This window comes from Pseudomonas sp. SWRI77 (assembly GCF_014269105.1).
Lineage (GTDB): Bacteria > Pseudomonadota > Gammaproteobacteria > Pseudomonadales > Pseudomonadaceae > Aquipseudomonas > Aquipseudomonas capeferrum.
This window is the reverse complement of record NZ_JABWRV010000002.1, coordinates 1-57,539: the sequence shown is the minus strand read 5'-3', so window position 1 is coordinate 57,539 and position 57,539 is coordinate 1. Positions and strand designations below refer to the sequence as shown.

50 protein-coding genes, 1 pseudogene and 1 riboswitch (1 of these 52 running past the window's edge) are annotated in these 57,539 nt (G+C 63.1%); of the genes and pseudogenes, 12 read left to right on the top strand and 39 right to left on the bottom strand.

Annotated elements, in window-relative coordinates:
• Window positions 1-1,157, top strand: the 3' portion of a protein-coding gene (locus tag HU766_RS02680; RefSeq protein ID WP_186653060.1) for an MFS transporter. Its footprint begins 31 nt before the window's first position; 1,157 of the gene's 1,188 nt are visible here — the last part of the coding sequence; the start codon falls outside the window, past its left edge; it ends in the stop codon at window positions 1,155-1,157.
• 136 nt (window positions 1,158-1,293) lie between these two features.
• Here the strand turns inward: HU766_RS02680 and tenA are convergent, their stop codons facing one another.
• Window positions 1,294-1,953: a thiaminase II gene (gene tenA / locus HU766_RS02675; protein ID WP_186653057.1), complete on the bottom strand. Its 660-nt coding sequence runs from the start codon at window positions 1,951-1,953 to the stop codon at window positions 1,294-1,296.
• A 2-nt stretch (window positions 1,954-1,955) separates the two neighbouring features.
• A complete protein-coding gene (locus HU766_RS02670; RefSeq protein WP_186653054.1) occupies window positions 1,956-2,603 on the bottom strand; it encodes a TenA family protein in 648 nt (215 codons plus the stop codon).
• 79 nt (window positions 2,604-2,682) lie between these two features.
• Window positions 2,683-2,798: riboswitch (TPP riboswitch) on the bottom strand.
• A 244-nt stretch (window positions 2,799-3,042) separates the two neighbouring features.
• Between HU766_RS02670 and HU766_RS02665 the strand changes: the two genes are divergently transcribed.
• Together HU766_RS02665 and HU766_RS02660 are read left to right on the top strand one after the other, a co-directional pair.
• Window positions 3,043-6,435: a multicopper oxidase domain-containing protein gene (locus HU766_RS02665; RefSeq protein ID WP_186653051.1), complete on the top strand. Its 3,393-nt coding sequence runs from the start codon at window positions 3,043-3,045 to the stop codon at window positions 6,433-6,435.
• A 60-nt stretch (window positions 6,436-6,495) separates the two neighbouring features.
• Entirely contained in the window at window positions 6,496-7,482 is a 987-nt protein-coding gene (locus HU766_RS02660) for an SCO family protein (protein ID WP_186653032.1), read from the top strand.
• Window positions 7,483-7,685: 203 nt separating this feature from the next.
• Here the strand turns inward: HU766_RS02660 and HU766_RS02655 are convergent, their stop codons facing one another.
• Window positions 7,686-8,678, bottom strand: a complete 993-nt coding sequence (locus tag HU766_RS02655; protein ID WP_186653030.1) for an RHS repeat-associated core domain-containing protein — start codon at window positions 8,676-8,678, stop codon at window positions 7,686-7,688.
• A 181-nt stretch (window positions 8,679-8,859) separates the two neighbouring features.
• Between HU766_RS02655 and HU766_RS02650 the strand changes: the two genes are divergently transcribed.
• Window positions 8,860-9,810, top strand: coding sequence for a site-specific integrase (locus HU766_RS02650; protein WP_186653028.1), 951 nt, complete (start codon window positions 8,860-8,862; stop codon window positions 9,808-9,810).
• Here HU766_RS02650 and HU766_RS26545 read toward each other — a convergent pair.
• On the bottom strand, window positions 9,800-10,909 hold the full coding sequence (locus tag HU766_RS26545) for an SMP-30/gluconolactonase/LRE family protein (protein ID WP_346656647.1): 1,110 nt from the start codon (window positions 10,907-10,909) through the stop codon (window positions 9,800-9,802). The two genes, HU766_RS02650 and HU766_RS26545, sit on opposite strands and share 11 nt — an antisense overlap.
• Before the next feature lie 21 nt (window positions 10,910-10,930).
• Window positions 10,931-11,446: pseudogene (locus HU766_RS26540) on the bottom strand (SDR family oxidoreductase); the annotation flags it as partial.
• 275 nt (window positions 11,447-11,721) lie between these two features.
• Here HU766_RS26540 and HU766_RS02640 point away from each other — a divergent pair.
• Window positions 11,722-12,663 (top strand): LysR family transcriptional regulator, encoded by a 942-nt coding sequence (locus tag HU766_RS02640; protein WP_033697770.1) that lies wholly within the window; start codon window positions 11,722-11,724, stop codon window positions 12,661-12,663.
• Between the two features lie 2 nt (window positions 12,664-12,665).
• On the opposite strand, the gene asnB is transcribed toward HU766_RS02640, so the two are convergent.
• From asnB to HU766_RS02595, 9 genes are all read right to left on the bottom strand, one after another.
• Complete coding sequence (gene asnB, locus HU766_RS02635; protein ID WP_186653023.1) at window positions 12,666-14,501, bottom strand: asparagine synthase (glutamine-hydrolyzing); 1,836 nt, start codon at window positions 14,499-14,501, stop codon at window positions 12,666-12,668.
• A 10-nt stretch (window positions 14,502-14,511) separates the two neighbouring features.
• The gene (locus HU766_RS02630; RefSeq protein WP_186653020.1) at window positions 14,512-15,897 is read right to left on the bottom strand and encodes an amidase; all 1,386 of its coding nucleotides are present in this window, start codon (window positions 15,895-15,897) and stop codon (window positions 14,512-14,514) included.
• Window positions 15,884-16,879, bottom strand: coding sequence for an AMP-binding protein (locus HU766_RS02625; RefSeq protein WP_186653016.1), 996 nt, complete (start codon window positions 16,877-16,879; stop codon window positions 15,884-15,886). Before HU766_RS02625 ends, HU766_RS02630 begins: the two co-directional genes overlap by 14 nt.
• Window positions 16,876-17,160, bottom strand: a complete 285-nt coding sequence (locus HU766_RS02620) for an acyl carrier protein (protein WP_033697761.1) — start codon at window positions 17,158-17,160, stop codon at window positions 16,876-16,878. The genes HU766_RS02625 and HU766_RS02620 overlap by 4 nt, the downstream gene beginning before the upstream one ends.
• A complete protein-coding gene (locus tag HU766_RS02615; protein ID WP_033697759.1) occupies window positions 17,157-17,564 on the bottom strand; it encodes a hypothetical protein in 408 nt (135 codons plus the stop codon). Before HU766_RS02615 ends, HU766_RS02620 begins: the two co-directional genes overlap by 4 nt.
• 9 nt (window positions 17,565-17,573) lie before the next feature.
• Window positions 17,574-19,289, bottom strand: coding sequence for a prenyltransferase/squalene oxidase repeat-containing protein (locus tag HU766_RS02610; protein ID WP_186653013.1), 1,716 nt, complete (start codon window positions 19,287-19,289; stop codon window positions 17,574-17,576).
• A complete protein-coding gene (locus HU766_RS02605) occupies window positions 19,286-20,497 on the bottom strand; it encodes an AMP-binding protein (protein ID WP_238338548.1) in 1,212 nt (403 codons plus the stop codon). Before HU766_RS02605 ends, HU766_RS02610 begins: the two co-directional genes overlap by 4 nt.
• A gap of 308 nt (window positions 20,498-20,805) precedes the next feature.
• A complete protein-coding gene (locus HU766_RS02600; protein ID WP_186653006.1) occupies window positions 20,806-21,966 on the bottom strand; it encodes a glycerate kinase in 1,161 nt (386 codons plus the stop codon).
• Between the two features lie 112 nt (window positions 21,967-22,078).
• Window positions 22,079-23,176: a sugar diacid recognition domain-containing protein gene (locus tag HU766_RS02595; protein ID WP_186653004.1), complete on the bottom strand. Its 1,098-nt coding sequence runs from the start codon at window positions 23,174-23,176 to the stop codon at window positions 22,079-22,081.
• A gap of 163 nt (window positions 23,177-23,339) precedes the next feature.
• Between HU766_RS02595 and HU766_RS02590 the strand changes: the two genes are divergently transcribed.
• From HU766_RS02590 to HU766_RS02580, 3 genes are all read left to right on the top strand, one after another.
• Window positions 23,340-24,668 carry an MFS transporter gene (locus tag HU766_RS02590; protein WP_186653002.1) on the top strand — a complete coding sequence of 443 codons (1,329 nt, stop codon included), beginning with the start codon at window positions 23,340-23,342 and terminating at the stop codon, window positions 24,666-24,668.
• 149 nt (window positions 24,669-24,817) lie between these two features.
• Window positions 24,818-26,338: an FAD-dependent oxidoreductase gene (locus HU766_RS02585; protein ID WP_186653000.1), complete on the top strand. Its 1,521-nt coding sequence runs from the start codon at window positions 24,818-24,820 to the stop codon at window positions 26,336-26,338.
• A 139-nt stretch (window positions 26,339-26,477) separates the two neighbouring features.
• The gene (locus HU766_RS02580) at window positions 26,478-28,379 is read left to right on the top strand and encodes a sigma-54-dependent Fis family transcriptional regulator (RefSeq protein ID WP_186652998.1); all 1,902 of its coding nucleotides are present in this window, start codon (window positions 26,478-26,480) and stop codon (window positions 28,377-28,379) included.
• A 46-nt stretch (window positions 28,380-28,425) separates the two neighbouring features.
• Here the strand turns inward: HU766_RS02580 and HU766_RS02575 are convergent, their stop codons facing one another.
• The 6 genes from HU766_RS02575 to HU766_RS02550 form a co-directional block, all read right to left on the bottom strand.
• Window positions 28,426-28,698, bottom strand: a complete 273-nt coding sequence (locus HU766_RS02575) for a DUF3077 domain-containing protein (protein ID WP_186652996.1) — start codon at window positions 28,696-28,698, stop codon at window positions 28,426-28,428.
• Between the two features lie 4 nt (window positions 28,699-28,702).
• Window positions 28,703-28,972, bottom strand: a complete 270-nt coding sequence (locus HU766_RS02570) for a hypothetical protein (RefSeq protein ID WP_186652993.1) — start codon at window positions 28,970-28,972, stop codon at window positions 28,703-28,705.
• 602 nt (window positions 28,973-29,574) lie between these two features.
• Complete coding sequence (locus tag HU766_RS02565) at window positions 29,575-29,973, bottom strand: hypothetical protein (RefSeq protein WP_186652991.1); 399 nt, start codon at window positions 29,971-29,973, stop codon at window positions 29,575-29,577.
• Window positions 29,966-31,363: a PAAR domain-containing protein gene (locus HU766_RS02560; protein ID WP_186652989.1), complete on the bottom strand. Its 1,398-nt coding sequence runs from the start codon at window positions 31,361-31,363 to the stop codon at window positions 29,966-29,968. Before HU766_RS02560 ends, HU766_RS02565 begins: the two co-directional genes overlap by 8 nt.
• A 318-nt stretch (window positions 31,364-31,681) precedes the next feature.
• Entirely contained in the window at window positions 31,682-33,115 is a 1,434-nt protein-coding gene (aldA, locus tag HU766_RS02555) for an aldehyde dehydrogenase (protein WP_050506102.1), read from the bottom strand.
• A gap of 6 nt (window positions 33,116-33,121) precedes the next feature.
• Window positions 33,122-35,302, bottom strand: coding sequence for a PQQ-dependent dehydrogenase, methanol/ethanol family (locus HU766_RS02550; protein ID WP_186652987.1), 2,181 nt, complete (start codon window positions 35,300-35,302; stop codon window positions 33,122-33,124).
• A 276-nt stretch (window positions 35,303-35,578) separates the two neighbouring features.
• Here HU766_RS02550 and HU766_RS02545 point away from each other — a divergent pair, with 276 nt between their 5' ends.
• A complete protein-coding gene (locus HU766_RS02545) occupies window positions 35,579-36,589 on the top strand; it encodes an aldo/keto reductase (RefSeq protein ID WP_186652985.1) in 1,011 nt (336 codons plus the stop codon).
• Between the two features lie 54 nt (window positions 36,590-36,643).
• On the opposite strand, the gene HU766_RS02540 is transcribed toward HU766_RS02545, so the two are convergent.
• The 16 genes from HU766_RS02540 to HU766_RS02465 form a co-directional block, all read right to left on the bottom strand.
• A complete protein-coding gene (locus tag HU766_RS02540) occupies window positions 36,644-36,868 on the bottom strand; it encodes a hypothetical protein (protein WP_186652983.1) in 225 nt (74 codons plus the stop codon).
• 309 nt (window positions 36,869-37,177) lie between these two features.
• A complete protein-coding gene (locus tag HU766_RS02535) occupies window positions 37,178-37,390 on the bottom strand; it encodes a cold-shock protein (RefSeq protein WP_003179963.1) in 213 nt (70 codons plus the stop codon).
• A 190-nt stretch (window positions 37,391-37,580) separates the two neighbouring features.
• A complete protein-coding gene (locus tag HU766_RS02530; protein WP_186652980.1) occupies window positions 37,581-38,273 on the bottom strand; it encodes a TraX family protein in 693 nt (230 codons plus the stop codon).
• 3 nt (window positions 38,274-38,276) lie between these two features.
• Window positions 38,277-39,353 carry a metal-dependent hydrolase gene (locus HU766_RS02525; protein ID WP_186652978.1) on the bottom strand — a complete coding sequence of 359 codons (1,077 nt, stop codon included), beginning with the start codon at window positions 39,351-39,353 and terminating at the stop codon, window positions 38,277-38,279.
• 104 nt (window positions 39,354-39,457) lie between these two features.
• Complete coding sequence (locus HU766_RS02520) at window positions 39,458-40,708, bottom strand: OprD family porin (protein WP_186652977.1); 1,251 nt, start codon at window positions 40,706-40,708, stop codon at window positions 39,458-39,460.
• A gap of 53 nt (window positions 40,709-40,761) precedes the next feature.
• Window positions 40,762-41,961, bottom strand: a complete 1,200-nt coding sequence (locus HU766_RS02515; RefSeq protein WP_186652976.1) for a benzoate/H(+) symporter BenE family transporter — start codon at window positions 41,959-41,961, stop codon at window positions 40,762-40,764.
• Between the two features lie 64 nt (window positions 41,962-42,025).
• A complete protein-coding gene (locus HU766_RS02510) occupies window positions 42,026-43,354 on the bottom strand; it encodes an aromatic acid/H+ symport family MFS transporter (RefSeq protein ID WP_186652975.1) in 1,329 nt (442 codons plus the stop codon).
• Between the two features lie 56 nt (window positions 43,355-43,410).
• Window positions 43,411-44,172, bottom strand: a complete 762-nt coding sequence (locus HU766_RS02505; protein ID WP_033697722.1) for a 1,6-dihydroxycyclohexa-2,4-diene-1-carboxylate dehydrogenase — start codon at window positions 44,170-44,172, stop codon at window positions 43,411-43,413.
• A 55-nt stretch (window positions 44,173-44,227) separates the two neighbouring features.
• Window positions 44,228-45,241, bottom strand: coding sequence for a benzoate 1,2-dioxygenase electron transfer component BenC (benC, locus tag HU766_RS02500; RefSeq protein WP_033697720.1), 1,014 nt, complete (start codon window positions 45,239-45,241; stop codon window positions 44,228-44,230).
• 70 nt (window positions 45,242-45,311) lie between these two features.
• Window positions 45,312-45,797, bottom strand: coding sequence for a benzoate 1,2-dioxygenase small subunit (gene benB / locus HU766_RS02495; RefSeq protein WP_186652974.1), 486 nt, complete (start codon window positions 45,795-45,797; stop codon window positions 45,312-45,314).
• On the bottom strand, window positions 45,794-47,152 hold the full coding sequence (gene benA / locus HU766_RS02490) for a benzoate 1,2-dioxygenase large subunit (protein ID WP_047583601.1): 1,359 nt from the start codon (window positions 47,150-47,152) through the stop codon (window positions 45,794-45,796). Before benA ends, benB begins: the two co-directional genes overlap by 4 nt.
• Window positions 47,153-47,253: 101 nt before the next feature.
• Entirely contained in the window at window positions 47,254-48,210 is a 957-nt protein-coding gene (locus HU766_RS02485; RefSeq protein WP_186652973.1) for an AraC family transcriptional regulator, read from the bottom strand.
• Window positions 48,211-48,447: 237 nt separating this feature from the next.
• Window positions 48,448-49,494: a GlxA family transcriptional regulator gene (locus tag HU766_RS02480; protein ID WP_186652971.1), complete on the bottom strand. Its 1,047-nt coding sequence runs from the start codon at window positions 49,492-49,494 to the stop codon at window positions 48,448-48,450.
• A gap of 79 nt (window positions 49,495-49,573) precedes the next feature.
• Window positions 49,574-50,602: a glycine betaine/L-proline ABC transporter substrate-binding protein ProX gene (gene proX / locus HU766_RS02475; RefSeq protein WP_186652969.1), complete on the bottom strand. Its 1,029-nt coding sequence runs from the start codon at window positions 50,600-50,602 to the stop codon at window positions 49,574-49,576.
• Window positions 50,603-50,660: 58 nt separating this feature from the next.
• Window positions 50,661-51,614: a glycine betaine/L-proline ABC transporter permease ProW gene (gene proW / locus HU766_RS02470; RefSeq protein WP_186652967.1), complete on the bottom strand. Its 954-nt coding sequence runs from the start codon at window positions 51,612-51,614 to the stop codon at window positions 50,661-50,663.
• A gap of 19 nt (window positions 51,615-51,633) precedes the next feature.
• Complete coding sequence (locus tag HU766_RS02465) at window positions 51,634-52,512, bottom strand: glycine betaine/L-proline ABC transporter ATP-binding protein (RefSeq protein ID WP_271910504.1); 879 nt, start codon at window positions 52,510-52,512, stop codon at window positions 51,634-51,636.
• A gap of 355 nt (window positions 52,513-52,867) precedes the next feature.
• Between HU766_RS02465 and HU766_RS02460 the strand changes: the two genes are divergently transcribed.
• Window positions 52,868-53,830: a LysR family transcriptional regulator gene (locus HU766_RS02460; RefSeq protein ID WP_047583596.1), complete on the top strand. Its 963-nt coding sequence runs from the start codon at window positions 52,868-52,870 to the stop codon at window positions 53,828-53,830.
• 84 nt (window positions 53,831-53,914) lie between these two features.
• Entirely contained in the window at window positions 53,915-54,799 is an 885-nt protein-coding gene (locus HU766_RS02455; protein ID WP_186652965.1) for an alpha/beta hydrolase, read from the top strand.
• 11 nt (window positions 54,800-54,810) lie between these two features.
• Here HU766_RS02455 and HU766_RS02450 read toward each other — a convergent pair whose 3' ends face one another.
• Window positions 54,811-55,542 (bottom strand): hypothetical protein, encoded by a 732-nt coding sequence (locus tag HU766_RS02450; protein ID WP_033697706.1) that lies wholly within the window; start codon window positions 55,540-55,542, stop codon window positions 54,811-54,813.
• 148 nt (window positions 55,543-55,690) lie between these two features.
• On the bottom strand, window positions 55,691-56,482 hold the full coding sequence (gene hisN / locus HU766_RS02445) for a histidinol-phosphatase (protein WP_033697704.1): 792 nt from the start codon (window positions 56,480-56,482) through the stop codon (window positions 55,691-55,693).
• 219 nt (window positions 56,483-56,701) lie between these two features.
• Between hisN and HU766_RS02440 the strand changes: the two genes are divergently transcribed.
• On the top strand, window positions 56,702-57,346 hold the full coding sequence (locus HU766_RS02440) for a helix-turn-helix transcriptional regulator (RefSeq protein WP_186652962.1): 645 nt from the start codon (window positions 56,702-56,704) through the stop codon (window positions 57,344-57,346).
• A gap of 110 nt (window positions 57,347-57,456) precedes the next feature.
• Here the strand turns inward: HU766_RS02440 and HU766_RS02435 are convergent.
• Window positions 57,457-57,539 (bottom strand): IS3 family transposase (locus HU766_RS02435; RefSeq protein WP_186653653.1); only part of this gene is annotated, 83 nt, incomplete at its 5' end.

Below are 57,539 nucleotides of genomic sequence, written 5' to 3'. Positions count from 1 at the left end.
TCCCGAAACGCACTGTCGCCAAGATGGAAGCCGCCATGGCGCTGGGCAGCTTTGCCATCGGCACCGGCGAATTCGCCATCATGGGGTTGATGCCGGACATCGCCAGCAACCTGCAACTGAGCGAGCCTGAGGTGGGCCATGCCATCAGTGCCTATGCGCTGGGCGTGATGGTCGGTGCCCCGACGCTGGCGATCCTCGGCGCCAAGCTGCTGCGCAAGCACATGCTGCTGCTGTTGATGGCGCTGTATGCCTTGGGCAACCTGGCCACGGCATTTGCCCCCTCCTTCGGCGGCCTGGTGGCCTTTCGCTTCATCAGCGGCCTGCCCCATGGCGCGTACTTCGGCATTGCGGCGGTGGTGGCATCGAGCATGGTGGCAAACAACCAGCGGGCGGGCGCCGTCGCGCGGGTGATGATGGGCCTGACGTTGGCCATGCTGCTGGGCAACCCGGTTGCGACCTTCCTGGGGCAGTACTTTGGCTGGCGCTCTGCGTTTGTGTTGGTCGGGCTGATTGCCCTGTGCACCATCGCCCTGGTCTGGCGCTTCGTGCCGCAACCGCACGATGAGGTGCGCAGCGACCCGCGCAAGGAACTGCAGGCGTTCGCCCTGCCCCAGGTGTGGATGGCACTGGCCATTGCCTCGATCGGGTTTGCCGGCATGTTCTGTGTGTTCAGCTACCTGGCACCGACCATGCTGCACGTGACCCAGGTGTCGCCGCACTGGATCCCCTTTGGCCTGGCCGCCTTTGGCGTGGGTGGCATCGTTGGCAACATCGCCGGTGGCAAGCTGTTCGATCGCCTGCAGTTCCGCGCCGTGGGCCTGGTGTTGGTCTGGTCGATTGCTGTGCTGCTGTTTTTCACCTTTGCGGCACAATCGCTTTGGACGCTGCTGCTGGGCGTCGGCCTGGTCGGCACCATGATTGCACTGGCCGCGCCGTTGCAGATTCGCCTGATGGATATTGCCCATGAAGCGCCAAGCCTGGCGGCGGCTTCGAACCATGCGGCGTTCAACCTGGCCAACGCGCTTGGGCCGTGGTTGGGTGGCATGGCCATCACCGCGGGGCTGGGCTGGACCAGTACGGGTTACATCGGTGCGGCTACGGCATTGGTCGGTTTGGGGATTTACCTGGTGGCCCGTCGCATGAAGGGGGGGCATTGATCCAATCGAGGTAATGGGGGGCGTGTGGGAGCGGGCTTGCCCCGCGAACACCGGCGAAGCCGGTGCCACGCACCGTGTGCCCCATTCGCGGGGCAAGCCCGCTCCCACAGGATACGCAGCTTACGGGGGCAGTCTGCTAGGCAGCGCCATCGAGCCCCATCTGCCAGAAGTCGGCTTCAAGGCTCGAGGCCTGGCCGAAGATGCCTGCCAGTTCGACGAACCGTTGCTCGGTCATGCTGCGCGCCGCCAGTTCATCCAGGTGCTTGCGCGCATTGGCCGCCACGGCCTGATAGCCCTCCCCGGCGTACTCACCAATCCACTCACGGTAAGGGTGCTGGCTCAGGTCGCCAATACGCTGCGCCAACGTGCGCCCGATTTCGGCATAGCCGATCACACAGGGGGCCAACGCCACGTGCAGCTCAAGCAGATCGCCAGCAGCGCCGCAATCGAGCACATAGCGGGTATAGGCCACCGTGGCCTGATGCTCCGGCGCAGCCTGGATATCGGCCTCGGTCAGCCCCCAGCGGGCGCACAGGCGCAGGTGCAGTTCGGTTTCGTCGAGAATCGCCGCCAGGCCTGCCTGGGCGGCACGAATGTCAGCGGGCAGGCGGCTTTTGTAGGCGGCCAGCGCCCAGGCGCGGGCGAACTGGATCAGGAACAGGTAGTCCTGCACCAGGTAAGTCCGAAACGCAGCTTCGCTCAGCGTGCCTTCGCCCATCTGCCGCACGAAATCGTGATCGACGTAGCGATTCCACTGGCCGGCGCGGGCGGCTTTGAGGCGTTCGAAAATATCCATGCTCAAGCCGCCCCCTCATACACAGCATCGAAGAAAGCCAGTTCCAGGGCCACGGTACGCAGGTAGAAGTCGGTGCTCAGCTCAGCCTCCTGCGGCCCCACGCGGTCCAGCTCGGCTTGCAGAAAGGCAACGAAGGCCTGGAACGCCGGGTTGTCGTGCAGGGTGATCCATTCGGCATGCACGAAGTGCTCGGGCAAGGGCTTGGGGGCTTTGATTGCCCAGTCCAGGTACAAGCCTTCGGCAACGTTCAGCACAGCCAGCGCGGCGGCATACGAACGGGTGGCCGCTGCTTCGCGCATGATGGCCTTGAAACCTGCAGTTGGGGCAGTGTCCTCGGCTTCTACGCGCTGTGCCGGGCTTACGTCCAGCGCCTCGAAGGCACGCAGGAAATAGGTGTTTTCATCACTCGAGATCATCCCGGCGAACTGGCCGAAGCGCAGGCGCGCCTCGAAGGTGTCGGCGGTCGCGATGGCAGCGCCGAGCAGGGTCAGGAAGCTGTCGAGAAAACGGTGATCCTGCACCAGGTAGCGGACCATGATCGGGTCCGGCAGGCTGCCGTCGCACAGTTGGGTAACGAAACGGTGCCCCACGGCCGCCGACCAGGTCGGCTCGCTTTGGCGGCGCAGGGTTTGCGTGAAGCGTTCGGTCATGATGCTGTCCTCTGCAGGGGGTGACAGCGAGACCGTTGCAGCTGGCATGGACTGGCCTCGCAGTGAGGCCGGCAAAAAGGCAGGTCGCAAGTCCCATCCCTTCGCCGGCATGATCCGGATCAGGTTCGAAGGGTCACCGCGCTAAAGCATTCAGCGGTTTCTCAGCCCGTTGCCGGGGCTCCCCTTGGTGGCGCACAGGTATACAGCAGGTACGAAGGTGCTGTCACTACCCAAACAGTGGGTGAAGCATGACCCGTTTGTGGGTACTTACACCCGTTTTTTGACGCCTCCCTACCGCACCTCATTCAGGCCTCGCAAGGTTTTGTTTAACAAAGCATTACTGAATTATCAGTTGGCACAGCCGTTGCTCAGGTCCATTAACCAGGCAAAACGCCATTGATGGCTCCAAGCCATAGAGCCGCGAGCGAGGCACAAGGCAATGAAAACATCGGCCAAGACCCAACCCACAAGGCATGCATTCAAATTGTCTTCCGTCACTGCATTGATGTTCAGCCTCGGGCTGATCCCGGCCATGGCCTCCTCCCTCGATGACGTCAGCCAGCCCCCGCCGACCGACCCGTCGGCTTACTCCAATCAGCCGGCCGACCCGAACCCGGCGTTACTCAATTTGTATACCCTGCCGGAAGCCAACGAAGGCTCACTGGAACTTACCGACGGTGGCTACGGCGACCGCACCACCGTGCGCAAGGACAACGTGCTGCCGCCCGCCCTGCAAACCTCCGAAAAATACCCCACCAACGGTAAACCGAGCCCGCTGTTCGGTGCGCAGCCGTTCACCCAGCAACTGCTGCTGTTCGAAGAGTTCGGCCCCGAGAAGCTCGACCCAAGCATCCCGGTACCTAGCCTGACGTTCCCGGTGCCGACCCTCGGCGCCGCGCCTGCGCAAGACCCCAACATCGTCGCCCGCAGCGGCCCCAGTGGCACGGCGCTGGAGGCGTTTCTAAAACAACCTGGCCTGTACCCTTTCCCGACCCAATACGCCAACGTGCTCGACCGCAACCCCTGGAAGGCGCAGATCGAAATGTTCCTCAACCGCCAACCGGTCGGTTCGCCGGCTGAGGGCCGGCCACCAGGAAAAGGCTGGTCCCATCAGCGCTGGAACGAGTTCTACCCCCAGGCTGCATTCAAGACCGCCCAAGCCGGTGCACGCATCAACCTCGGGCTGCGCGACCGCAAGCAATTGCACAACTATGCGGCCGGCGAGTTCGCGCCGGGCGGGCTGTACTACCAGACCTCGGACATCCCTACCACGCTGGGCACCACCAAGGGCATCGACACCCGTTTTCACCCAAGCATGCCCCTGCAAAACCACAAATCGCTGTGGTCGTTCGATGGCACCTTCCCGCCCAAGCTGCTGATGGTGCGGTATGGCCAGCCGATCCTGATGCGCCACTACAACGCCCTGCCGATCGACCCTTCGGCCAACGGTGGCTTTGGCCTGCACACCCTCTCGACCCACGAGCATAACGGCCACTCACCGGCCGAGAGCGATGGCTTTGCCAATGCCTACTTTTTCCCCGGCCAGTACTACGACTACCGTTGGCCGGTCCAGTTGGCTGGCTACGACACGATCAATACCCGTGCCCAGGACCCGCGTGCAGCGTTCCCTTGCTCACCTGGCGAAACCTTGTTTGTGAATGATGCGTCGCCTGGCCTGAAGACCTGCGAAAACGGCAGCATCAAGATTCGTGGCGACTGGCGCGAAACCATGAGTAGCCACTGGTTCCACGACCACATGATGGATTTCACGGCGCAGAACGTCTACAAAGGCAACGCCGCGATGATGAACTATTACAGCGCCCTGGACCGCGGCAACGAGGCCCTGCAGGACGGCGTCAACCTGCGCTTGCCCAGTGGTTCGGGCATGCCGTGGGGCAACCGCGACTACGACGTCAACCTGATGATCGCCGACAAGGCCTGGGATGCCAACGGCCAGTTGTGGTTCAACCCGTTCAACACCGACGGCTTCCTCGGCGACCAGATCCTGGTCAACTGGCAGTACCAACCAAAGCTCAAAGTGCGGGCGCGCAGCTACCGTTTCCGCCTGCTCAACGGCTCGGTATCGCGCTACTTCAAGTTCGCTGTGGTGCGTGAAATCGCCGGCACCAGCGGCGAGTTCAAGGGGCCGACCGGCTCCAACCTGTCGTATGCCCGCGTGCCGTTCCACATGATCGCCAACGACGGCAACATCATGGAACACGCCGTGCCGTTCGACGGCACCCTGGACCTCAATGGCGACGGCGACCTCAAGGACAACAACGGCATCCTGCCGGTGCAAGCTATCGCCGAGCGTTACGACATCATCATCAACTTCGCCAAGAACGGCATCAAGGCCGGCGACAAGCTGTACTTCATCAACCTGATGGAGCACCAGTCCGGCAAGGGCCCGAACATGGCCATCGCGCTGGCGGACGTGCTGTCGGAGAAATACAAGGCTGTCATCAAGCAGACCAGCAAGGGCCCGCAATGGGACAATGGCGACCCGGTGGTGGGCAAGTTCCTGCAGTTGCTGGTACAGCCCTACAGTGGCCAGGACCTGAGTATGGACCCAGTTGCCTATGAACCGGCCAAGCCGGGCAAGGCTGCAGGCCTGAAAATGGTTCCGTTGACCCTCGACCGCAACGCCGTTGCCGACCAGGCCAAACTCAAGGATGCTCGCCACCGCGAGTTCCTTTTTGGCCGTTCGGATGGTACTGACACTCAGCCCTGGACCATCAAGACCGATGGTGGCTTCGGCTACAGCATGGACCCACGGCGCATCAATGCCGCCCCTCAGTTGGCCAACCAAGCCACACCCGCCGGTTTCAGCGGCGATGGCACCCTTGAGGTTTGGAAGATCAAGAATGGCGGTAATGGTTGGAGCCACCCAGTCCACGTTCACTTCGAGGAAGGCATCGTGCTCAGCCGCGACGGCAAGGCACCGCCAGAATGGGAGAAATGGGCACGCAAGGACGTCTACCGCATCGGCTCGGAAACCGACTCCTCGGAAGAACTGGATGTGGCAATCCGCTTCCGTGAGTTCGCCGGGACCTACATGGAGCACTGCCACAACACCCAGCATGAGGATTCGTCCATGCTGCTGCGGTGGGACCTGGAACACCCTGGCCAATTCCAGGTGATGCCAACCCCGTTACCGGGCTGGGACGGCGTAGAATACGTCGCCTCCGTTGGCCTGCCGACCTTCCGCACGGCTGCCCATGACGATGATGACGATGTCAACAAGCCACCGGTCGCGGTCAGCGACAGCGCAGCTACCACAGCAGGCAAGGCACTTACGCTGAGTGTGCTGGCCAACGACACCGACCCCGAGCGCAATCTGCCCTTGACCATCATTGGCTTGAGCCAGCCGGACTCTGGCCAGGGTACCACCAGTACCAATGGCACCACGGTGACTTACACCCCACCGGCCACTGTCGCCACGCCTTTCACTGCCAGCTTCACCTACTCGGCACGTGATACCAAAGGTGCCGAGTCGGTGGTCCCGGCCACGGTCAGCGTTGCAGTGAGCCCCGCGGCACCCGTCGACGTTATCCAGGTCAGCAGTGCCTCGGTGCAATTGCGCAGCGGCAACCGTTACACCTGGGATCTGATAGGGACTACCTCGATCGCCACCGGTAACAGCATCAACGTGTCGGTGGCAACCACCAACGGCCCGCTGAACCTGGGCGCGGCCACGCTGACCGCAGCCACCACCGGTGCCCGTTGGCGGGTGTCGGTCACCACCTCCGGCTACGGCCCGGCAACGCCCGCAACGGCGACCGTGAAATCGAAACTGGGGCAAAGCGTGACGGTGCCGATCAGTTACAAGTAATCGCTTGGCGAAACGGGGCTGCTGCGCAGCCCCACTGGCTCACCTCTCGAGGCGTGCATCATGACCGGCTCATGGCGTGTTCTGCTCGTGCTGTCGCTGTTCGCTGCCAGTGTCCCGTTCTGGCCCGTGCAGCCCCAGCAAGCCCCTACCAACGAAGCTGCTACGCCCTGGGGCGCCGACTACTTCCCCAACACCCCCCTGCTCACTCAGGATGGCGAAAAGGTCCGCTTCTTCGACGACCTGATCAAGGACAAGGTCGTCGCCATCAACTTCATCTTCACCGGCTGCTCCGATTCCTGCCCGGTTGAAACCGCCCGCCTGCGCCAGGTGCAGAAGATCCTCGGCGACCGCGTAGGCAAGGATATATTCCTCTACTCCATCAGCATCGACCCCTACAACGACACCCCCGCCACCCTCAAACGCTACGCCGAAAAATTCGCCATCGGCCCCGGCTGGACCTTGCTCACCGGCGAGCCCGACGACATCGAGCAATTGCGCAGAAGCCTGGGCCTGTACATAGAGGGCCTGGAAAACGGCCGCTCCAAAGACCACAACCTGAGCCTGATCATCGGCAACCAGGCCACCGGCCGCTGGATGAAAGCCTCGCCCTTCGAAAGCCCCTATATCCTCGCCGACCGCCTGGGCAACAGCCTGCACAACTGGAAACAAGCCAGCGCCATGGCCAACGACTATGCCCAGGCGCCGGAAGTGCGCTCGCCCAGCAGTGGCGAGCAGATCTTCCGTACCCGCTGCTCCTCCTGCCACACCTTGGGCAACACCGAGCCCGGTATGCAACAGGGCATCGGCCCCGACTTGCTGGGGGTAACCCGCCAACGCGATGCCAGCTGGTTGAGCCGTTGGCTGAAAGCGCCTGACCAGATGCTTGCACAGAAAGACCCGCTGGCCATGCTGCTGTATGAGCAGTACAACCGCCTGGCGATGCCCAACCTGCGCCTGGGCGATGCCGAGGTCAGCGCGTTGATGGCCTATATGGAAGAAGAAACCACGCGCCTGCAGACGCCTTTGGCGGATATGAAAAAACCATAGAATCAATTAGCTGTAATCATTAGTTTCTGATCAGGGTTGAAGCACGAGCGACCTAGACGAGGATGCCCTCGGACTTCCCGTGCTACGTCAAGCATTGCGCCTTGCGTCCCATGCTGCGTTTGACCAACTGAGGTCAATGGCTGCAGAAGAGGAAAAGCGACGAAATTCACGGCCTCAAGTAATCAGCACTATCGAGATTTACACTACTGTCGGACTTGCGATGCGCGCTTGCGCAGGTGACGAATTTTTTGGTTCACAGCCCTCACGATGCTTCCCATCTGGTACCGGTCAATGTTTAAGTTCCTTGCAGTCAGCTCTGCTCTTCCACTTGAACCGTTCAACCTGGCGGAAATTACTATTTCTCGAACCTCTCGACTCTGTAACACGTTCAATCGGGCATAGCGAGTCCTCAGGCCGCTATTCCAGTCCAGCAATGCATAGGACTCGTCTCGAGTGATGGGGTTTGCTAGATATCTACCAGGCATCACCGCAAGGTCAGGTGCTTGATTCCGGGCTGAATGTCCGGGAATGGGTGGTGGAGTACCCGGTGGGGATTGGGGGGGGTGGGGGGATGATGCGGAGCTGCGCGAAACAGCCGATAAGGCCCCTTCGGGTTCATTCCTGGGTGCGGGAGATGGCGAGCGATTCCAACTAGGCGGCGATCGCGGTGCGAAAATGGGGGAACTGGAGCGGGAACGGTCAGGTCTTGGAGTGTTCAGTTGTGAGGATGAACGGGATCTCCTCATGTGCCCCGAAGGATCCGTATAGTTTACCGGGTCGTTGCCACAGTAAATGTAGGCATTAAAACCGCCTGCATCGAAAGGGCTGAAAGAATCTGGCGTAGACAATCGCATCAGTGACGGGCTGTAAATACGTGTTCCATTGCCTAAAAAGTACAGACTGCCCCACAAGTTTAGTAGCTGTCCATTAAAGCCTAGACGCGTACCGAGGGCCTTGTTGTCATGCCCATAGGCTGTGTAACGGCCAGGTTGGAGTGGGTCCGCATTATGTTCGGTTCGATCGAGTATAGAATGGTTGCCATCGCAAGCCAGTAATTGGGTACAGCTTGAAACCACTGCGTATCGACACTCAGCCAAGGGCAGAGGTCCACTATGAACAAAAAGGAATGTCTCCCTGCTGCATAACGCAACACTCGGATGCTGGCCTTGATAGAAATATTGTGTTCTAACAGACATGGGCGTCAACCGTAGACTGAGCTGTAGGGTTAAGCGTACCGCTGACACCACGGAAATGTAACTAGTAGATTTATCAGTTTTCGACACTCGCGGTTGGATTGACTAATACATTTCCCCACCTCCGGCGATATACTGAATGCCCCATTTCGTGGGGAGGTTGGATAAGGATAAACGCTGCACCATGACCGACATCGAGCGCTACGTCCGCGCCGCCACCCGCGACAACACGCGGCGCAGCTACCAGGCTGCCATCGACCATTTCGAAACCCATTGGGGCGGCTTTCTGCCGGCCACTGCCGAGGCGGTAGCCCGCTACCTGGCCGACCACGCCGGACAGCACGCCGTGAGCACCCTGCGCCAACGCCTTGCGGCCCTTAGCCAATGGCATATCAGCCAGGGCTTCCCCGACCCGACCAAGGCACCGCTGGTGCGCCAGGTGCTACGCGGTATCCGCACCCTGCACCCGACCCCTCCGAAGCAGGCCTCACCGCTGTTGCTGCAGCACCTGCAAACGGCGGTGCAGTGCTTCGAGGACGAAGCTCGCCAGGCACACGAAAACCATGACCTGACCGCGCTGCGCCGCGCACGTCGCGATGCCGCGTTGCTGTTGCTGGGGTTCTGGCGAGGGTTTCGCGGTGATGAGCTGGCCCGGCTGCGCATCGAACATATCCAGGCCGAGGCGGGTGTCGGCATCACGCTGTTCCTGCCGCGCAGCAAGGGCGACCGGGAAGCGCTTGGCGTGCAGCACCGCACCCCGGCACTCAAGGCGCTGTGCCCGGTCACCGCCTACCTGCAATGGCTGGAAGTGGCCGGCATCGCCCATGGCCCGGTGTTTCGCAAACTCGACCGCTGGGGCAATCTCGGCGACGCGCCGCTCAACAGCAACAGCCTGGTCGGCCTGCTCAGGCGCATGCTGGAGCGTGCCGGGGTGCCGGCGGCGTTGTACACCGGCCACTCCCTGCGCCGCGGTTTCGCCACCTGGGCCACGGCCAATGGTTGGGAGCTGAAGGCGTTGATGAGCTACGTAGGCTGGAAAGACGCCAAGTCGGCGCTGCGCTACATCGATGCAGCGCAGCGCTTTGGCGAGCTGGCCGTGTTACCGGCCAGCCGGGTGCATCAGCTCACTCCTTGAAGGCGTGGCGGTGAATGCCGGCGATTTCCGGGCGAATGGCGTAGAGGTCGCCGGCATCCGGATAGTGCCGCAGTTCAACCGCGTTCATGCCGAAACGCGCCGTGGTGATGTACAAGGTGGCCATGCCTTCGCCGCCAAAGCAGCAACTGGTCGGGCGTGGCACCGGCATCACCACCTGGTCGGTCAGGTGGCCGTTACGGTCGTAACGCAACAGGCAACTGCCATTGAACTGGCAAACCCACAGCCCGCCCTCACGGTCCAGCGCAATGCCATCCGGGCGGCCCAGCTCGGCGGGGGTTTCGGCGAACAGCACGACTTCGGCCAGGCGGCCTTCCGGCAGGTATTCGGCGCGGTAGATGGAACGGGCGACCGAGTCGACGAAGTACACGGTGTGCCCATCTTCCGACCAGGCAAGGCCATTGGGCAGTGCCATGCCGTCGTGGATCACCTCGTCGCTCAGCTGTGCATCGAAACGGAACAAGGCACCGGTATTGCCGCTCGGCGCTTCGTCCATCAGGCCGCTGACAAAACGCCCCCGGGGGTCGCAGGCGCCATCGTTGAAGCGGTAGGTTGAACGCGGATGGACCGGCACGGAACACTGCCGCACCTTGCGCGCGTTCACGTCAAGAATGGCGACGCTGGAGTCTTCGGTGAAGATCAGGTTGCCCTTGTCGGTCAACGCCAGGGCACCAATGCGCGCCGCCGATTCATACAGGCTCTCGACCTCACCATCCGGGTTCAGCCGATTGATGCGCCCACCGGAGATGTCGACGAAGTACAGCGCGCCGCTGTGCGCGTCCCAGACCGGGCTTTCGCCCAGGTCGGCACGGGTGTTGGCGACCTTGACCGGCACATAGTGGCATTCCTTGATGCGGCTCCAGCGTTCGGCCACTTCCTTGAGGTTGCCCGCCTGCACCCGCGCCAGGTCGCGCGGGTAGCTGACGCCGCTGTTCTCGGTGAAACGGGTGGCGGTGAACTGCCCGTTGCTGGCACGCAGGATGTACCCCGTGTCACGGCACAGTGAACTGGCCAGGTACAACACCCCCGGCGTGACCCATTCGGGCTTGAGCTCTTCCGGTGCGTCGGTCACGCCCCACATGCGGGTCTTGGCCACGGGCGAGATGGCATTGACCAGAATGCCGTGCTCCTGCCCTTCCATGCTCAACGCGTTCATGATGCCGACCTGGGCCATCTTGCCGGCCGAGTAGGCCACCAGGCCGGGCTGCGAATAGCGCTGGTACATGGCGCGGTCCGAGGTGGTCAGCACCACACGCGGCGCCGCCGAGTGCTTGAGGTACTTCCAGGCATGCTTGGCCAGCCACACCGGGGCGTGCACGCTGATGCCCAGCGCACGCTGAAGAAAGCCCTCTTCCTGCGCCTCGATCCCCTGGTAATCGACCCAACCGGCATTGTGAATGAGGATGTCCAGCGCACCGAAATGCTCGATGGCCAGCTCGATCAACTGCTGGCATTCACGTTCGTCTTCCAGTTGCCCGGCATGGGCGACCACGTTGCAGCCCTTGGCCTGCAGGGCCGCGAGCGCCTGGTCCAGTGCTGACGGGTCTTGCCCTTGGCCAGCGCGGTCAGTCCCCAGGTCGCTGATCACCACCCGGGCGCCACGCTCGGCCAGCGCCATGGCATAGGCCAGGCCCAGCCCTTGGGCGGCACCGGTGATGATGGCAACTTTATTATTGAAAGGGTCTGTCATGGGCATTGCGGGGCACCTTCAGATTCTCCTTTTTTACGATAACAATAAAAAAATCAATGACTTAATATTAAAAGCATGCAACTTTGATATCTCAGGGATATCACCGGGCTTTGTCACTCGGGTGCCACGCACTATCATGGCCGCCTTGCAGGGGCGGGCCGGCCGCCTTCCGGGCACCCTGCATGTCGATGAAGGAACGTAGAATGATCGAAACACGTTTGCTCAGGCAGTTCATTGCCGTGGCCGAGGAACTGCACTTCCACAAGGCTGCCATCCGCCTGCACATGGCGCAGCCGCCCCTGAGCCAAGCAATCAACCGCCTTGAAGAAAAGCTCGGCTTCAGCCTGTTCCTGCGCAACAAGCGTGGGGTCAAGCTGACCGCCGCCGGCATGGCCTTCCTGGAAACCGCCTACCGCACGCTCAAGGAACTGGAGCAAGGCATCGAGTACGCGCGCAATGTTTCCGAAGGCATCTGCGGCAAGCTGACCATCACGGCCATTTCCATCGCGTACTACGAGTCGCTGCTCACCACCTTGCGCAGGTTCCGCGAGGTCTACCCGAATGTGCGCCTGACCATCCGGGAGATGCCCTCGGCCTCCCAGGCCAAGGCCTTGTTGGCCGGCGAAGCCGACATCGGCTTCATGCGTAAACTGCCGATGCCGCCCGACATCATCGCATCGCGGCTGTTGCTGAACGAGCAGATCATCATGGCCCTGCCGGCCAGCCACGCCAAAGCGCAGCAGCCCCTGGTCGACCTGCGCGACTTCGCCGAAGAGGACTTCGTGTTCACCCCGCAAGCCCTGGGCAGTGGCTACCACAGCCAGTTGATCGCCCTGTGCGAGTCGGCCGGTTTCTACCCCAAGGTTGTCCAGGAAGCGGCGCAGATCCATACCTTGATCGGCCTGGTGGCCTGTGGTTTCGGCGTGGCCCTGGTGCCCGAGTCGATCGCCTACTCCACGCTGCGCGACCGCGTGCAGTTCCGGCCGATCCGCCCGATCAAGGACCAGCCGACCCCGACCATGGGCCTGTACATGAACTGGAACACTCAGAACGCCTCGCCTGCCTTGGGCAGCTTCATCGCCATGCTCGACCAGGGCGCGCCGAAGCGCTTCAGCGACACTCTGCAGAGCCCTTTGATCCTGTAGCCCTACAGCATCAGGCGATACTCCTGCAGCCAGGTATCCAGCGCCAAGGCGGTCTCCAGGTTGTTGCGCCGCAGCTGCGAGTTGAAGTAGCCCTCGGGCTGGCGCAACTCGGCGGCCAGCCGGCCACGGTCGATGACCTGAAACACCGGCTGGCCTGGCGCATTCAGCAACTGCCCGATGCGCCCCCGCAGGAAGCGTTCATAGGCCAGGTTGGCCGACGTCGGGTACGGGCTCTTGCGCCGCTGCAACACCGCAGGCGGCACCAGGCCGGCGCTGGCTTGCTTGAGCAACCATTTTTCCTCGCCATCCTTGCCCTTGATCGACCACGGCACGTTGTACACGTACTCCACCAAGGTGTGGTCCGTGAACGGCACCCGCACTTCGAGGCTGGCGGCCATGCTCAGGCGGTCCTTGCGGTCGAGCAGAATCGGCAGCCAACGCTGCAAGTGCATGTGGCAGATCTCGCGCATGCGCCGCTCCAGCGGGCTGTCACCCGGCAGGTGTTCGACGCTGTCCAGGGCCTGGTGATAGCAGCTGTCCTGATAGCCGGCAAAGTCGCAGACACGGTTGAACTCCGGGTTGATCAGCCCAGGCTGCAGCAGTTGCATGCGCGACAACCAAGGGAAGCGCGCTGTTGCCACGGCCTGCGGATCGCGGAACCAGGCATAGCCGCCAAATACCTCGTCTGCCGCTTCACCGGATATAGCCACCGTAGAGTGCGCGCGGATGGCCTTGAACAGCAGGTACAGCGAGGTATCCACGTCGCCGAAGGTTGCCGCGCTGTCATTGGCGCGGTACACCGCCAGGCGCGCCGCGTCCGCCACCAGCTCGCGGTTGTCGATCAGGATGGTCTGGTGCTGGCTGCCGATATACTGCGCGGCAGCCAGGGCGTAAGGTTGATCGCGCTCCGGGCGAAACGCGTCGCTCTGAAACTGTTCGGCCTGGCCGACGAAATCCACCGAGAACGAGTTCACCGCCCCGCCCTGCTCCGCCTGCAGCCGTTGTTGCGCCATGGCGGTGAGCAGGGTCGAGTCCAGGCCACCGGACAGCAGCGAGCAGACCGGCACATCGGCGTGCAGCTGCTCGCCCAGCGCGTTGTCGAGCAGCTCGCGGGTGCGCTCGACGGTGGTCGCCAGATCGTCCTCGTGCGCTCGGCGTTGCAGTTGCCAATAGCGGCTGATGCTGACCTGCCCCTGGGGCCGCCAGGACAACCGATGCCCGGGCGGCAGTTCGCTGACCCCGCGCAACGCCGTGCGGGTGGTACCGCGGCTCAGGCTCAGGGCATCCACCAGGCCGACCGCGTCAAGGGCACTGGCGAAGTCGGGGTGCGCCAGCACCGCCTTGATCTCCGAGCCGAATAGCAGCCCCTGCTGGTGACGGGCGTAGTACAGCGGCTTGACCCCCAGGCGATCACGCACCAGCAGGAAGTGGCCATCGCGCGCGTCGAACACGGCGAAGGCGAACATGCCATTGAGGTAGTCGCAGCACTGCTCGCCCCACTCCAGGTAAGCATGCAGCACCACTTCGGTGTCGCTGCGCGTCTGAAACGTGTGCCCGGCCTGGCGCAGGCGCTCGCGCAAGGCATTGTGGTTATAGACCTCGCCGGTGTACACCAGCGCCACTTCCTCACCACTGGCGAAGCGGTAGGTCATCGGCTGCACGCCACCGCTCAGGTCGATGATCGCCAGGCGCCGGTGGCCGAGCAAGGCGTGCCGGTGCTGCCAGCTGCCGCTGGCATCTGGCCCGCGCAGGGCCAGGGTGTCGGTCATGGCGCCGAGCACCTGGCGCTGTTGGCTCAGGTCGCGGGTGTAGTCCACCCAGCCGGTAATTCCGCACATGGCTCGCTCCTTACACCTGAAGACGGCGGGTAGGCAGCAGGCCGATCAACGCCTGCAGCCGTTTGGCGATGTCCAGCAGCTGCTGTTCGCTGTCGCGCCGGCCCATGATCTGGATGGCCAACGGCGCCTTGCCGTCGGCACTGAGGGCAACCGGCACGGTGATGGCTGGCAGGCCGCTGAAACTGGCCAGTGGGGTAAAGCCGATCTTCTGCGAGTAATCATGATCGTCGGGTGACGGAATGGTCGAGTCACCCGGTTGCGGGTTGCGCCGGTCGAATGGCCGGTTCGGGTCCATCGGAAAGACCACGAAGTCCATCTGGGCGCTGTCGAACCAGGCAGCGATGCCCGCGCGCACGACGTCCATGCGCCCATGAATGCGCTGATAATCGCTGTCGCTCACCCCTTCACCGACCTTGAGCGCACTGAGGGTCGACCAGTGCAGTTCGCTGTCGAAGCGGCGTGCCCAGGCGGCCGAGGCCAGCCAGGCGTCACGCGCACACAGCTGCCAGGCATCGCCACGGCAGGCCCACAGTTCAGGCATGGCGACTTCATGCGGCGCCATGCCCAGGTCGGCAAAGGCGGTTCGGGCCTGGCCCAGCATGTCGAGCATGGGCGCGCTGGTCAGTGCCGGGTCCAGGGCGTGCGCCAACACGCCAACCCGGTAGTGCGGCTTGAGCGGTTGCTGATCCCCCAGCAGCGGTGCCAGGCCCAGCAACGGCATTAGCAGGTCGAGGTCGTCGGCACTGCGGGTGACCCAACCGAGGGCGTCCATGCGTGGCGACAGTGGGAATACGCCGGCTAGGCTGGCGGCCTTCTGGGTCATGCGCAAGCCGACCATGCCGCAGTGCGATGCCGGCCAGCGCACCGAACCGAGTACATCGGTACCCAACGAAATATCGCACAGGCCCGCCGCCACGGAGACCGCAGACCCTGTACTGGACCCTGACGGGTCGATGCCCGGGAAGTGCGGGTTGCGGCAGCCTGCGCCGAACGCAATGTTCAACTCGGTGGTCGCCACCTTGCTGGTCAGCACGATGCGCGAATCGAGGCAGGTCAGCGCCTTGGCGCTGCGCTGCGGGTAGTGACGGTAGCTGCGCAGCCCCAGACGGGTCGGCAGGCCGGCGACATCCACGGTGTCCTTGACCCCCAGCCGAAACCACGGTGCCTCGGCCGGGCGGGTGCTGGTCAGGCACCGATAGTGGCTGTCGGCATGGTCGCGCCAGGCGTCGTACTGCGCGGCCCAGTCAGCCGCCAGCGCGGGGCTGCGCTGCAGCAGTTCGAGGCGTTTGCGCAGGCTGAGGCCAAGGTATTCGGGCTGCTCGCGGCCACTGGCCAGCGGCGCACCGCAGTGGTTCAGGTAATGGACGATGGTGCTCTGGGTATCAGCGTGGCTCATGGGTGTATTCCTTGACAGAAGTTGCGGCCGCCCACGGCTGGGGCTTGCCGGTGGCAGACAGGGGCAGATGGGCGACCCGGCGCACGGCGACCGGTCGCGGGTGGTGCGCTGGCCAGTGCGTGAACGCTTCACGCACTGCCCGCTCGGTCAACGTTGCCGAGCTGAACAGCACTTCAAACGCCTCGGCGCGCAGCGCATCGCGCACCGCCACGCAGGCCAGGGTCGGGCAGTGCAGTTGCTGGCTCAGCTCGCTGGCCACACGTGCCAGGTCGAGCCGTACCCCGTTGACCTTGATCAGGCTGCTGGCACGGCCCAGCCATTGAAAGCGTCGGGCGTCCAACGCCAGCACCAGGTCATCGCAACGGTGACGGCTGGCCGGTGCCGCAGCCCCCTGCTCCCGGGCGATACGCGGGCTGCTGACTTCCAGCGGGCTCGGCGCGCCGATCGGGCTGAGCAACGTGACGTCGCCCAACAGCGTCCAGGGTTGCTCCGCGTTGCTTTGCGCATCCAGCTCGCGAACGGCCATGGCGCCGGTTTCGGTGGCGCCCAGCAGTTCGATGAAGCGCACCTGCGGCCCGGCATGGCGCTGCACGGTGGCCAAAGCGTTGGGGGGCAGCAGCGAAGCGCTGTGCACCACCAGCACCGAACGCCGTGCCGACAGGCGCGCCAACAGGGAGGGCAACAGCCGCCAGGTACTGGCAATGGCGAGGATCACACAAGGCCCGTCGCCATCGAGTTGCGGCAATACCTGCTGCTCCAAGGAGCAGGCTTGCAGCCGCGCGTTCAGCCAGTGCGCGCCGACCTCGCCCAGGATCATGCCGTAGCTGTGCGTGCTCGGCGCAAATGACAGGACCTCGGTCGCGCCAGCCGCCCAGTGGCCGAGTATCAAGGCCGCCTCCTGGGTCATCTGCGCGTGGCTGCGCAGCCACTGGCGGGGCACACCGGTAGAGCCCGATGTGGTGAACAAATGGTCGCTGCTCATTCAGCGGCCTGCAGGGTCAATTGATCTTCAAGCTTCTGGGCGACGAACGTTTCCATCTTCTCCAAGGTTTCAAACCAGTAGCGGACATCGTCACTCAGGTAATCCACTTCGATTTCAAAACAGCCTTCAATGGCGGTAATGACTTCGACGGCCATCAGGCTGTCGAAACGCTCGCCAATGAAGTCGCGAAAACTATCCTGTTTCTCGATGGCAAGGACTTCGTCGCCCAGTAACTGCGCCAATGCCTGACGAATACGCTGTTCAATAGATAAGTTGCTCACGGGCCTGTTGTTCCTTGTGGGTTGCCGGCATTGATAAGTTCCGCTCCCGTGCTGTAGAACACCTGTTCCGGCAGGATCGGGTCGAACTGCAGATAGACAAAAGCATCCGGGTAGTGCGTGGCTAGGCAGCGGTGCAGGCCCTCAGCCAATACCGCGTGGGCTATTGCATCGCGCGCCACCGACAAGGTGATGCGCAGGTAGAACTGCAAGGCGGCGCCGTCACCGTCCACGGTAGGCAACGGCATGCCCGCGCCGAACACGCAGCCAGGCGTCAGCGGGTTGAAAAACACCATGCAGTGCGCAGGCTCGGCACCCAGCGCCTTGAGCTGGCGCGTGAAGGCCAGGGCCAGGCGCTTGCGTTCAATGGCCTGCAGCGGCGCGCAGGTAACAGTGATGGTCGGCATGCCTGCTCCTCACGACAGCTGCAAGTTGGGCAGGTGCAGGCACTTGCCGTCGGCAAACGCCTGCAACAGGCGCCCCAGGCAGCCCGACAACGCGTCGTGCCCCTGCAGGTAGAGCGGCGACCAGGCATACCCCGGGCCGCTGCGCACCTTGTCGAGGAAGAAGCGCAGGTGCGCCAGGTCGACCGGCAACCCCAGCGCTGCGGCCAACGCCACGGCCTGGTAGGTGCTGAGCAGATCAGGGATGCGCTGCCCCTGGTTGGCGAAGCCGCCCTGGCGCACCTTGTGCGCGGCCAGCAGGTCGCTTGCCTGCGCGCGAACATCCCGGCCACCATGGCGCAGGCAGATCAATGCCTGCAGGCTGGCGCGCAAAGAGACCTGCCCACGCGGGTACGCGGCATGGCGGCCCTGCTGGCAGCAGCTGGCGACAAAGGCTTCGAGCTCGACAAGGTCGACACCGGCGTTGTTACCCAGTTGCTGCAGAATCGCCACCGCCGATGCAGTGGACACCAGGTCAGAACCACGCCCCTCCCAGAAACCGAAGCCACCGTCGGGGTTCTGCAGCGAGGCCAGCCAGTGTCCGACTGCCTTGCGTGCGTCGGGGCGGTCAGCGAAGGCACCGGCGGCCAGGCCCCAATTGGTGCAACGCACTTCGGCCCCACGCCCCGGCATGTACATGATCCCGGGCTCGTTCGGCATCTGGCAGCCCTCGATCCAGCGCAGCGCATCCGCCCGCTGTGCATCCGTCATCTGTCCACCGATCACTGCGGCCGCCGTGGTCAGCACATCAGCCGCAGCGTCGACCTGCCGATAGGTGTAACCACCCTGAGGCAACGCCAGGGTCGCGATGAAGCTTGCGATGGCATCTGCCAGGTGTGCGACCGGCTCACCCAGCGCCTTGAGCGAGCCCACCGCACAAAAGGCGGCCCAGACATCTTCGACGTCATAACCCTGCCAGCGCACGAAGGCGCCGCTCGGGCCACGCAGCGCCTCGATCCAGGCGACGCACTGGCCGGGCCCCAGCGGCTGCGCCTGTAATGCTGCGAGGCTGGCCGTGGCGCGGTAGGTCGCCCACAGGCACGGCCGCTCGGCGGCTTCGCTGAAGCGAAAGCCTCCGTCGTCCATCTGTTGCGCCTGCAACCAGTCGATCAACCGCGGCACGTCCCAGGCCGGCGCTGGCAGCCCTTGCCGAGCCAGCGCGCGCGCAGCCATCACGCCATAGAAGCAGGCACGGGTATCGGCCAGGTTGCGCCGGGCAAAGTCCACCGACCAGCTCAGGCCGCCATTGCTGCACTGCAGCCCTTCAAGCCAGGCATACAAGGCATCGGGGTCGGCCACGCGACCATCGCAAACCTCGACCAAGGTGCGCACCGCATAGTGGGTGGCCCAGACGTCTGCGGTCTGCCCCGGGCACATGGCGTAGGCGTCACCGTCGAACAGGGTATGCAGCCATTCGGCGGTCTGGGTGCCCTGCTCGATGGCAATGCCCAAGTCTTTGAGCGTTTCGCAGCAATAGAACGTGGCCCAGGCGTCGGACGGCATGCCTTTGCTCCAGGCGAAGCCTGCGTCACGGTTACGGCGGGACTGAATGTAGGTGTGCAAGCTGGCCGTATCGACGCTGTCGAGGCGCTCGACCCAGGCCAGGCTGCGCACGGCGGCGTAGGTGCACCACAGGTCAGGCTGACCATTGCCCAGGCCGCGCCCTTGCGCAAAGCGTGGTGCGGTCATTGCTTGCCCCCCACGAAGCGCAGGTTGGTCTTCTTCCAGCTTTTTTGCGAGCCACCACTTTTGTTGATGGCCGACAGGTTGTTGACGAACAGCACGCGGCTCCAGCGCAGGCCCATCAGCTGTTGGGAGCGCTCCAGCAGTTGCGCTTGCAGTTGGCTTTCCTGCGCGTTGTCCCAGTGCACGTCGCGCTCCAGGATCAAGGCGGCGCTGTCGTTCTGGCGGTCGATCTCGATCACGTAGCCGGTAGCGTCACAGGTGCCGTAGACCACCTCTTCGACCGCGCGAATCTCAAGGCTGACACCCGCCACCATGATGCTGTCACTGTCGCGGCCATTGATCAGCAGGCTGGGGCTGAGCTGCCCGGGCTGCCACGGCGCGGTGATGGTCACGCTGTCGCCGGTGTCCAGCCGCAGCAACGGGCGGGCATACAGGTTCAGTGGGGTGACCACGAGGCGCCCGGTAAGGCCCTCGGCGGGCGTCACCAGCCTGCCGTCGGGCAACAGCAGTTCGAAGTAGTGGGTGGCTGTGGCCAGGCGCATCTGCTGGTCTTCGCCCACGGCAGCCAAGGTGCCGGTTTCGGTGCTGCCATAGCTGGCGTCGAACACCTCGCACTGCCAGCCACGGGCCAGACGTTCACGAAACGGCTGAGTGTTGACCTCGCCCAGCAGCATGATCGAGCGCACCGACTGGGCGAAGGTGTGCAACAGGTCCCGCTGCTTGAGGTAGCGGGTCAGCTGTACCAGCACGCCGGGGGCAATGAATAGCACCGTTGGCCGGTAGGTGTCGAAGGTGTTGCACACCCGCTCCCAGTCGGTGATGCCGGTGGTGAACGGATACAGCCGCACATGGGAAACATCCAGGTATTCGCAGACATTGGCGATCAGGTCGCCGACCGGGACGATGTCCGATGGCATCAGGTTGGCCACCCGTGCTCCCGGGCGCAGCACCGAGCGCCAGTGGGCGGCGACGCTGACAGCATTCCAGATGATGTCTTGTTTCAGGCGCGGGGTCGGGGTCGGCTCGCCCGTGGTGCCGGTAGTGGCGTAGTACTTGGCCGCATCGCCCAGGGCCACGGTACAGAACGCCAATGGCTGACGTTTAAGCAAGGCCTTGGCCGTCAGCGGTAATTGCTGAAACGCCGAAAAACGGTAGGGGCCTATCTCTGCGTAGTGGGCGCTGTGCTGTGCTCGCCTCCAGGCTGCTTGCAACTTTCGTTCATAAAACGCGGCATCGGGGAGATGCCCGACATGCTGTTGAAGTTCGCGCTCGGCGTTCTTCAATACTTCGAAATCCTTATCGCCATGAACCAACATCGACTCGCCCTCTCAAATGTGCAGCGCAGAGAATTGGCGAGCGACAGGGGGTTAGTAAAATACTTATTTCTCGGCGACGGTGAGAGTTGCCAGGTATTAATCGGCCTAAATAGGGGCTTTTACGCTCGCTGTATGTAGTACTTTTCTGGCAAAAGCACCCGATTCGGCTTGTGTTTTGGGCGAGGTATCAGACTAAGATGTTTTTAATATTTCACATGCTTTTTGGGGGCTGCAGAAGCGCAGCGCCACAGCCGGGCGATATCACCCGCGCGCGCCTGCAGTAGCGTTGGCGCGTTGGCGCATGCCTGCTCCAGGCTCATCGGCCCGTTGACCAAGGCAAAAGCGGCGTCAATCCCATGGGCATACAGCTGCTGGTAGCCCTCCCCCAGCGTGCCGGCCAGTACAACCACCGGCACACCGTGGCGCTTGGCGACCCGGGCCACGCCCAACGGCGTCTTGCCACGCAGGGTCTGGGCGTCGAAGCGTCCTTCGCCGGTCACCACCAGGTCAGCACCCTGCACCAGCGCATCGAGCCCGGCCAGCTCAGCCACCACCTCCACCCCAGGGCGGAATTGCGCGCCCATGAACGCCTTGGCCGCGAACCCCATGCCGCCTGCGGCGCCACAGCCAGGGAAGTCGCGCACATCCTCACCGCGCAACCGCGCACAGTGATCGGCAAAATGCCCCAGCGCCTGGTCCAGCGCCTGCACCTGTTGCGGGCTTGCGCCTTTCTGCGGGCCGAAGATCGCCGAGGCGCCATTGGGCCCACACAGCGGGTTGTCAACGTCAGCAGCCACCTCGACCTGCACTTCGGCCAGCCGTGGGTCCAGGTCGCTGGTATCGATGTGCGCCAGCCTTGCCAGGGCCAGGCCCCCTTCTTCCAGCGCTTTGCCATCGGTATCCAGGAGGCGCAAGCCCAGGGCGCGCAGCATGCCGCTGCCACCGTCATTGGTAGCGCTGCCGCCAATTGCCAGGACGATACGCCGAGCACCAGCGGCCAACGCGGCAGCGATCAGCTCGCCAGTACCCCAGGTGCTGCTGCGGCACGCATCACGCTGCTCGGTCGGCACCCATTGCAGGCCACTGGCCTGGGCCATCTCGATGATTGCGGTGCGGCTCTGCGCCAGCCACCCCCAACCGGCCTCGACGGTTTGCCCCAAAGGCCCACGCACGGCCAGGCGGCGAAGTTCGCCCTGGCTGGCGGCAAGAATGGCCTCCATGGTGCCTTCACCGCCATCGGCCATGGGGCATTCGACCAGCTCGGCATCCGGCCACACCTCGGCCAGGCCCAGGGCAATGGCGCGGGTGACACCGGCAGCGTCGAGGCTGTCCTTGAACGAGTCGGGGGCGATGACGATCTTCATGGGGATTCTCCTGTCCAGATGAGCGGCATGCTGACAGTTGCCTGGCAAGCTGGCCTCGGTCAAATGCACAAGACAGCAGAGGCGTTGTTTGGGCAAATGCCTTCGCCCCCCCTCAACCGGCCGGCAGCAGTTGCAACCCCAGGTACAAACTGAGCATGCCTTCCATCCGCAGCGGGTCGACTTCGCCCAGCTCGGCGACCCGTTCCAGCCGGTAGCGAAGGCTGTTGCGGTGAATGCCCAAGGCATCGGCACAGGCCTGGCTCTGGCCATCATGGGCGCACCAGGCCCGCAAGGTCGCAATCAGCTGACCACTCGCGTCCTTGGCCCGGATGCGTTGCAGCGGTTCGAGCAGTTCATCCAGGGCATCGTCATTGCGATGGCGCCACAGCAAGGCCGGTAACCGATAGCGCTCAAGGCTGAGCAGGCGTTCGGCGGGCAGCACCTCCTGCCCATAGGCCAGCAGGTCGCGCACCCGGCGATAGCCTCGGCGCAACTGCTCCAGGCTCTGCGCCACGCAACCAAGGGCCAGGCGCCCGACCTGCCAGCCGTGGCGCTGCAGGCGCTCGAGCAGCCGCGCTTCGTCCAGCACCAAGGCTGCCGGGCGGCACCACAATAGCGACTGGCGTGCGGGGCTGACACACCAGCTGTCCGGGTAGCGGCTGGTCAGCCAGGCCGACAAGGCTTCGGCCGGTGGCCCCGACTCCAGCTCGAACAGGCAGGGCACCCTGGGCAGCTGGGGTTTCAGGCCCAACTGCCGGGCTTCGTCGAGCAACCTGGGTGAATCGCCGCTGCCACCCAGCAACAAGGCCAGCAAATCGTCACAACGCTGCCGCCGCCATTGCTGCTCGACCTGCAGATGGCGCTGGGCCAGGAGCATCTCGGCGGTCATGCGCACCAGCTCGCCATAGGTGCGCAACTGTTGTGGGTCGCCGGTCAGGCCCAGCACCCCCATCAGCCGCCCATCGAGCATCAGCGGCAGGTTCACCCCTGGCTGCACGCCCTTCAGGCACTTTGCCGCGTCCACATCCAGCTCGACGATGCGGCCGTTGGCCAGCACCAGTTGCGCGCCTTCGTGGCGGGTGTTGATACGCTCCGGCTCGCCACTGCCAAGGATCAGCCCCTGGCTGTCCATGACATTGACGTTGCAGGGCAGGATGGCCATCGCCCGATCAACGATATCCTGCGCCAGGTCATGGTCGAGTTCGAACATTCAACGGTCCTTGGGGTGGTAGGCTTTGGTCGCGGGCACAGCAGCCCTGGCCAAGCGCTGTGCAAAAGCACAAAGACAGGCACGCCGCAGGCCCGCCAGACTCGTCAGGGCGAGCGCCGGAACAGGCGACGCGGTGACAACCATAACAACAGAGAACCCGATCATGGCACACAGCCCCGCCCCTGACCAAGGCACGGACACCACCCGTAACGCGCTGTACCGGCGCATCACCCTGCGGCTGATTCCGTTCATTTTCATCTGCTACCTGTTCAACTACCTGGACCGCGTCAACGTCGGCTTCGCCAAGCTGCAGATGCTCGACGCCCTGAACTTCAGCGAAACCGTTTACGGCCTCGGCGCCGGTATCTTTTTCATCGGCTACGTGCTCTGCGGCCTGCCGAGCAACCTGGCACTCAACCGCTTCGGCCCACGGCGCTGGATCGCGTTGATGATGATCGCCTGGGGCAGCCTCTCGACCTGCCTGCTGTTCGTCACCACACCCACCGAGTTCTACACGTTGCGCCTGCTGACTGGCGCCGCCGAAGCCGGCTTCTTCCCAGGCGTGGTGCTGTACCTCTCGCGCTGGTTCCCGGCCGACCGTCGTGGCCGCATCATGGCCCTGTTCATGTCGGCGATCCCGGTGTCGGGGCTGCTGGGCGGGCCGTTCTCCGGCTGGATCCTCGAACATTTCGCCGCCGGCCAGCATGGCCTTGCCGGCTGGCAATGGATGTTCCTGATCCAGGGCGTGCCCACCGTCATCCTGGGCTTCCTGGCCATCCGCCTGCTCAGCGACGGCTACCAGAAAGCCACGTGGCTGAGCCCGGCCGAGCGCCAACTGATCGAGGCCGACCTCAAGGCCGACGCCGCCAGCAAACCCGCCACCAGCGGTGACAGCGTGCTCGCAGTGCTGACCAACCCGCTGATCTGGACGTTCGGTTTCGTTTACTTCTGTATCCAGAGCGGTGTGTACGCGATCAACTTCTGGCTGCCGTCGATCATCAAGAGCATGGGCTTCGACAACCCCTTGCTGATTGGCTGGCTGAGCGCCATTCCGTACTTGCTGGCCGGGGTATTCATGATTGTCTGCGGGCGCTCGGCCGACCTGCGTAACGAGCGCCGCTGGCACCTTGTAGTGCCCATGCTGATGGGCGCCATCGGCTTGCTGATCGCCGTGAACTTCGCCGGCAACCCGCCGATTGCCATCCTCGGCCTGTCGATCGCCACCATGGGCGCGCTCACCGGCCTGCCAATGTTCTGGCCAATGCCCACCGCGCTGCTCAGCGCCGGTGCGGCCGTGGCCGGGCTGGCGGTGATCAACTCGGTGGGGCAGATGGCGGGCTTCCTCAGCCCGTACCTGGTCGGTTTCATCAAGGACCAGACCGGGTCGACCGATGCCGCGCTGTATTCGTTGGCGGCATTGATCGTGGTGGGTAGCCTGGTGGCCTTGCGGGTAACGCGCGCTGGCGCGCTGGCCACGGTAAAGTCCACCTAAAACACCTGCAATGCGCCACAGCCCGTGTGGGAGCCGGCAAACCCGCCCCCACACGGTGCTTCAGAATAATGCCCCGATCGTCGGCTCGGGTCAGCATCTCAACGGCACAGGCGTCAAATGGTTCCAAAGGCCCCCTTTGGAGAAGCCTCATGACCCAGCACACCGTGGCCCGCCTCGATCAGCTCGACCCCCACCGCCCTCTGCGTGTGCAGGCCGGCAACGAAGAACTCATCCTCATCCGCCAGGGCGACCTGGTGCAGGCCTACCAGGCCAACTGCCCCCATGCCGGCGCCCCGCTGGAAGAAGGCGTGATCTGCGCAGGCTTGCTGGTCTGCCCGTGGCACAAGGCGGCGTTTGCCGTGGACGAAGGCGCGGTGTGCGAACCGCCGGCACTGGCCGACCTGCGCCGCTACCGGGCGTGGGTCAAGGACGGTGAAGTCTGGGTCGATGACCAGCCGCTGCCAAAGGCCGAGCCACCACGCCACAGTGACGCGCGCTGCTTCGTCGTCATCGGTGCCGGGGCCGCAGGCTCGGCGGCGGTGGCCACGCTGCTGGCCCATGGCTTCGGCGGGCGTCTGGTCTGGCTTGACCATGAACGCCAGCCCGCCTACGACCGCACTGCGCTGAGCAAATTCGTCATCGCCGGGGAGATGCCGCCCGATGAAGTCCCGGCGCTACTGGAGGCTGGCCAGTTGCGCGCGGGCCAGTTGGAGCGGTGCTTGGGCAAGGTGCGCACACTGGACGTGAAAAAGCGCCAAATCACCCTCAGCGACGGCCACCGCATCGACTATGACGCCGCCTTGCTGGCCACGGGCGGCAAACCGCAACGCCCCGACCTGCCCGGTGTCGACCTGGCAGGGGTCATGACCCTGCGCTCACGCGAAGATGCAGCACGCCTGCTGGATGCCGCCGAGCCGGGGCAGCCTGTGGTGATCGTCGGCGACGGGTTCATCGGCCTGGAGGCAGCCTCGGCCTTGCGCAAGTATGGCGCGCAGGTGCATGTGGTCAGCCGCCACCCGGTGCCCTTGAGCAAACAGTTAGGTGAGCGTATCGGGCGCAGCATACGCGCGCTGCATGAGCGCAAGGGCGTGGTGTTCCACGGCCCGACCGAGGTCGAGCGCTTTCTCGGTGAAGAACGGGTCGACGCCGTGCTGCTGGCCAATGGCGAGAAGCTGATGACGTCGTTGGTGTTGCTGGGTACCGGCGTCGCACCGGCCACTGCGTTCGTGCAGGGCGTGGAACTGGCCGAGGATCGTTCGTTGCGGGTCGACGCCGAGCTGCATGCCGCCGACCGCCTATGGGCCGCCGGCGACATCGCCACCTTCCCCCTCGCTGGCCGCCCGGTGCGCATCGAACACTGGCGCCTGGCCCAGCAGCATGGGGTAATTGCCGCAGCCAACATGCTGGGCGAGCAGCGTCGTTACGCGGATGTGCCGTTTTTCTGGACCTATCAGCATGGGCGCACCTATGAAGTGCTGGGGCATGCTCGGGACTGGGACCGAATCGAGTTCGTCGGCGAGCCGGAGAAAGGTGACTTCATTGCCTTGCAGTGTGTCGGGGAGCAGGTTGAAGCGGTGGTGGCCAAGGGGTATTCGGATGCCATGGCGCAGCTGTCGCAGCGGATGAAGCGGCCGCTGGGTCTGGATGAGGCACTCAAGCTGATTGGCTGAAACACGCCTGCTTTTTTGCTTGGGTTCTTCGGGGGGCGCTCGATATCCGCCCCCTGCAAAGCTAAAGACAAGCAACTCCCAAACCCAAAATCAGCTATGGTTTCCCCAACTCAAATAACAAGAACTTGGTAGAGCGCCCATGGCCAAACCCCGCGCCAGTGAACTGGCCGCCTTCGTCGACTGCCACTTTGCCGAACGTGGCCTGACGCCAGAACCGGTGATCGCTGAATCCTGGTACCGCAGCATCAATCAGCACCACCTGGACCCCGCCCTGCGCCACGTCGACAACATCCTCAGCGCCGCTGAAATCCGCCAGCACCAAGCCCAGCACGAGGCCTACCTGGCCATCGCCAGCCAGGGCGTCAGTGGCCTGGCCAAGCGCGTGGTGGACGCCGGTTTCGCCGTGCTGCTCAGTGACGCCGACGGCATCACGCTGGCTGCCCGCCTGCCCGCCGACCCACAGCGCTACACCCGTTCCGGGCTGATCGTCGGCGCGCGGTGGGACGAGTCGATTGCTGGCACCAACGGCATCGGCACCGCCTTGGCCTCTGAGCAGGCACTGACCATCCATCGTCAGGAGCACTTCCTTGCGGCCAATGCGCGGCTCAGTTGCTCGGTATCACCGATCTTCGATGCCCACAACCAACTGCTCGGCTGCCTCAACGCGACCTGCCTGTACAACGACGGCCCCAAGCATGCCCAGCACCTGACGTTGCAGCTGGTGACCCTGTACGCCCGGTTGATCGAGAACAGCCATTTCCGCCAGCGCTACCGCGACCGCCTGACCTTGGCCATCAAACCACGCGACGACTTCTGCGACCTGGCTGCCGAGCAACTGCTGGCACTCGACGAAGGCGGCCGGGTGATCGGCGCCAATCGGGCAGCCTTCCTGGCGCACACCGGCAAGCTGCTGGGCGTGGCGATCGAACAACTGCTGCCAGCCAACATCGACCAGTTGCTGGAGCTGACGCGCGGCGGTGCCCGTGGCACTCAACTGCGCGGTCACCAACAACCGCACCTGCTGGACGTGGGCCTGCGCGTACCGGCCGGTTACCGCCAAGCAACCGCAGCGCGGCCCCTGCCCGCCCGCACGGCTCACCCCACGCTCGAGCAACTGGCAGGCCAGGACACCCACCTGCAACAGGGCGTGCAACGCCTGCGCAAGGTGCTGGACCGGGATATCGCCATTCTTCTGAACGGCGAAACCGGCACCGGCAAAGAGGCGTTCGCCCGTGCCTTGCACCAGGCTAGCCAGCGCCAAGCCAAACCGTTCGTGGCGCTCAACTGTGCGGCGATACCCGAATCACTGATCGAAAGCGAACTGTTCGGCTACCGTGCCGGCAGCTTCACCGGGGCCAACCGCAAGGGCATGAAAGGCAAGCTGGAGCAGGCCAATGGCGGCACGCTGTTCCTCGACGAGATCGGCGACATGCCGGCGCACCTGCAAACGCGCCTGCTGCGGGTGCTTGCCGAGCGCGAGCTGGTGCCGCTGGGTGCCGAAGCGCCGGTAGCGCTGGACCTCCAGGTAATTTCGGCAACGCACCAGGACCTGCAGGCCATGATCGGCGACAGGCGCTTTCGCGAAGACCTCTATTACCGGCTGTGCGGGATGCGCATGACATTGCCGGCACTGCGGGAACGCAGTGACCGGCGTGAGTTGATCGAAGGGTTGCTGGCAGGGTTGCCGGGGGGTGCGGGCATGCGCTTGAGCGATGAAGCGTGGCGCTGCGTGCTCGGGCACGCCTGGCCGGGGAACGTGCGGCAGTTGCTCAATGCATTGCGTCAGGCAGTCGCACTGGCCGAAGGTGGGCTGATCGAACTGGCTGACTTGCCGGAGGTGTTCGCGGAGCGTGCAACGCCTGCGCGGCCAAAGGTGCTCGAGCAGCAGGTCGAAGCGGCCGAGGCACGGCATTTACTGGAGGTGTTGAAGCGCGAGCGCTGGAACATGAGCGCAGCGGCAGAGGCTGCGGGGGTGTCGCGGTCAACGTTGTATCGCAAGATGAAGCGCTACGGCATCGTCCAGCCCAACCAGTTGGGCTGAAGGTACCGGCCCCTTCGCGGGCTCAGCCGCGAAGGGGCCGGCCAGATCAATGCAACCGGTTCTTGGCTAGCTCGATATCATCCATCAACGCCTTGGCCAGGACACTCAGATAGTCAGCTGCGCCTAGTAGCTTGTGGTCATCGTCCATATCGCCTTCGCGCACCAGGTGCTTGATGTAGCCCAGCAGCACCGACACCTGCTCGTAGGCAACATCGATCGGGATGCCAGGCTGCACACGCAGCAAATTCAACGCTGGGTTGCCCACATCAAGGAAGGTTGCCAGGCCAGCGGTGGTGAGGGGCTTGGGTTCGTCAGCCATGGTCTCACTCCTCGGCCTGCTGGCCATAGAGACGGCTGTGGACATGCTCCACCAGCGAGTGGGCGATCTCGCTGGCATGCATGGCATTGCTCAGCATGTTCAGGCCAGGTTCGCCGACGTGGCCGCGGCAGTGCTCGTCGATGGTTTCGATGACACCGCGTAGCAGCTCACTCGCGTGGGCCAAGGCGTCGGGTGGGTACATGTCGGCTTGGACGGTGAAGAATGGGGTGGTGATCGGTTTGCGGCGGGGTGGGTCAGGGACAATTTTTTTCATGATCGATCTCACAGTTCGTTATCGAGATCTACCATCTCAACCTTCTCACGGGGTGAGGGTGGCAGCGGTACGCGGGGTGAGAAACCGGTGAACCATGCAAAGCCCGGCCAGGCCGAGGCCTGCCCGCGCACAGCTGCCATAGCAGTGCTGCTGCATGAAATTCGAAGCGGGTTCTCACACCCGGCCACCCGGTTAAGGCGGCCCGAAAACGTTATCCCTGAGAGGTTTCCCCGACAACAGCGATACTTCAGCAGCCCGCGTAGGATAATTCCCAAGCAGGCCAATCCTGAAGTATTTAGATTCAAGTTCAGAAATGTCGTACAGCCCCATGGCATTGGCTACCGGCCAAATGAACAGCCCCCCGATAATGAAAGGCGCAAGCCAAAAGCCATTTTCAAACCAAGGGGCACCGTTAAAAAAACAATCATAGTAATCCTCGTACGCCAGTTCCCCGAACCTCTCCCCAATCCCGGTCAACTTGATAACCTCAGAGTCCGTCAACAATCGCAGTCATGGCCGGCCAGTGCTTCGCTCGGGTCGAAAGTACCGTCGCTTAGCATCCACTTGCGGAAGCAGGCGCAGCGCGGGCGATTGAGGGGGCATTACAATCTACCAAGTTCAATCAAGGTTCCACCCGTAACGATCCCAGCCCAGCCGGCAAGAGTACACCAGAACGAGATCTGTAAGCGCCGCTTCAGATAGGCTGGGCAACGTCGATAATCGTCGGCATTCAACCACCCTTGGCGAATACCCAGATTGGGCCATACAACTGCCAACGTAAAACGATTGACCACCATCGATCTTGTTCTTATAGAGAGGGTGCTCCAGTATTTAAGATCCTCAACCAACCCCTTACTATTCTTGAACGTAGAGCAAAGTATTTTGAAATGACGAGAACCTGCAATGTAAAGGCCAATGCCAACGCCCACGACACTCAAGATTAAAGGCACTAGTCCTAACACGATTTTTACACCAGCGGGAAGGCTTGAGAGGTCAATCATGAAGTACCTCATAGGTCCATTCGATCATCCCCTCACCTATTTTTTCTCCTGTTTTACTACCTAAGTAAGAGCCACTTCCGATCGCCACAATACCGCAAACAGCCTTTCCATATACACCAAAGGAACAGACAGCCGCCGCTGCGACAGAACCAACCTTACCACCTGCCGCTCCACCGAGTAATCCCCCTGCAAAACTCCCCGTTTCAGTAAATCGAATTTTCTTACACGCTTCGGTTTCGCCAGCCCGACATGCTGCTTGAACGTTCAAGTAAGATGCCCCCGCACCAAGCCCAATCGCCGCAAACCCACCATACTTCAAATAATTCGACATCTTGGCCACCTCGTCCAAGTGGGTCGCATATCCGGGTATCTGGCCCGGCACGCCTGCCTTGGTCCAATGATGCACCAGGCTTTTGGTGGAGATACCCAGGTCGCGGCGGAGCGTGTCGTAACTGCCGAGGTTCAATGTCTTGTTCAGAAAACCTACGCGCAACTGGGCGCTCAGTTGCTCATAAAGCCCCCTGCGCTTGGCGAAGAACTCCGCACTGTTCAAGTGGCCATGCAAAACAAACTGCTGTTGGTGCAAAGCCTCAATGCCCTTCAACGTGTCCTTGACCTGCCCCAGTCCACGCTCAAGCATGTCCTTGCCCACCCCCATCGACTGGCTGGCGCCATTGAGCACCCCGGCAATCTCACCGATGTGCTTCATCATGAAGTTAGCTTCTTCACGGGAGAGAATCGACAGGGACTCCCTCGTCTTTTCGGCCACCATGATCAGTTCGTTTTCCAGCGCGCTGCAGGCATGCCCACTGCTTGGGCTGCCCAGCACAAATATCTCGCCCGCCTTGAAACCATCTGGGAAGGTAGGACTCAAGCGCTGCAATAACGCCACTGGCAAAGGGCTGTGCGTCGCGCCAAGGCTCTGAAGCACCTGCTCGAACGACATGCTGCTTTGCACAATATGGAAGCCAGGCTCAAGTATCGATAATGAGCCGACGGGAGATGCGTTGTACACTTGAGCAGGACTCTGCCCTGATGAAGGCGCCGAATGGCTGACGGCAGAGGCAGGCGATGCAGCCTGAGCAGGACGGCTGCCAGCCCGGTGCATGGCTGACTGCGCGATGACCCGGTTGCTGCCGTTTGGGCAATCACACTTGACCAGCGCCCCATCGACAACAGCCGGTTTACCTCCGATGACGAAAGCATTCACCCCTTCTACAATGACACCGACCTTCTTGCAGTTCGGGCACTCGGTCGTGGCATCGCCCAAGCGCAGCGCACGTCGGTTGTTCCCCCGGAAGTTCGTACTGCTGGCAATGCAGACCGCGCCTGTGGTGGTGATATCGCCATCCAGCGCTTGCCCTTTTCCATGTATCGATATGCGCGTCATGAATAGCCTCCGGCCGTAGAAAGCTGGAAGCTAACACTGGAAAAACATGCAAAAGCCTGGGCCTGCGAAAATCAGAATTACCCTACAAGCAGCGTGCAGGTACTGCTCCATACGCCATTGATCAATCTGCTACTGAGCAGGAAAGCACGCACACAGGTAAAACACCTGTTCCTCGAATGGCCGTGCACGGTGCCTGGCACCGGCTTCGCCGGTGTTCGCGGGGCAAGCCCGCTCCCACAGCGTCTCGCTAAATCGATGAGTTAGCAGTTGTTCAGTGGGAGCGGGCTTGCCCCGCGAAGAGGCCAGCAAAGCCACCCTCTACCCTTGGATGTACACCACCTGCGTGCGCATGTACTCATACAAGCCGTGCTTGCCATCCGCCCCGCCGACCCCGGACTTGCGCGCCCCGGCGTGGAAGCCCTGCATGGCCTCGAAGTTCTCGCGGTTGATGTAGGTCTCGCCAAAGTCGATCTCGCGGCAGGCCTTCAGCGCCGCATTCAGGTCGCGGGTGTAAAGCGAAGACGTCAGCCCGTATTCGCTGTCGTTGGCCAAGGCAATCGCCTCGTCCAGGTCATCGACCACCTGGATCGGCAACACCGGCCCGAAGATTTCCTTGCGCATGATCTCCATGTCCGACGCACAGCCCGCAAGCACAGTCGGCTGGTAATGGAACCCGGCACCCAGGTCGGCCACCTGCCCGCCGGTCACCAGTTGGGCGCCCTGCCCGACCGCCGTTCGCACCATCTGCGCCACCTTGTCGAGCCCGGCCTGGTTGATCAGCGGCCCCATGTCCAGGTCGGCACGGCTCGACGGGTCGCCATAACGGGTGGCCGCCATGGCCTGGGCCACCTTGTCGACGAAGGCGTCGGCCACCTGGCGTTCCACGTACACCCGCTCGGCGCAGTTGCACACTTGGCCAGTATTGATCACCCGCGAGGCGACGATGGCGTTCACCGCCAGGTCCAGGTCGGCGTCCGCCAGCACGATCGCCGGGGCCTTGCCGCCCAGTTCAAGGTTGAGCTTGGTGATGTTCGGCGCCGCAGCAGCCATGATCCGTGCGCCGGTGGCGACGCTACCGGTAAAGCTCACAAGGTCGATGCCGGCATGGCTGGACAGCCCATGGCCGACGCTCGCCCCCTTGCCGCCGACTACGTTGAACACACCCGCCGGCAGGTCGGTCTCGGCCACCAACTTCGCGAACTCATAGCAATTGATCGGCGTTTCCTCACTGGGTTTGATCACGATGGTGTTCCCCGCCAACAACGCCGGGGCCATCTTGCGGGCGATCAAAAAGAACGGGAAGTTCCACGGCAAGATCCCAGCCACCACACCCAAGGGTTTGCGCATCAGGAAGATGTGCTCATTGGCGCGGTCGCTGGTCAGCACCTCGCCTTCCAGGCGTCGCGCCCATTCAGCCATGTAGTCGAGGTAGTCGGCCGTGAAGTTGACCTCGACCTGCGCCAGCCCCGGCACCTTGCCGCCTTCCAGGGTGATGATGCGCGCCAGGCGTTCGGCATTGGCGCGTACCTTTGTCGCGATCTGGCGCAGATACCCGGCGCGCTCGATGGCAGGCTTGGCCGCCCAGCCTTTTTGCGCTTGACGCGCTGCGGCAATGGCCCGCTCCACGTGCTCCACCGGCGACTCCGGGACACGCCCCAGCAGCTGTGCGTTGGCCGGGTTGTACACCTCGATCAGTTGCTCGCTGGGCATGAAGGCATTGTCGATGTAGTTCTGGTAGATCGTTGCAGTCATGGTCATTCACTCCTGTGGGTGGTTGTCGGCCAGTGGCGACTGGGCAGCCGGCTTGGCGCTGAACTGCTGCCAGGTACTGCCCTCGCGCTTGAGGTCATGGGCACGCTTGATGAGGTACTGGTGCACCTGTTCCACCTGCTCGGGCTTGAGGTTGTCGGCAAACGACGGCATGCCATCGGGCACGCGGCCGCCATAGAGGATGCCGAGGAACATCTGGTGTTTTTCCGCGCTGAGCTTGCGCAGGTCAGGCAGTACGCCGCCGCTGACGGCATGAATACCATGGCACTGCGAACAGTTGCCGTCGTACAGGGCAGCACCGGCGGCCACTGCGTTGGCATCAGCGGTCAGGGGTGGTGGTTCGGGCGCGTTGGCGGGCGGTGCCGGCTCACGCAACGTGGCATTACCGCCAAGCTTGTAGGTCAGCACCTGGGAGAAAGGCTGTACCCCGGCGCGCAGCGACAGTGCCCCGGCAAACGTCGAGAATGCCCCGCCCCAACCGGCCATGAAGGTGACGTACTGCTCGCCATCGACCGAGTAGCTGATCGGTGCCGCCATCACGCCACTGGCGGCCGGTGACTCCCAGAGTTTCTTGCCGGTGTCGGCGGCGTAGGCGATCACCCGGCCATCGGCGCTGCCTTCGAACACCAGGTTGCCGGCGGTGCTCAAGGTGCCACCGTTGAAGATAGTGATGTAGGGCACTTCCCAGGCGGGCGCCTGTTTAACCGGGTCCCAGGCGATCAGCTTGCCGGACCAGGTCTTGGCCATCTCCAGCAGGCCTTCGGCACCCTCGGGCATCATGCCGGTGCGTAGGCCGAGCTGGTACACGCTTTTGAACGGGTTGCGCTTGGGGGCGTCGGGAATGTGCTCGTAGTAGGCCGACATGATATGCGCCGGGATGTACACCAGCCCCGTGTTCGGGTTGTACGACATCGGGTGCCAATCATGAGCGCCCCAGAATGCCGGGGTCACCAACTTGCGCTTGCCGTCCTTCCAGTAGGCCGCCGCCTCGTCGTCGAGGATGGGCCGCCCGGTCTTCATGTCGATGCCCTTGGCCCAGTTCACCGGCACGATGTTCTTGGCCGACAGCAGCTCGCCAGTGGCGCGGTCCAGCACATAGAAAAAGCCATTCTTGGGTGCCTGCATCAGCACCTTGCGTTGCTTGCCGTCGATCGGCAGCTCGGCAAGGATCATGTGCTGGGTGGCGGTGAAGTCCCAGGCATCACCCGGGGTGGTCTGGTAGTGCCAGGCGTATTCGCCCGTGTCGGCATTGACCGCGACGATCGACGACAGGAACAGGTTGTCGCCTTTGGCCTGGCTGCGCCATTTCGGGTCCCACATCGAGCCATTGCCGACGCCGATGTACAGCAGGTTCAACTCCGGGTCGTAGGCGAACGAGTCCCAGGCCGTGCCGCCGCCGCCCCACTCGACGAAGGCGTCGCCGTGCCAGGTCTTGCTGGCGATTTCCATGGCCTTGTCTTCCGGCGGCAGCTTGGGGTCACCTGGCACGGTGAAGAAGCGCCAGGCCTGCTTGCCGGTTTCGGCGTCATAGGCCGTTACATAGCCGCGCACGCCATACTCCGCCCCACCATTGCCGATGATGACCTTGCCGTTGACCACCCGCGGCGCGCCGGTGATGGTGTAGCTGCGTTTATGGTCGCTGCGGGTGTCCACCGACCAGACCCGCTTGCCGGTCTTGGCATCAATCGCCTCCAGGCGCCCGTCCAGTACGCCGACGTAAACCTTGCCCTGCCACACCGCCACGCCTCGGTTTACCGCATCGCAGCAGGCCTCTCCGGCACGGTTGCGATCCGACTGCGGGTCGTATTTCCAGAGCAGTTTGCCGTTGCGGGCATCCAGCGCGTACACCACCGAAAACGGGCCCGTGGTGTACATCACCCCATCGACCACAATGGGCGTGGCCTCCACGCCACGGTCCAGGTCGAGTTTGTAGCTCCAGGCCAGGCCTAGCTGATTGACGTTGTCCTGGTTGATGGCTTTGAGGGGGCTGAAGCGTTGTTCATCATAGGTGCGGCCGTGGCTCATCCAGTTGCCGGGTTCCTGGTCGGCGGCGATGATGCGTTTGCCATCGACGTCGGCGGCATAGGCAGGTGCGCAGCAGGCCAAGGCTAGGGCCAGGCAGCCCAAGGCGTGCGGGAAGGGCCGGCGGTGCGGGCCTGTTCGGTTCATGGTGGCTTCTCCGTTCTTGTTATGGCGACGCCATGGCAGGCGCCTGCAACAGATAGAGCAACGGTTGTGCCAGCGCTGCCCGGCAGCTTCGAAACAGCCATGCCAGAGGGGTTTGAGCACAAAGGGCCAGCGCCTGACCACAGGCTGTGGCTGCAGCAGCCATGGCACAGCTGATGCAGCCATGGCACAGGTGTGTCAGCCCTTGCTGCTGGCTTTCAATGCCGCCTGGTTCTGTGTAAAACAGGCACATCAGCCCACTGCAAAGGACTTACCCGCATGATCTACCGTCCCCTCGGCCAAAGTGGCCTGCAGGTTTCCGCCCTTACCTTGGGCAGCATGATGTTCGGCGAGCAGACCAGCACCGAAGACGCCCTGCGGATCATCGAAAAAGCCTGGGATCAGGGCATCAACTTCATCGACACCGCCGATGTCTACAACGCCGGGCGCTCGGAAGAAATTGTCGGCGAAGCTGTGGCACGTCATCGCCAGGACTGGATCGTCGCCTCCAAGGTTGGTTTTGGCCCCGCCGACGGCCTGCCCAACCGCAGCGGGTTGTCGCGTAAACATGTGTTCAATGCCATCGATGCCACGTTGACGCGCATGGACCTGGACTACCTGGACATCTACTACCTGCACCGCGAGGACCACAAGGTTCCGCTGGAGGAGACCGTGCAGGCCATCGGCGACCTGCTGCGCCAGGGCAAGATCCGCTACTGGGGCGTGTCCAACTTCCGCGGCTGGCGTATTGCCGAAATCTGCAACCTGGCCGAGCGCCTGGGCGTGGCCAAGCCGGTGGTGAGCCAGCCGCTGTACAACATCGTCAACCGCCAGGCAGAACCCGAGCAACTGACCGCAGCGGCCTACCATGGCCTGGGCGTGGTGCCGTTCAGCCCCTTGGCCCGCGGCGTGCTAAGCGGCAAGTACGCACCTGGCTCGGTACCGGATGCCGGCAGCCGTGCCGGGCGCCAAGACAAGCGCATCATGGAAGTGGAGTGGCGCCAGGAGTCACTGGCCATCGCTCGCCAGATCCAGGCATACGTCGAGGCCAAGGGCGTGGGTATCGTGGAATTTGCGATTGCCTGGGTGCTCAACAACCAACAGGTCAGTTCGGCGATTGTCGGGCCCCGCACCGAAGCGCAATGGGACACCTATGCCGGGGCACTGGAGGTGAAGATCACGGGAGAGGATGAAACGTTCATCGATTCGCTGGTGACGCCGGGGCATGCATCTACCCCAGGTTTCAATGATGTGGCGCACTTTGTCAGCGGGCGACTGGCGCGCAGTTGAAGGCAGATCGGCAAGGGGCTATGAAGCCCCTTGCCCAGCCATCGAGCAGTTAATCTAGTTCAAGGGTGGCTCGTCTTCGATGACGATGTTCACCGCATAGAACAGCCCATCTTCCCGCTGCTCGATTTCATAACTGACGTGCTGACCCTCGCGGATGATCGGGGCACCTTGGCCGCCGTCCCCCATCAGAAACACAACCTCGCCAACCCCCGGTGCTACAAACTGGGGATCAACCTGTGCTAACGACATTGCGGTCAGCGACTGCGCTTTTTGGGGCATGAACAGCACCTCCTGTTGTGTTTGAATGGTCACTGTTATCAGCAGCCTGGAGCAAACTATTCACCGATCACTGTAAATAATCGCCCATCGGCAAGCAGACGGCTACTAGCATTATTACCAGGTAATCTCTGTTGATCGGGCGACCACTGCTACTGTCCAGCCAAAACGAAAAAAGCCCCATATCTTTCGATACGGAGCTTTTTTTACACGTTACACAATTGCCAGGCTTCACATCGTTCGATCAAGTACCTCGGTCAACCCGCAAGGTTGCGGGTGCCTGTTCGAACGTTGAGCCGGCTGGTACGTGTCTTACTCAGGACGCACTTGGGCGGCCTGCATGCCTTTTTGCCCTTTTTCGGCAACGAAGCTGACAGTCTGGCCTTCTTTCAGCGACTTGAAGCCGTCCGATTCAATGGCTTTGAAATGAACGAAGAGATCGTCGCCACCGCCCTGTGGGGTGATGAAGCCGAAGCCTTTTTCATCGTTGAACCATTTAACTGTACCGGTTTGTCTGTTGGACATGCTCTGAGCCCTCGATGGCTGTTTTGATGCGTTTTCCGTGAAATTTACAACGAGGGCCATGTCAAACAACAAGCCCCTGCAAGCCACATATTGAGCGCTTTGTCGGCGAGAAGCTACTAACAATTTTACCAGTATCGAAAATAGCTGAATCCTGTACCCGAATTCACCGGCAAAATGCCCCTGTACCCCTTCAAATAAGCGCGTTGATCACCAGCAAATGCACCGGGTAGAACAGGTACCCCCAGCGCCCCACCGCTGGCACGCGCCACTCATCACGACGCAATAGCAAACAGCCGAACGGCACCGCCAGGGCAGCGGCGGCCAAGGTCAGCAGGGTGAACGGCGCGAGCGGATGTTCGCGCAACCAGCCGTTGGTCAGGTTGCCCGCCATTGCCAGCAGGCACGGCAGCAGCCACGTCAGCGCGCCCAGGCGACGGGCCATGAGCCAGGCGGCCGGCAACAGCACGCCGGCCAGGCCGTACATCAGGCGTTCACTGAACAGGGCCGCAGCCGCCAGGGCTACCAGGCCAAGTACCCGTGCTGCCACCTGATGCTGCTGCACGCCCAAAGCTACCAGGAGCCCAAGGGCCAGCGTCGGCATCACACTGAACGTCTGCGAACCGCTGTCCAGCCAACGGTAGGGCCATTCGGACACTACTGAAAACACCAGCATCGCGCCCAGGTAACGCAGGTTGACGCCGGTTGACGGCGCCCCCCCGTGCCGGCGCCCGACATTGACGGCGATAGCCAGGCAAAACAGCGGGAAGGCCAACCTGCCAAGGATGAACAAACCTTCGGCACGCGGCCATATGAAGCGCAGGTGGTCGGCGACCATGGTCACGATCGCCACCCACTTGACCAGGTCCAGCCCTGCCGAGCGCATCCCCTAGTGCCCGCGCTGTGCCGCCGTCGGCGCCAGGTAGCGGGAGGTCCAGGCAGCCAGCGGCAGGGGCGGTTGCTGGTCGACGATGCGCCGCCAGATCAAGGCCAGGTCATGGCTGTTGAACATCGACGCTACCCCTGCCCCCTGCCATGCCGTGGGGGTATCGGCAACCCAGTGCCCCTGGCTGTCGCGGTGGGCCATGTTGAAACGGAAGGTGTAGTTGCCTGGGATCCCCATGCGCAGGTCGGTCACCACCAGCGCGCCGTCGACCTCGTCGTAACGCAGCCAGTCATCGGTGAACCAGCGCAGGCGTTGATGCAGTGGCGCAGCGGCAAGCGCCGAAGCCAGTTCAAGGTTGCGGGGCAGGCGCTGCATTTCCGGCGGATGTTGATCGAGCCAACTGCTGACACCTTCGTAGTACGCGCCCTCCGGGGTCTTGGCCAGCACGCGCCAGATCAGGCTGTTGAAGGCGATAGGCACGGCGCGTACGTCACTGGCCGTGATGCCTTGGCGGTCCAGGGCTGCCTGAAAACGCTGCTCCGCCAGCATCCGCCCGGCCAGGCCAAAGCCCAGGTAGGCGGTACTGAAGACCAGTGCCAAGGTCATCAGCCTCACGGCCTTGCCCGTCACCCCCTTGGCAAGGGTGTAGACCACTGCGGCCAGCAGCGGCACGGTATAGACCGGGTCGATGATGAATACCGCCGCCCAGCTTTGCGGGGTAACCGACAGCGGCCAGAACAGTTGCGTGCCATACACGGTAAAGGCATCGAGCACCGGGTGGGTGACCAGCACCAGCCAGAACGCCAGGAACAGCCGCGGCAAGGTGTAGCCCTTGCCCGGCCAGTACCTGTTGACGCACCAGGCCAGCAACAGCGCCAGAGCGGTGAGGACGAACAGGGAGTGGGAGAAGCCCCGGTGGTAGGTCATCTGCGAGACCGGGTCGGCGTAGCGGATGATCACGTCCAGGTCAGGCAGGGTGCCCAGCGCGGCGCCATACAGCAGCGAACGGCGGCCCTGGATGCGGCCGAGCACAGTGCCCTGCAGGGCGGCGCCGAGTACGGCTTGGGTCAATGAGTCCAAGGGGGAGTTCCTGTGTGGATGACCCAGGAAAACTACCCCCCTCAAGCCCTGCGGTGCAAATGCGGTTCAGTGACAAAAGGTGGCAACAGCCGGGCGATGGGTATTCACAGCAACTGCCAGGTGTACACCAGGATCAGGCGGTTCTCATCGATATCACTGCGGTAGTTGGAGCGGGCCATGGCATTGCGCAGCCGGATCCCCAACCCTTTCAGCAGCCCGCTCTGCACCGCATAGGCGATATCCAGGTCCCGCTCACGGTCACGGCCCTCGTAGCCCAGCCCGGTATCGACATTGTTGCCGGTGATATAACGCACCCCTGCCGTCAACCCGGGTACGCCCATGGCGGCGAAATTGTAGTCGTAGCGCAGCTGATAGGAGCGCTCGTCGGTATACGCGAACTCGTAGGTGGGGACCTCGTTGCCCAACGGTGAGATGTTGGCGAATACCCGGGGGAACGGGCTGTCGCCGTAGATGCCCTGGTACCCCACATGCACGCTGTGCCCACCCTGCCGGGCGGTGAACAGCGAGAAGAAGGCCTGGTTGTCGATGGTGCCGAGCAGTGCGTCGCCGTCTTCGCGGGCGGTGAAGTACCCCAGGTTGGCACTCAGCACCCAGTCCCCCACGGGTTTGCTGTGCTTGAAGCCGACAAAACCTTGTTCGTAGATGTCTTCCAGTTGCCCGTACCACAGGCTGACACTGCTCTGGTTCGCATTGAACGCGTAGTCGCCGCCGACATAGTTGAACGCATCGCTTTGTGCCTGGCGCATCGGCACATGGCCGAGCATGGCGTTCATCTTGCCGTCGCCGCCTTCGTTGCGCAGGTGCGTGGAGCGCAAATGCCCGCCCTGCAAGGTCAGGCCTTGCAGCTCGGACGTGCTCAGGCTCACCCCCTGGTAAGTCGGAGGTAACAGGCGGATATCGCTGAAGGTCAGCACCGGCAAGTTGGGTTGCAGCTCGCCAACACGCAGCTCGGTCTTCGACAGCCTGGCCTTGAACGTCGGAGCCAGGCGGCTGTACTCGTCTGCGGCACGGCCATCGCCATGCACCGGCAGCAGGCCGGTATTGACCCGGTCAGGGCTGCTGTCGAGCTTGATGCCCAACAGGCCCAGGGCATCCACGCCAAAGCCAACCGTGCCGGGGGTGTACCCCGACTTGAAGTCGAGAATGAAGCCCTGGGCCCACTCCTCGGCCTTGGACTGCTGATTGGCCCCGACGATGTCCGAGAAGTCACGGCTGAAGTAGTAATTACGGGCGCTGAGGCTGGCTTTCGAATCCTCGAAGAAGCCGCCATCAGCGGCCAGCGCAGGTTGGCTGAGCAAGGTCAGGCCGATGGCAACGCAAGGGGTGTGGTTCATTCCGAAGCTCTCTTGATCTTGTTGTTATGGATAAAGCGCTGGGAACACGGGGCTCATGGGGTACGGCGCAATACCTCGCTCGCTTGCGGCCGACGCAGCCTGAGCAGCGCATGCGCCAGCAGGCCGAACAGCAGCCCCCAGAACGCCGCCGACAGGCCAAGGAAAGACACCCCCGAGGCGGTGACCAGGAAGGTGAACAGGCCGGCATCGCGCTCCATAGGTTCGGCCAGGCTGCGCGCCAGGGCTTCGCTGATCGCCCCGTACAGGGCAAGCCCAGCAAGGGCTGCGATCAATGCCGCAGGGAAGGCAGCAAACAGCGACATCAACGTGGCACCGGCAACCCCCAACAGCAGGTACAACACGCTGCCGGCGACGGCCGCGACATAACGCCGGCGCGGGTTTTCATGGGCCTCATGGCCGGTGCACAGGCTGGCGGTGACGGCTGCCAGGTTCAGGCCGTGACAACCGAAAGGTGCCAGCAAGGCGCCGCCGATGGCGCTGGCACCGATCAAAGGGCTGGCCGGTGTGGCGTAGCCGGCGTTACGCAGCACCGCCATCCCTGGCATGAACTGCCCGGTCAGGGCCACCAGCACCAGTGGCAGCGCCAGGCTGAACACTGCCGCCAGGCTGAACTGCGGGGTAACCCACTGGGGCGAGGCCAGTTGCAGCACCAGGGCCTCACTGCGGAACGCGCCGCTGGCCACGGTGACGACGGCCCCTATGCACAATACGGCGGCCACCGCATAACGCGACTGAACCCTGCGCATCAGCACATAGGTAACGAACATCGCCAGTACCAGCAGCGGTTGCACGGGCAAGGCGCGGAACACCTCGGTGCCGAAACTGAACAGGATGCCCGCCTGCATGCCAGCAGCGATGGACCCGGGCAGGCGCGTGATGATGCGGTCGAAGGCCCCGCTGAGGCCAATCAGCAGCAGGATCAGGTTCGCCACCAGGTAGGCCCCCACGGCCTGCTCCAGCCCTAGTGCCGGCAAGGCAGTCACCAACAGGGCCGAACCCGGGATCGACCAGGCGATCACCACCGGCACCCGATAGCGCAGGCTCAGCAATGCGCCGAGCACACCGCTGCCCATGGAAACGGCCCACACCCAGGACGACAGCTGGCCGTGAGGCATGTGCGCGGCTTCGGCGGCGTGGAAGATGATCACCAGCGGGCCGGCGTAGGAAATCATCGTCGCCAGGCAACCGGCTACGATGGCGGACAGCGAGCTGTCCTTGAACAGGGTTTTCATGGCACCTCTCGCAAGGCTTGGGGCGGGTGTGTGGATCAGGCCTCTTGCAAGGCCTGTGGTCTTGCTAGGCCTGCGCAGCCGTAGCCAGGCCATGCCGCCGGCCACTGACCAGGTGCACGGCCATGGCCAGCGCAGCAATTGCGCCAGGGATGGCGAACGCGATGAAATTGAGTTGCAGCGGCAGGTTGATGCCCATCAGTGCGCCCCCCAGCAGCGGGCCGACGATGGCGCCGTTGCGGCCGATCCCCGAGGCCCAGCCAAGGCCGGTGGAGCGCACCGACAGGCCGTACATCTGCGCCGCGCCGGCATACAGCAGTATTTGCGTGCCGATGGTGGTGGCGCCGGCGATGAAGATCAGCAGGTACAGCACCGGCATCGGGCTGTTGACGCCCAGCAGGCTGATCGACAGTGCTGCGGCGATGAAGAAGCCGACCTTGACCTTGACCAGGTTGTAGCGGTCGCCCAACCAGCCCCCCAGAATCGCCCCGGCCATGCCGCCGAAGTTCAGCACCAGCAAGAACGACAGGCTCGAACCCAAGCTGTAACCTGCGTTGGCCATCAGTTTTGGCAGCCACGAACTGAGTGCGTAGACCATCAGCAGGCAGCAGAAAAACGCCAGCCACAGGGCCAGGGTGCGCACGGCCAGGCCGTTGCGAAACAGCTCCACGACAGCGTTGCCGCCGCCCTTGCGGTCCGTTGCCTGCAGCCTGTCGCCAGGCTGTATGTCGCAAGCGGGGTCGAGCTTCCTGAGCAGTGCGCGGGCTTCATCAGTGCGCCCTTGGCGTACCAGAAAACCAATGGATTCCGGCAGGTAGTAGAGAATCACCGGCAACAGCAACAGGGGTACGGCTGCGGCGAAGAACATCGACTCCCAGCCGAAGCGCGGCAGCATGAAGATACCGACGCCTGCCGAAAGCATGCCGCCCAACGAGTAGCCACTGAACATGATCGCCACCAGCGTGCTGCGCAGGCGTTTTGGCGCATATTCGTTCATCAGAGCCACGGCGTTGGGCATCAACCCGCCGCAGCCCAGGCCGGCGATAAAGCGATAGATGCCAAACTCGCTGGGGCTGCTGGCGAAGCCGTTGAGGATGGTTGCCGTGGAAAACAGGGCAAAGCACAGGGCGATGCCCTTCTTGCGCCCGATCCGGTCGGCCAGGCTGCCGAATACCAGGGCGCCGAACATCATCCCGAACAACGCGTAGCTGCCCAAGGCGCCGGCCTGCAGTGGCGTCAGCCCCCACTCCTTCATGATCACCGGCAACACCACGCCGTAGATGAACAAGTCATAACCGTCGAAGATCAGCAACAGGCCGCACCAGGCCATGACCATCCAGTGGAAGGGTGTGAAGCGCGCGTTATCGATGATCGGGTGTACGTCAAGGGTTCGCATGGCAGCTGTCTCTATTGTTTTTGTTGTGGAAGAAAACCTTTGCCTAAGGGTGTGGCTCAGCCGAGGTCGCCGCCCCCTACCGGCAGGGTCACACCGGTGATGTAGGAGGCCTCGTCGGAGGCCAGGAAGAGGATGGCGCCAACCTGCTCGTCGATGCTGCCGTAGCGGTGCATCAGGCTGCTGTCGAGGGTCTGGTCGACGATTTGCTGGTACCAGGCCTTTTCCTGCTCGCTCTGCTCGGCGCTGTTGCGTGGCACCCGCCGCGGCGGCGCCTCGGTGCCGCCAGGGGCGGTGGCATTGACGCGGATACCGCGGCCGGCGGTTTCGAAGGCCAGGCAGGCGGTCAGTGCGTTCACGCCGCCTTTGGCCGCGCCGTAGGGCACGCGGTTGACGCCACGGGTGGCGATGGACGAAACGTTGACGATGGCCCCTGCCCCACGTTCGAGCATGTAGGGCAACGCGGCGTGGCAGCACCATAAGGTCGGGAACAGTGAGCGGCGCACTTCGGCCTCGATCTGTTCCACTTCATAGTGTTCGAAGGGCTTGGCCCAAATGGTCCCGCCGACGTTGTTGACCAGGATGTCGAGGCGCCCGAAGGCCTCGACTGCAGCGGCCATGACCCGGGCACAATCGCTGTGCTGCTCGAGGTCGGCGGTGAGGGTCAGCATGCCCTCCCCGGCCAGTTCGTGCACCAGCTCGGAACGGTCCACCGCCACCACTTGCGCGCCTTCGGCCTTCAGCCGCCAGCACACCCCTCGGCCAATGCCCTGGGCAGCACCGGTGACCAGGGCGACTTTATCGTGAAATCTTGTCGTCATCTGAAACGCTCCATATTGATGCTGTCTGGGTGGGAGCGGCAGCCCCCACGAACGCTCAGGCCGCAGCCGCCGCGAACTTCTCGTAGTAGAAGTTCACCGGCGTAATCCCCTGCTCACGCACGTACTGGCTGACCGCCTCGACCATCGGCGGCGGCCCGCACAGGTACACATCCACATCGCCGTCGTTGAGGTGGCGCGGCTCGATGTGCTGGGTGACGTAACCCTTCTGCGGATGCTGGCTGTCAGGGTTGGCCACGCAGGCACTGAAGGTGAAGTTGGGGATGCGCGCCGCCAAGGCCTGCAGGCGGTCCAGTTCGACCAGGTCGAAGTCGTTGGTCACCCCGTAGATCAGGTGCAACGGGTGTTCGCTACCCTGCTCGGCGATCTTCTCCAGCATCGCGGTGAACGGTGCCAGCCCGGTACCACCGGCCAGCAGCAACAGCGGCCGCTGAATCGGCCGCAGGTAGAAGCTGCCCAGCGGCCCTGCCAGGCTCATGCTGTCGCCGGCCTTGGCCAGGCTGGTGAGGAAACTGCTCATCAGCCCGCCGGGTACGTTACGGATCAGGAAGCTGACTTCGCCGTCCTTTTGCAGCGAGCTGAACGAGTAGGCACGGCTCTGCTCGCTGCCCGGCACCTTGAGGTTGACGTACTGCCCCGGCAGAAACGCCAGCCGGCTCAAGGCCTCGCCCTTGATCGACAGGGCAATGGTGCTTGCCGACAACTGGCGCACATCGCTGATGGCGGCCTCGAAGCTGGCCTGCTCGGTCTTGCACAGTTGCGAAGACGCCGGGATGCGTAGCACGCAGTCGGCTTCGGCGCGCATCTGGCAGGTCAGCACGTAGCCTTCGGCGATTTCGTCCTCGTTCAGGGCGTCTTCGATGAAGTTATCGCCCAGGTCGTAACGCCCGGCTTCGGCCTTGCACTTGCAGGTGCCGCAGGCGCCGTCGCGGCAGTCCAGCGGGATGTTGATGCCCTGGCGATAGGCCGCATCGGCCACGGTTTCATGGCCATCGGCCTCGATGAAGCGGGTCACCCCGTCTTCGAAATTCAGTGCGATCTGGAAGCTCATGTAGCACCTCGCGGGCGAGCCTCGCCACGGCGCGCCAAGCGGCACACCGAGCGGCTCGCGTTACCTCGGATCAGATGTGGTAGATGTCGATGACCTGACGCACGTAGTCGTTCTTCAGCACCACCTTCTTGGCCTGGATCAGCGGTTGCTCGCCGCGCAGGTCAAGGGTGTAGAAGCTGCTGCCGAAGTAGCTGTCGGTGGTCTTGTAGCGAAAGCTCAGGGTGTGCCAGTTGAAGCGCACCTGGCAGTAGCCCTCGCTTTGCTCGACGATCTCGATGTTGCTGATGTTGTGCGAGGTGCGGGTATCCGGCACGGTCGCACTGGAGCGCTCGGTCTTGATGCGGAACACCCGGTCCTCGAGGCCGCCACGGTTGCCGTACCAGATCAGCGATATCTCGCTTTGCGGGTCGGTGGTGAGGCGGTCGTCATCGTCCCAAGCCGGCATCCAGAAGCTGGCGTCGGCGGCATACAGCTCCAGCCACTGGTCCCACTGGGCATCGTCCAGGTAGCGCGCTTCGCGGTAGAGGAAGTCGCGCACGGTTTCGTAGAGGCTCATTGCACGGCCTCCACGGGGATCAGTTGCTGGTCATCCTTGAGCGCCTGGATCATGGTGTCCTGCCAGTACTTGTGCTGCAGCACGAACAGGCCTTCGTCCTCGGTGCGCACACCCGACAGCAGCGGTTTGAGCTCGATTTCGCGGGCTGCCTCGTCGGCGCCTTCGACCCAGTGCGCAGCGCCGCGGGACATGTCGTTCCAGCCGGTACCGCCGCCGTAGCCGGTCTGGCACGAGCGGAACTCTTCCAGGTCGTCCGGGGTGGCCATGCCACTGACGTTGAAGAAGTCCTCGTACTGGCGGATGCGCTTGGCGCGGGCATCGGTGCTTTCGCCTTTGGGCGCAATGCAGTAGATGGTGATTTCGGTCTTGTTCACCGAAATCGGCCGGGCAATGCGGATCTGCGAACTGAACTGGTCCATCAGGTACACGTTGGGATACAGGCACAGGTTGCGCGAGTTTTCGATCATCCAGTCGGCGCGTGCCTGGCCGAAGTCGGCAACCAGCTCATCACGGCGCTCGAATGCCGGGCGGTCCTCGGGGTTGGCCCAACGGGTCCACAGCAGCAGGTGCCCGTGGTCGAAGGAATAGAAGCCCCCGCCTTGCTTGGCCCAGGCACCGGCGCTCATGGTCTTGATCTCGTCACCCGACTCGCGCTGTTTGCGCTGGTTCTGGGTGGCGGCGTAGTTCCAGTGCACGGAGCTGACGTGGTAGCCGTCGGCGCCGTTCTCGGCAGTGAGCTTCCAGTTGCCTTCGTAGATGTACGAACTGGCGCCGCGCAGCACTTCCAGGCCTTCAGGCGACTGGTCGACGATCATGTCGATGATCTTGGCCGACTCGCCCAGGTGCTCCACCAGCGGTTTGACATCGGCCTTCAGGCTGCCGAACAGGAAGCCCCGGTACGATTCGAAACGCGCGACCTTGGTCAGGTCGTGGGAGCCATCGCAATTGAAGCTGTCGGGGTAGCCGGCGTTGCTCGGGTCTTTGACCTTGAGCAGTTTGCCGCTGTTGTTGAAGGTCCAGCCGTGGAACGGGCAGGTGTAGCTGGCGCGGTTGCCGCGTTTGTGCCGGCACAGCATGGCACCACGGTGGCTGCAGGCATTGAGGAAGGCATTGAGCACCCCGTCCTTGTTGCGCGCGATGAAGATCGGTTGGCGCCCCATGGTCAGGGTGAGGAAATCGTTCTTTTCGGGGATCTGGCTTTCATGGGCCAGGTAGATCCAGTTGCCCTCGAAGATGTGTTTCATCTCCAGGTCGAACAGCCGTGGGTCGGTGAACATCTCGCGCTTGCAGCGGTAGATGCCCTGTTCACGGTCGTCCTCGAGCATGGCATTGAGGTAGTCGAATCCCAGGGACATGGCCAGGGTCTCCATTGTTATTGTTCAGACCATGTCAGGTTAGGGATCAAGGCGTGGTGGCAATATCCTTTTCGTGCAGAGTGCTATCCGCTTTGTGCACATCAACCGCGGTTGCGCAGCGTCACCGAGGGCAATACCCCATAGCGCTGGCGGTAAGTTTCCGAAAAGCGTCCCAAGTGCAGGAAGCCATAGTCCATGGCAAGCTCGGTCACACTCCTCACGCTGCAACTGGCATCGCTCAGGCATGCATGCACCCGCTCCAGCTTGCGCAGCCGCACATAATGTTTGGGCGTGGTACCTAGGTGCCGATCAAACAGCGCATACAGCGACCGCAAGCTCATGCAGGCCTGCTCTGCGAGCACCTCGGCTGACAGTTCAAGCTTCAGGTTGCGCTCGATGTAATCCAGTATCCGCTCCAGGCTCGCCGCCGGCGCATTCAGGCTTTCGCGCCGAATGTTGGTGCTCATCAAGGTCAGCAGTTTGCTCGCGACAATCTGGCTGTAGTGCCCTTGCACGCGGGGCAACGGCTCATTCACCTCGGCTTCATGGCAGACCATGGCCAGCAGGTTCACGAACCCGTCCAGCTCCTCCAGCCGGTAGTGGTTGCGCAAGAACCGCACGCCGCCATCAGGCCGCTGCCAGCGGTGCTCGTCACAGATCGAATCGAGCAACCGGGTCGGCACCTTGAGGATGAATTTCTCGCAGTCTTCCGAGTAGGTCAGGTCAACCGGGTCGTCAGGGTTGATCAGCAGCAGCTCGCCGGGCACCAGGTGATGCTCGCGCTGGTGCCCGCGCCACAGGCAGTTGCCGTTGAGCAGCACCTGCAGGTGGTAGATGGTTTCCAGTGCTGGCGAGGTGACGCGCACGCTACCGCCGTAACTGATGCGGCACAGGTCGAGTTCGGCGAACTTACGGTGGCTGAGGCTGGCCTGGGGATGGGTGGTGCGGGACAAGCCGATGCAATGCTGGCCCACGTGCTGGTTCACATAGTCGGACACAGCATAGGGGTCGGCATGATGAAACACGCTACTGCGCTCGCTCAGCAGGCGGCTTTCCATAGGCAAGGCACTCGGTTTCGTTATTGTTCTGGGCGCCGCTCCCTACGGGCTTGTGGCCGGTGGTTGCGGTCGTTCACGGTCATTCTATCGGGCTGGGCGCAGGGAATTGGGGCAGGCGACAGCCGGTGAATGGCCACACTTAAGCAAAAAGGCGGGGGTTGGGCAATGCGACGATTGGAATGGGCGGGCGGATAGCGGACAAGGCGCCAATGCCCAATGTTCGATTACCGAACACAATTATGCGCTCTGCTGCACCGCCCAACCTTGGCTGCGCGCCCGGAACTGGCGCGGGGCGATGGCGAACAGCTCGCGAAAACGCCGGTAGAAATGCGGAAAACTCACAAACCCACTGGCTACCGCCACCTCGGTCAGTGACTTGCTGGTGTGTTGCAGCAGCTGGCGTGCATGGGTCAGGCGCAGCTCCAGGTAATAGCGCGGCGGTGTCGCCTGCACATGGCGGCGGAACAAACGCTCCAAGTGACGACGCGACAACCCCGCATGCTCGGCAATTTCGTCGATGCCGATCGGGTCTTCGATATTGGCATGCATCAACTCAAGGGCCAAACGTACACCCTTGGGCAGGCTCGGGTCGATTTCCGCTGCGCTGGCCGGCGCATCACTCATCACCCGCGCGCGGTCGCACGCCAGCATCTGCTCCACTGCCCGGCGCAATACCGGGCCGCCGCTGTGTTCAAGCAACGCCAGCATCATGTCCAAGGCACTGCTGGCGCCCGCGCAGCTCAAACGCCGGCGGTCCAGTACATGCGCCTGGCGGCTGACCCGTACCTTGGGGTACAGCTCGCTCATCATCGCCCGGCCATCGGGGTGGAAGGCGCAGTCGTGATCATTGAGCAGGCCCGCCTCGGCCAGGAAGTAGGCGCCGTTCCACAAACCGCCGAGCTGGCAGCCATGCAGGTCGGCCTGGCGCAACTTGGCGCGCAGCAGCGGCGCGCTTTCCAGGCGCACCCGAAATCCACCGCACACCAACAGGCTGTCCAGGGCCTGCACATCCAGCTCAGCCAGTGGCGTGTTGACCGGCAAGGCGATGCCCAGGTCGCTCATGACCTGCGCCCCATCCCCTACCACCTGGATCTGAAACAGTGGCGTGGCGCTCATCAGGTTGGCGGTGACCAAGGTGTCCATGGCGGCGGTGAAGGCCATCATGGAGAAGTGCTCGCGCAGCACGAAGGCGACGCGTTGGCACGGCATCGACAGCGCGGTGCGGCCAGCCGCGTCCAGGTGGGCCAGGTTGGCGTTCTTGAGGGTGCTTTCGAAATGGCTCATGGTTTCAACTCTACTGCGAAAATCGCGGTGCCCTTCATCGCAGGTGAACCCGCGATGAAGCCAACATCGATGGACCAGGTTACTTGCTGGCCTGGGTCGCCGCTGCGCGCGACGCCTGCAGCCATTCATCGAACTGCTGGCGGTGCGCCGCCACCCACTCCTTGGCATGCCGGGTGATGTCGGCAGGCTTCTTCTCGCCCTGCTGCATCTTCAGGTTCTGCGCGCTCTCGTCAGCCGTGGTGATCTGCATCAGTGACAGGAACTTGGTGGCCGCCGGGTTCTCTTCGGCAAACTCCTTGTTCATCACAGCCTCGACCTTGTCGACCGCAAAGCCCAGGTTCTTGCCCTTGTACATCGTGTCGACCGCGTTGTTGCCATCGGGTAGATCGGTCTTCGGCACTTCCAGCCAGACCACGTCCTTGTCCTCGACCAGCACGGTGGAAATCCACTGTGGCACCCAGGTGAAGTACAGGATCGGCTTGCCTTCCTTGTAGCGGGTGATGGTGTCGGCCATCAGCGCAAAGTACGAACCCTGGTCCACGTGCACGCTATCGCCCAGGTCGTAGGCCTTCATGTGGTGGGCGATGACCAGCTCGCAGCCCCAGCCGGGGTTGCAGCCGGTGAGGTTGGCCTTGCCGTCGCTGTCGGTGTCGAACAACTTGGCGATCTCTGGCTTTTTCAGGTCGGTGATGTACTTGATGTGGTACTGCTCAGCGGTCTTCTTGTCGATCAGGTAGCCCTGCAGCACGCCCGGCATGATGTCGCCGGCCTTGACCATCACGTCATTGCCACCGGCCTGCTGGTAGAACTTGTCGTGCAGCTTGTCCCACAGGTGCACGGTGAAGTCGGCATCGCCGTTGGCCAGCGCCACCATCATTACGCCGTATTCGGTTTCCTTGGGTTCCTGGACCTTGTAGCCCAGCTCGTGCAGGCCCTCCATGGCCACCTCGCCACGGAAGCGCTCCTCGGCAATGGAGGGGAAGATCGGCGTCACCTTCACGCCTTCGCCCGGCTGGTCGGCCGAAGCGTTGGCGCACAGCGAGGCGACAACCAGGGCCAAGGCACTGGCGCCTTGCAGGATGCTGCGGGAAAACATGGATTCCAACATCGTCGCGTACCTTCTTGTGGTTTTTATAGCGTGTGCGGCAGTTCGAAATGGGGTTGTGTCAGGCGGTCTTGCGCCGCCCTGCAGCTTGCCCTGCACCGCACAGGCGCAGCACCACGCCCACCGGCCCGGTGTGGTACCAGCGCAGGCTCGGGTCGGCGCTGCTGCGCGCGCCCATGGCCTGGGTCAGGCGGTCGAGGAAGATCGCCAGCAGCACCAGCCCGACGCCACCGACCGTGGCCAGGCCCATGTCCAGCCGGCCGATGCCGCGCAGCACCATCTGGCCCAGGCCGCCGACCGAGATCATCGAGGCGATCACCACCATCGACAGCGACAGCATCAGGGTCTGGTTGAGCCCGGCCATGATGGTCGAGGTGGCCAGCGGCAGCTGCACCCGGGTCAACATCTGCCGCGGCGTGCAGCCAAAGGCGCGGGCGGCTTCGATCTTGTCTTCCGGCACCTGGCGGATGCCCAGGTTGGTCAGGCGTACCAGCGGTGGCAAGGCGAAGACGATGGTCACCAGCACGCCCGGCACGTTGCCGATACCGAACAGCATCACCACCGGCACCAGGTAGACGAACGCCGGCAGCGTCTGCATGGCATCGAGCAGCGGGCGAATGATACTTTCCAGGCGGTTGCTGCGGGCGCAGACGATGCCCAGCGGAATACCGATCACCGCGCAGAAGAACACCGAGGTGAGCACCAGCGCCAGAGTGGTCATCGACTCCGACCAGACGCCAATCAAACCGAGCAGGGTCAGGGTGACGAAGCACAACAGCGCCATGCGCTTGCCGGCCAGCTGCCAGCCGAGCAACGACGACAGCAGGATGCCAATGGTGGGTGGAATGCTCTGCAGGGTGAACTCGATGCCATTGAGCACCTGGTCGATCGGCCAGCGAATGGCGCGGAACACCTCGCGGAAGTTGTGCACGAGGAAGTTGAGGGTGGCGGTGACCCAGTCACCCAGGGGGATGGTGGCCGCCTGGAACGGGTCGAGCAGGCTGAATTCGGGCATGGAACAACCTCGCGTAGGTTCAGTGGCGGCTCAGGGACTGCAACGGCGCGCTGTTTGCCAGGCTGGCGCACTGGCAGCGGCTATTGAAGGTCTTGAAGAACGCGCGTACATAGTCGTTGGCCGGCTGGTTGATCAGCGCTTGCGGCGTGCCGATCTGCACCACCCGGCCGCCCTCCATGATCGCGATGCGGTGGCCAATGCGGATAGCCTCCTCGATGTCGTGGGAAATGAAGATGATGGTGCGCTGCTGTTCGGCCTGCAGGCGCATCAGTTCGCCCTGCATCTCGCTGCGGATCAGCGGGTCGAGGGCCGAGAACGCTTCGTCCATCAGCAGGATGGTCGGGTCGTTGGCCAGCGCGCGGGCCAGCCCTACCCGTTGTTGCATGCCACCGGAAAGCTGGTGCGGGTAGCTGTGCTCGTGGCCGGCCAGGCCAACCTGGCTCAGCGCTTCGCGGGCACGGCTGTGGCGCTCGGCTTCGCCGACGCCGGCGATTTCCAGGCCAAAGGCCGTGTTCTGCAGCACGCTCATGTGCGGCATCAGGGCAAAGGACTGGAACACCATGCCCATTTCCTTGCGGCGCACATCAAGCAAGGCTTTATCGGACAGCCCGGTGATTTCACGGCCGTTGAGGTGGATGCTGCCAGAGGTGGGTTCGATCAGGCGGTTGAACAGCCGCACCATGGTCGACTTGCCCGAGCCTGACAGGCCCATGATGACGAAGATTTCGCCACGCTTGACGGAAAAACTTGCATCGAACACGCCGACGACGTGGCCGGTCTTGCTGAAGATTTCGTTCTTGTCGGCGCCCTTGCGGAGCATCTCCATGGCCATGTTCGGGTTGGGGCCGAACACTTTGAAGATGTTGTTTACCGAAAGAATCTCATCGGCATGGCTCATACGACCCTCTTTATTATGCTTATAACCAATCTATTAACTTCGCACTTTCAATAAGGCGGGTAGATCAGTGCGAGTACGCTTGGCAGTCCGTTCAAAATCGAACGTGAGTCAAAACCGGCACGCAGAAAGTCCTGCTTCAAAAAATTATTCGACATCGATGTCTCAATGTCGCGCCGGTATTTCACGTTATGCCTAGCTCCAGAGCGGGTCCAACGACATTTGCAGGGCGCTAACCATTACCTGAGGTTATCAATTGGGCGGCAGCCCCGGTGGCAGAGCGCTTGTGCATTTACCGTAGGGTGCGCAAAGGCTAGAGTGAGGGCCTTGGCTAGACGAAGGACCCCACCCCAGCACCATGGTCAGACACTCCGAACCCGATCAGACCCTGCTCAAGATGCCTTCGCTGCGCGCGGTCAAAGTGTTCGTCGCGGCCGCCAAATACCAGAACTTCACCCGTGCCGCCGAAGCGCTGTGCGTGACCCAAGCGGCGGTAAGCCGGCAGATCCGCGAGCTGGAGACCTACCTGGGTGCCGAACTCTTCACCCGGGTCGGCCGCGCGGTGGAGCTGACCGTGGCCGGGTCGATCTTCTTCGATGCGGTGCAGTTATCGTTCGTCAACATCTCCCAGGCGGCCGAGCGAATCCGCAGCAATACCAACACCAAGCACGTGGTCACCCTGTGCTGCTCACCGGCGTTTGCCGCCTTGTGGCTGGGGCCACGGATGCCGAAGTTCTTCGACGAGAACCCGGATATCGACATCAACCTGGTGACCACCCAGAACTTTTTGTCGATGGAGCCTGGGGTGCGGCCGGACATCTACATCACCAAGCTGGGCAAGATCCAGGCGGGCTATAGCTGCCACCCGCTTAACCATGACCTGATCTACCCGGTGTGCAGCCCGCACTACCTGGCCCAGCACCCGCAGCTGGCCACCCTGGAAGGCATTCGCGATGGCTCGCTGCTCAACCTCAGCCCTTATGGCCGCTCGCAGGTGGCCGAACACGTGGACTGGAACGTTTGGTTGGCGTTCCATGATGTCGACCTGAAAAGCCGCTCCAGCACGGCGCCGCATTTCTTCAATGCCAATGACTACAACCTGCTGGTGCAGCTTGCCTTGGGCAGCCAGGGCGTGGCGTTGGGCTGGCACCATCTGGTGGCCCCGCTCGTTGCCCAAGGGTTGCTGGTGCGGCCGGTGGCGCAGCAGTTGGAGCTCAAGGACACCTTCCACTTCCTGGCCTTCAACGAAGACAAGGAACATGAGCCCAGCTGCCGACGCCTGCGCGATTGGCTGCTGTCAGCGTTCCAGCCGCTGTTGTAGAGCGGCCTTGCGTCGCGCAAGGGCGCAGCTACCGCTCGGCGTTTTTCCCGACATCCAACCCCATGCATCTGGTACAACCGCGCCATGCCGACTTTCTTCCTTACCCACCTGCGCCGCCGTTGGCTCACCTGGCTGTGCGCCACCCTGCTGGTCATCGGCCTCCCCACCGGCTGCGCCGTTCTGCAACACAAAGAGCGCGAGCTGGTGTTCCGCATCGAGCCGGGCCAGGCCAGCTGGTTCCGCGGCCTGCCCAGCGGGGTGCAGGAACTTGACCTGCGCCCGCACAGCTTCACCGACAACCAGAGCCTGCACGCCTGGTGGTGGCCGGCTAAACGCGCCGATGCGCCTGCGATCCTGTACCTGCACGGCGTGCGCTGGAACCTTACCGGGCAATTGTTCCGCATCGAGCAGTTGCATGCCATGGGCTATTCGGTGCTGGCCGTGGATTACCGCGGCTTTGGCCAGAGCCGTGGCGGCCTGCCCTCCGAGGCGACGGTGTACGAAGATGCGCAGATCGCCTGGGCACGCTTCGCCCAGCTGCAACCTGATGCCAACAAGCGGTTGATCTTCGGCCACTCCCTGGGGGGCGCGGTCGCGGTCGAGCTGGCCATGGCGCTTGCACGGCAAGCCCACAAGGACGGCAGCCCGCCCCCCGCTCGGGGTTTGATACTCGAATCCACCTTCACCTCCCTGGGCGACGTCGCTGCGGCTGTTGCCGATACCACCCTGCCCGTGCGTTGGCTGATGTCGCAAAAATTCGATTCGCTGGACAAGATCAAGGACGTAGGCCTGCCGTTGCTGCTGGTGCACGGGCTGGACGATCGCTTTGTACCCTCGCGGTTCAGCCGACAGCTGTTCGACGCAGCGCAAGAGCCGAAGACCTTGTTACTGGTGCCGGGGGCTACCCACAACAACAGCATGAGCCTGGCAGGGCAACGGTATCGGCGGGCGATTCAGGCGTTGTTGTGAAGGCAGGGTATTCACTGCACCGGCAAAAAATTCATCAGCAACAGGCTTTGCGCATAGTTGAGCCCGATCCGCCGATAGCGCTCATCCAGCAGCTCTGCGAGCAAATCCAGGCGCGCGACGATCTTGCCGAACTCAACGGCGAAACTCAGGTTGCTGCCCTCCTCCGAAATCTCGTTGGAGAACAGCAACAGCACGCCATTGGCATCCTGGCGCTGGCTGAGCATCCAGGTGGCCTTCTCGATATTACGCGCCGCGTTGTTGACGAACAGCGGGTCGATGGTGTCGGTCATGTAGAACTCGGAGCGCCCGCCATGGGCGGTGATCAACATGCTGCCGATGGCGTAGATGAACGCACCGACCCGATCGCCACGAAACTCCGGGCTCAGGGCGTAACTCAGGGCCGCAAGGTCGCGCCGATTGCCCAACTGCGCCAAGGGTTGGCGCTGCTCGATGGCGATGCGGATCTGCCGCTCGGCCGTGGCGGCATCGACGTAGCCGGACATCTTCCACTGGTTCGGGTTGCGCAGGTACAGCTTGTTCATCAGCAGGTACAGGCTCTGCAGGTTGTCGCGCATGGACAGCGTCGCCAGGCGGTCGACACTGGTCTGGAACAGCTCGCTGGGCTTGCCGTTGCCAAACTGGCTGACGATGTCACGGCCTTGCTCCTGGGTGCAGGCACACAGGCAGGTCAAGGCGCCTGCCAGCAGCAGGCCGGGGAGGGTTTTGAAAGGGCTTGCAACCATCGGCACCGGGTCGATATTCGGCGGCCGCACCGGGGATCAGCGCGGCCTGGCCAAGCATAGAGCGCACAAACCGGAAAAAGTGCGATGGTTGCGGTAACTGGGTATCAGGACTGGCCCCGCGAAGAGGCCGCCATCGACAACACAGCACTTACAGGGCGTGGCGCAGCATCTCCACCATCTGCGCATGCAATACCGGGTCACCACACGCCACCACACAGCCGCCATGCTGCGCCGAGCTGCCGTCCCAAGCCGTGATCAGCCCGCCCGCCCCTTCGATGATCGGCATCAATGCCTGCACGTCATACGGCTGCAGGCTGGCTTCGACGATCACATCGACAAAGCCCGAAGCCAGCATGCAGTACGCATAGCAGTCACCACCATAACGCATCAGCCGGGCCTTGCCGGCAACCGCCTCGAAGGCCGCCTTGCGTTCGGCGGTGTCGAACATGTCCGGCGTGGTGCACATCAGCGTGGCCGAGGCCAGGTCGGCGCAGGCACGGGTCTTCAGCGGGGTGCCGCTGCTCCAGGCACCTTGCGGGGTGCCGACGAAGCGTTCGCCGGTGAAGGGCTGGTTCATCACGCCTACGACCGGGCGTACACCGTCGTTCAGGGCAATCAACGTGCCCCACAGCGGCAAGCCGGTGATGAAGGCGCGGGTGCCGTCGATGGGGTCGAGCACCCAGGTCAACGGGCTGGTCCCCACCGCCACGCCCTGCTCTTCACCCAGAATGCCGTGCTCGGGGTAGCGGGCCTGGATCAGTTCGCGCATGGCGTCTTCGGCCGCCTTGTCGGCCACCGTCACCGGGTCATACAAGCGCCCGCCCTTGTCCTCGACGTCCAGGCTGGCGCGAAAATACGGCTTTATCGCCAGCGCGGCGGCATCAGCCAGCTGCTCGGCAAAGGCGCGGTATTCGACGATCTGTTCAGCACTCAGGGACATGGGGCAGGCCTCTTGAAGATAGTGGGGCCAGCATCATACCCGACAAGCCGCGCCGCACCAGCCGCCCAGCAACATGGCCACTATTATGACATTATCGCCACTTCATTTAACCGTCACCCAATCGTTGTACTAGGATACCCATCACCTCCCGAATGCGGCCCAGGATGCGGGCCAGCAGGCAGACGGGGATTTGCACCACCGAACCTCATGGATGACACGATGAATTCGCACCTGCTCTACCCGCAAATTGGCAAAGTGATTGCCAGCACCGGCAGCCGCCAGTTCCCGCGCATGCTGCACGACCTGATCCAGGCCCACCTGACCATCGATGCCACGCACATACGCCTGTTGCCAATGGCACCGGCCGGCTATAACAGCCACGCCACCCTGATCGACGAGACGGTGTTTTCCTCGGACGAGCCGCCGGCCAGGGATTTCAGCGACCCTTCGCGCTTGCACATGATCCGCCGCAAAGGCGATTCGCGCTATGAGATCCATGTCCTGCGCGCCGACTCGACCTACGGGTTTTCGGCCTTCGAACGCAACCGCCTGGACGATATCTCGCCGCTGCTGTTGCCGATGCTGGAGAAACACATCAATGCCTTGCAACCCGCCCCAGAGCGCCCCCCCCAGGAGAGCCTGGAGCAGCGCTTTACCGACCGCCTGGGACAATCGGGGCTGAAGTTGTCAGAACGTGAGTGCCAGGTGTGCCTTGGCCTGCTGGCCGGGCATACCGCCCCGGAGCAGGCCGAGCGGTTGGCCTTGAAGGTGAATACCGTCGAGAGCTATTTGCGCCGGGCGGCGATCAAGCTGGGGATCAGCGGGCGGCATTCGTTGATGCGCTGGATGTATACCGCCGATTGATCATGTGTTGCCTGTCACGGCCTCTTCGCGGGGCAAGCCCGCTCCCACAGAGTAAGCACAGTCTCTGTGGGAGTGCAGTCTCTGGACTGCCCCCAAAAAGTTGGACAGTTCTATGCTGCCGCCTGGGTCCTGTACTCGACAGGGCTCAGGCCATTGAGCCTCAGCTTGATGCGGTCATGGTTGTAGTAGTGGA

Bases quoted from the DNA above. Each gene is read 5' to 3' on its own strand.
- HU766_RS02465 (WP_271910504.1), bottom strand. From the start codon at position 52,512: ATGAGCCATGCCGATGAGATTCTTTCGGTAAACAACATCTTCAAAGTG.
- hisN (WP_033697704.1), bottom strand. From the start codon at position 56,482: ATGTCCCTGAGTGCTGAACAGATCGTCGAATACCGCGCCTTTGCCGAG.
- HU766_RS02550 (WP_186652987.1), bottom strand. From the start codon at position 35,302: ATGAACCGAACAGGCCCGCACCGCCGGCCCTTCCCGCACGCCTTGGGC.
- HU766_RS02625 (WP_186653016.1), bottom strand. From the start codon at position 16,879: ATGAGCAGCGACCATTTGTTCACCACATCGGGCTCTACCGGTGTGCCC.
- asnB (WP_186653023.1), bottom strand. From the start codon at position 14,501: ATGTGCGGAATTACCGGCTGGGTGGACTACACCCGCGACCTGAGCCAA.
- HU766_RS02505 (WP_033697722.1), bottom strand. From the start codon at position 44,172: ATGACGACAAGATTTCACGATAAAGTCGCCCTGGTCACCGGTGCTGCC.
- HU766_RS02560 (WP_186652989.1), bottom strand. From the start codon at position 31,363: ATGACGCGCATATCGATACATGGAAAAGGGCAAGCGCTGGATGGCGAT.
- aldA (WP_050506102.1), bottom strand. From the start codon at position 33,115: ATGACTGCAACGATCTACCAGAACTACATCGACAATGCCTTCATGCCC.
- HU766_RS02590 (WP_186653002.1), top strand. From the start codon at position 23,340: ATGGCACACAGCCCCGCCCCTGACCAAGGCACGGACACCACCCGTAAC.
- HU766_RS02510 (WP_186652975.1), bottom strand. From the start codon at position 43,354: ATGCGAACCCTTGACGTACACCCGATCATCGATAACGCGCGCTTCACA.
- HU766_RS02545 (WP_186652985.1), top strand. From the start codon at position 35,579: ATGATCTACCGTCCCCTCGGCCAAAGTGGCCTGCAGGTTTCCGCCCTT.
- HU766_RS02660 (WP_186653032.1), top strand. From the start codon at position 6,496: ATGACCGGCTCATGGCGTGTTCTGCTCGTGCTGTCGCTGTTCGCTGCC.
- HU766_RS02600 (WP_186653006.1), bottom strand. From the start codon at position 21,966: ATGAAGATCGTCATCGCCCCCGACTCGTTCAAGGACAGCCTCGACGCT.
- HU766_RS02540 (WP_186652983.1), bottom strand. From the start codon at position 36,868: ATGCCCCAAAAAGCGCAGTCGCTGACCGCAATGTCGTTAGCACAGGTT.
- HU766_RS02530 (WP_186652980.1), bottom strand. From the start codon at position 38,273: ATGCGCTCGGCAGGGCTGGACCTGGTCAAGTGGGTGGCGATCGTGACC.
- HU766_RS02585 (WP_186653000.1), top strand. From the start codon at position 24,818: ATGACCCAGCACACCGTGGCCCGCCTCGATCAGCTCGACCCCCACCGC.
- HU766_RS02485 (WP_186652973.1), bottom strand. From the start codon at position 48,210: ATGGAAAGCCGCCTGCTGAGCGAGCGCAGTAGCGTGTTTCATCATGCC.
- HU766_RS02610 (WP_186653013.1), bottom strand. From the start codon at position 19,289: ATGACCGCACCACGCTTTGCGCAAGGGCGCGGCCTGGGCAATGGTCAG.
- HU766_RS02615 (WP_033697759.1), bottom strand. From the start codon at position 17,564: ATGCCGACCATCACTGTTACCTGCGCGCCGCTGCAGGCCATTGAACGC.
- HU766_RS02640 (WP_033697770.1), top strand. From the start codon at position 11,722: ATGATCGAAACACGTTTGCTCAGGCAGTTCATTGCCGTGGCCGAGGAA.
- HU766_RS02460 (WP_047583596.1), top strand. From the start codon at position 52,868: ATGGTCAGACACTCCGAACCCGATCAGACCCTGCTCAAGATGCCTTCG.
- HU766_RS02595 (WP_186653004.1), bottom strand. From the start codon at position 23,176: ATGTTCGAACTCGACCATGACCTGGCGCAGGATATCGTTGATCGGGCG.
- proX (WP_186652969.1), bottom strand. From the start codon at position 50,602: ATGTTGGAATCCATGTTTTCCCGCAGCATCCTGCAAGGCGCCAGTGCC.
- HU766_RS02665 (WP_186653051.1), top strand. From the start codon at position 3,043: ATGAAAACATCGGCCAAGACCCAACCCACAAGGCATGCATTCAAATTG.
- HU766_RS02535 (WP_003179963.1), bottom strand. From the start codon at position 37,390: ATGTCCAACAGACAAACCGGTACAGTTAAATGGTTCAACGATGAAAAA.
- HU766_RS02575 (WP_186652996.1), bottom strand. From the start codon at position 28,698: ATGGCTGACGAACCCAAGCCCCTCACCACCGCTGGCCTGGCAACCTTC.
- HU766_RS02670 (WP_186653054.1), bottom strand. From the start codon at position 2,603: ATGACCGAACGCTTCACGCAAACCCTGCGCCGCCAAAGCGAGCCGACC.
- proW (WP_186652967.1), bottom strand. From the start codon at position 51,614: ATGCCCGAATTCAGCCTGCTCGACCCGTTCCAGGCGGCCACCATCCCC.
- HU766_RS02520 (WP_186652977.1), bottom strand. From the start codon at position 40,708: ATGAACCACACCCCTTGCGTTGCCATCGGCCTGACCTTGCTCAGCCAA.
- HU766_RS02655 (WP_186653030.1), bottom strand. From the start codon at position 8,678: ATGTCTGTTAGAACACAATATTTCTATCAAGGCCAGCATCCGAGTGTT.
- HU766_RS02480 (WP_186652971.1), bottom strand. From the start codon at position 49,494: ATGAGCCATTTCGAAAGCACCCTCAAGAACGCCAACCTGGCCCACCTG.
- HU766_RS02440 (WP_186652962.1), top strand. From the start codon at position 56,702: ATGAATTCGCACCTGCTCTACCCGCAAATTGGCAAAGTGATTGCCAGC.
- HU766_RS02455 (WP_186652965.1), top strand. From the start codon at position 53,915: ATGCCGACTTTCTTCCTTACCCACCTGCGCCGCCGTTGGCTCACCTGG.
- HU766_RS02630 (WP_186653020.1), bottom strand. From the start codon at position 15,897: ATGAGCCACGCTGATACCCAGAGCACCATCGTCCATTACCTGAACCAC.
- benB (WP_186652974.1), bottom strand. From the start codon at position 45,797: ATGAGCCTCTACGAAACCGTGCGCGACTTCCTCTACCGCGAAGCGCGC.
- HU766_RS26545 (WP_346656647.1), bottom strand. From the start codon at position 10,909: ATGTGGGGCGTGACCGACGCACCGGAAGAGCTCAAGCCCGAATGGGTC.
- HU766_RS02570 (WP_186652993.1), bottom strand. From the start codon at position 28,972: ATGAAAAAAATTGTCCCTGACCCACCCCGCCGCAAACCGATCACCACC.
- HU766_RS02515 (WP_186652976.1), bottom strand. From the start codon at position 41,961: ATGAAAACCCTGTTCAAGGACAGCTCGCTGTCCGCCATCGTAGCCGGT.
- HU766_RS02580 (WP_186652998.1), top strand. From the start codon at position 26,478: ATGGCCAAACCCCGCGCCAGTGAACTGGCCGCCTTCGTCGACTGCCAC.
- HU766_RS02450 (WP_033697706.1), bottom strand. From the start codon at position 55,542: ATGGTTGCAAGCCCTTTCAAAACCCTCCCCGGCCTGCTGCTGGCAGGC.
- benC (WP_033697720.1), bottom strand. From the start codon at position 45,241: ATGAGCTTCCAGATCGCACTGAATTTCGAAGACGGGGTGACCCGCTTC.
- tenA (WP_186653057.1), bottom strand. From the start codon at position 1,953: ATGGATATTTTCGAACGCCTCAAAGCCGCCCGCGCCGGCCAGTGGAAT.
- HU766_RS02650 (WP_186653028.1), top strand. From the start codon at position 8,860: ATGACCGACATCGAGCGCTACGTCCGCGCCGCCACCCGCGACAACACG.
- benA (WP_047583601.1), bottom strand. From the start codon at position 47,152: ATGTCCCTGGGATTCGACTACCTCAATGCCATGCTCGAGGACGACCGT.
- HU766_RS02565 (WP_186652991.1), bottom strand. From the start codon at position 29,973: ATGATTGACCTCTCAAGCCTTCCCGCTGGTGTAAAAATCGTGTTAGGA.